The sequence below is a fragment of the Mycobacterium sp. IS-3022 genome (genome assembly GCF_001500065.1).
Taxonomy (GTDB): Bacteria; Actinomycetota; Actinomycetes; order Mycobacteriales; family Mycobacteriaceae; genus Mycobacterium.
This window is the reverse complement of sequence record NZ_LQIN01000023.1, coordinates 226,221-280,305: the sequence shown is the minus strand read 5'-3', so window position 1 is coordinate 280,305 and position 54,085 is coordinate 226,221. Positions and strand designations below refer to the sequence as shown.

Genomic DNA, 54,085 nt, shown 5'->3' with positions numbered 1-54,085 from the left:
CACGACGTCGCGGTCATCGACCGTGACGGCACGGCATTTCACCGGCTGTCTCCGGAGTTCTCCGGCGAACGGGTGCTCGGTATGGGCTTCGACCGCGATGTGCTGCTGCGGGCGGGCATCGAGGAGGCGGGCGCCTTCGCCGCGGTTTCATCGGGCGACAACTCCAACATCATCTCGGCGCGGGTGGCCCGCGAGACCTTCGGGGTCGAGCGAGTGGTCGCCCGCATCTACGACGCCAAGCGCGCGGCGGTCTACGAACGGTTGGGCATCCCGACGGTGGCCACCGTGCCGTGGACGACCGACCGGCTGCTCAACGTGCTGACCCGCGAAACCGAGACCGCCCGATGGCGCGACCCGACCGGCAACGTCGGCGTGACCGAACTGGCCATGCACGAATCGTGGGTGGGCCGCCGGATCACCGATCTGGAGGCGGCCACCGGCGGCCGGGTGGCGTTCCTGATCCGCTTCGGCGCGGGGCTGCTGCCCGACGGCAAAACCGTCATCCAGGCCAGCGACCAGGTGTTCATGGCCGCGATCGCCGGCCACATCGCCGAAGCGCTGGCCATCGCCGCGCTGCCGCCCAGCGAGGATCTCGAGAGCTGATGAAGCGCGCCGACGACGACATCGAGGAGTGGCGCAGTTGAAAGTCGCCATCGCCGGGGCCGGCGCCGTCGGCCGATCCATCGCACGCGAGCTCGTCGACGCCCACGAGGTGACGCTGCTCGAACGCAACCCCGACCACATCGACGTCGACGCGATTCCCGCGGCGCACTGGCGGCTGGGCGACGCATGCGAGCTGAGTCTCCTCGAGTCGGTGCAGCTCGAGGAGTTCGACGTCGTGATCGCGGCCACCGGCGACGACAAGGTCAACGTGGTGGTCAGCCTGCTGGCCAAGACCGAATTCGCGGTGCAGCGGGTGGTGGCGCGCGTCAACGACCCCCGCAACGAGTGGCTGTTCGACGAGAGCTGGGGAGTCGACGTGGCGGTGTCGACGCCCCGCATGTTGGCCTCTCTGGTGGAGGAGGCCGTCGCGGTCGGCGACCTGGTGCGGTTGATGGAGTTCCGCAAGGGGCAGGCCAATCTGGTCGAGATCACGCTGCCCGACGACACCCCATGGGGCGGTAAGCCCGTCAAACGCCTCGAGTTGCCCCGCGATTGCGCGCTGGTGACGATCCTGCGGGGCCCGCGGGTGATCGTGCCGGAGTCCGACGAGCCGCTCGAGGGCGGCGACGAGTTGCTGTTCGTGGCCGTCGCCGAGGTCGAAGATCAACTGCAGGATCTGCTTCTGCACCCGCAGCCGCGCTGACTCGGCGTGAGCGACGCCCGGCCGGTGTCCTCAGCGAGCGTCGGGTTGGGTGGCCCCGGGCAACGTCTCGTGGAGGTCCTCTGACGCCTGGTCGCCGGTGAGGGCTTTCTGCGCCGTCCGGATCGCCAGATAGGTCACCAGCGCGGCGACCGCCGTCAGCGGCCACCCCATGGAGATGCGTGCGACGCCCAGCCAGCCGGTCTGGCCGGCATCGTAGAGATGCTGCTGCACGACGAAGCGTGAGCCGAACACCAGCACCCAGAACAGGGTGGCGATGTCGAACGCCGTCAACGCCCGGCGCACCCGGCGCCAGTCCGCGCCGGCGCCGCTGACCCAGCTCCACACGTAGCCGACGACGGGACGCCGGATCAGTACCGAGACCGTGAACACCGTCGCCCACAGCAGCGACATCCAGATGCCCCAGAGGAAGTAACCCTGCGACTCCCCGGTCACGTAGGCGATCAGCGCGCAGATTCCCACCCCGAAGAAGCCGGAGACCGCCGGCTGGGTGGACTCGCGGCGAGCCAGTCGCCACGCCAGAATCACCGTCGCCACGCCGAGCGCCGCGACGATCGCGGGCATCAACCCGAAGATCTGGGAGACCGGAACGAATGCGACGACGGGCAGCGTGGAGTAGATCAGCCCGCTGACGCCGCCCATCTGCCGCAGGACGGCGTGGGCCTTGCTGGTCTGCTCGGTGGAGGGCTTCCCCGGTTCGGTTCCGGGATCACTCACTTCTGGATCTCGTAGTGGGGGTTGTAGATCGCCTTGGCGCCGTTGTCGAGCTTGCCGACGCGGCCGTGCACCTTCAGCGTGCGCCCCGACTCGATGCCGGGGATGCGCCGCTGGCCGAGCCAGACCAGCATCACCGAGTCCGTACCGTCGAACAGTTCGGCCTTCACACCGCCGGCACAAGCCTTGCCGTTGCATTCGACGCTGCGCAGAGTGCCGACCATCGTGACTTCCTGACCGCGTTGACAGTCGATCGCCTTCTGGGCGCCGGTCGAGGCAACTTCGTCACTGAGTTCCTCGACGTCGAGCTGCTCGGGATCTTCTGTCAGCCGCCGGGTGAGCCGGCGCAGATACCCTTCGGCCGTAGCCATGGCCTCTCCTGACCTATCGCAGATCCACTATGGATCTACCCAATCCAACGCCACGCTAGACCTCTTGGTTCCGATTTGCCACGCGGGGTCGGGTCGGCGCGCCGAGCGGTCGCCGGGGCGGGCACGATCAACGCATGACGGTCAATCTGCGCGGCGTTCCCACGGTGCTGTTGCCCGGCACGGGTTCCGACGACGACTTCGTCTACCGGGCGTTTTCCCCCGCCCTGCGTGATCGCGGCGCGACGGTCATCACCCCGGCGCCGCAACCACACCGCCTCGTCGAGGGTTACCGCGCCGCCCTCGACGACGCGGCGGCGACGGGGCTCATAGCGGTCGGCGGCGTGTCGATCGGCGCCGCCGTGGCCGTCTCGTGGGCACTGGCGCATCCCGATCGGACGGTCGGTGTACTCGCCGCCTTGCCGGCGTGGACGGGCTCACCACAGCGGGCGCCCGCAGCGGCCGCGGCGCGGCATTCCGCAGAGGTGCTGCGCCGCGACGGGCTGGCCGAGGCCACCGCGGCGATGCAGGCGTCGAGCCCGCCCTGGCTGGCCGACGAGCTGACCCGGTCATGGCTGGCCCAGTGGCCCGCTCTACCCGACGCGATGGAGGAGGCGGCGCGCTACGTCGCACCCAGCTGTCGGGAGTTGGCGCGGTTGACCGTCCCGCTCGGCGTCGCCGCGGCAACCGACGACCCCGTGCATCCCCTCGAGGTCGCGATCGAGTGGGTGACCGCGGCGCCGAAGGCGGCGTTGCGCACGTTCACACTCGATGAGATGGGCGACGATCCCGCGGTGGTCGGCGCGGGATGTGTGGCGGCCTTGAGCGACGTCGACTGACGCGCGCGGCCGGTCGGGGGCACTAACTGGTTGATTACCCGCATCTGCTGGTGCGTGGGATCAACCCGTTAGTCGCAAAGTCCAAAGAGTCAGCCGCCGGTGATGGTGCGCAACTGCTGCATCGCCGAGCCCTGAGCGCTGCGCCGCGCGACGGGCTGCGCGGGCGGCTGCTGCTGCTCCGCCTGCTGACCTTGTTGCGCCTGTTGGGCGGCCTGTTCGGCGGCGGCGCGCAACTGGTTGGCCATCGGCTCAGGCAACTCGACCGGCAGCGGAGTCCGCACCGGCAACGGAGTGTCGCCGCGACGAACCACGGTGTCGGCCAACGCTTCTCGCGCTTCGGCTGCGAGCGCGTCGAAGTGTTCCTGCGGGCCGTTGACGACGCAGCGGATCATCCAGCGGTAGCCGTCGACCCCGATGAAGCGCACCACGCCGGGCTGACCCTGCTGCGCCGCCTCGCCCTGCTGCGCGGCGGCGACGCCGACGACCTCGCGGCCCCACGGCCCGTCCTGGATCGACACCTGGGCGCCGTCCTTGCGCAACGAGTCGGCCAGTTCGGTGGCGATCTCGCGCCACAGACCGGCGGTCTTCGGAGCGGCGTAGGCGGCGACAGTGAACCGGCCGTGGGGTGTGACGACCCACACGGCACTCGGCACCCCTTGCTGCGTGAGCTCGACCTGCACCTGACCGGCGGCGGGCAGCGGGATCAGGACTGAGCCCAGGTTCAGCCGGCCGGTGGCGGCCGCCTCCGGGTCGTCGAAGTCCTCGATGTCGAAGGGGCCGTCCAGTTCGCCGTCGACCTCGTCGCCGGTCTCCTGCCCTGCGCCGCTTCGATCGACCAGGTCGCCGCGGGTGTCGTCGTTGTCCTTGCGTTTACCGAATGCCATCTCACAAACTCGCATGTCCGCCGGAGGAGCCGTGGCCACCATCGCCACGGGATGTGTCACCAAGACCGGCCTCGTCGAAGGACGTGACCTCGACCAGCTCGGGCAGCTCGACCCGCTGGACCAGCAACTGCGCGATGCGGTCCCCGCGGTGGACGACGATCGGCACCTGCGGATCGAGGTTGATCAGCGCCACCTTGATCTCACCGCGGTACCCCGCGTCGATCGTCCCCGGGCTGTTGACGATCGAAAGCCCAACGCGGGCAGCCAAACCCGAGCGCGGGTGCACCAGACCGACCATCCCGTGCGGAATGGCCACCGCGATGCCGGTCGGCACCAGCGCACGCTGGCCGGGGGCCAGTTCGACGTCGAGCGCACTGAAAAGGTCGATGCCCGCGTCGCCGTGATGGGCGCGGCTGGGCATCGGCAGATCAGGGTCGAGGCGGACGACCGCCAGGGTGGTGGGCACGACGTCAGAGATTACTCTTGGCCGCGTGTCCGACACGCGCGCCACGTCGCAATCCGTGCGCTACCGCGAGCGGCTTCGGGTGCCGTGGTGGTGGTGGCCGCCGGGCCTGGGCCTCGCGGCGTTGATCGCCGTCGAAATCGACATGGGCGTTCCCGGGGTGCCCGGATGGCTGCCTTACGCCCTGCTGCTGCCGGTCGCGGCCGTCGTCCTGCTGTGGCTGGGCCGGACCGAGGTACGGGTCGTCGGCGGACCGGACGGCACCGAGTTCTGGGCCGGGCCCGCCCACCTTCCTGTCGATGTGGTCGCGCGCTCCGCCGAAGTGCCGCGCAGCGCCAAATCCGCGGCGCTGGGCCGTCAGCTGGACCCGGCCGCCTTCGTCGTACATCGGGCGTGGGTGGGTCCGATGGTTCTGCTGGTGCTCGACGATCCAGACGATCCGACGCCATACTGGCTGGTCAGCTGTCGGCATCCGGCCCGGGTGCTGTCCGCTCTCCGTAGTTGAACTGCGAGTCCAGACCGCGCAGCTAGGCCGCGCAATCCGAGCAGATCATGACGCCGTTCTTCTCGCTGGCCAGTCGGCTGCGGTGGTGTACCAAAAAGCAGCTCGAACAGGTGAACTCGTCGGCCTGCTTGGGAATCACCCGCACCGACAGCTCCTCGCCGGACAGGTCGGCGCCGGGCAATTCGAAGGACTCCGCGGACTCCGACTCGTCGACATCGACAACCGCCGACTGGGCCTCGTTACGCCGCGCCTTCAACTCCTCGAGCGAGTCTTCCGAGACGTCATCGGTCTCGGTCCGCCGTGGGGCGTCGTAATCGGTAGCCATCTCGTCCCCTCCGAATAAAGCTTGTGCGACAGAGCTTTGTACCAGCGTCGAACGCATCCGCCAAACGATTCGTGCCCGTATTGATACCCGTTCCACTGTGATTTATGTCACAGCTCACATCGTGCCACGCGAACAAGGCGGCACCTGGGGCTTTAGAGTGCACTCGTGGTCGCGCAAATCACCGAGGGAACCGCGTTCGACGAGCACGGTCGTCCCTTTCGTCGGCGGTACTACCTGCCGGGAATCGTGTTGTTCGTCGCGCTGTCCGTGGTGACGTTGTTCGTCTGGGTCGTCGCGCTGAACCGTCCCGCCGACGTGCAGGAGGCGGCCATCTGCAATCCGCCGCCGGCGCCCGCCGACCCGGGTGCGCCGGCCCCGACGCTCGGTGAACAGGTCTCACGCGCCGACATGGTCGACGTGGCTCCCGCCCGCCTCGCCGATACGAAGATCAGGGTGCTCAACGCCAGTGGTCAGGGTGGACAGGCCGCCGAGGTGGCCACTGCGCTGAAGGATCTGGGGTTCGCAGAACCGACCGCGGCCAACGATCCGCTCTACGCCACCGCCCGCCTGGAGTGCCAGGGCCAGATCCGGTTCGGCGAGGCCGGACGCGCCGCGGCGGCAGCGGTGTGGCTGGTCGCGCCGTGCACCGAACTGTTCCAGGATGACCGCGGCGACGACAGCGTGGACCTCGCCCTCGGTACCGAGTTCACCGAGTTGAGCAGCAGCGACGACATCGAGGCGGTGCTCGCGAGCCTGCGCCCGGATGCCACCCAGCCGGCCGATCCGGATCTGCTGTCGGAGATCCACTCGGGGGCCTGCTGAGCGGGTAAGCCGTTGTCCGGCAACCAGTTCTCGAAAACCTACAGCGCGCCCGCGCGGCGCAGTGCGGCGTCCAGAGCGGCCGCGACGGCCGGCGCTGCGGCCACGATGAACCCGGGTCCGCCCGCCGACCCCTGCCCCGGCGGCAGGCGCAGCGTGGCGCCCGCTTCGGCGGCGATCAGCGCCCCGGCCGCCCAGTCCCACAGGTGCACATCGTCCTCGTAATAGGCATCGAGTTGACCCGCCGCCACCATGCACAGGTCCAGCGCACACGATCCGATGCGGCGCACGTCGCGCACCGCGGGCAGCATCCGGGTCAACACCTCGGCCTGTCGGGCCCGCTGCTCGCGGTCGTAAGAAAATCCGGTGCCCAGCAACGACATTGACAGATCGTCGGCTGCGCTGGTGCGCAGCTGCGTGGTCGCGTCTGCGTGCCGCCGATGCGCGCCGTGGCCGACTGCCGCCGAGTACACCGCACCGGTCGGGACGTTCGCGACGGCACCGGCCAACGAAACGCCATCGCGTTGCACGGCGACCGAGACCGCATAGGCGTCCAACCCGTAGACGAAGTTCACCGTGCCGTCGATCGGGTCGAGCACCCAGGTCAGTTCGCCGTCTTGGGCGGGTGTGCCGCCCTCTTCTTCGCCGAGCACATGTTCGCCGGGACGCAGCACGGCAAGCCGATCGCGGATCAGCCGCTCGGTTTCGGTGTCGACGATGGTGACCGGGTCGGTCGGCGAGCTCTTGGTCCTCACGCCGGGCGTGTCCGGTGACGAGCCGGCGTCACCGAAAACCTCTGCGCGACGGTGCCGCACGAAGGCGGCCGCCTCGGTGGCCAGTTGCTCGGCGACCGAGCGCAGCAGGACGGGATCGGCGTCGTTGTCGGACATTGACCCATCGCAACACGTCCGGCCGACGTTGTCGCGACCTGCTCGCCCGACAGCCACGCGCAGCCTTCCCCGAGCCACTAAGGTGTGGGTCGCACGAAATCTCGGGCACGCCTGGCTGAACTGGAGGAGCGCTCATGACCGCGACCGATTCGCCCTCCGTCGCGCCGAGCACCGCCCAGAGCCAACGCCGCGGATTCGGCATCGATGTGGGCGGCAGCGGCGTCAAGGGCGGCGTCGTCGACCTGGACACCGGCCAGTTGATCGGTGAGCGGTTCAAGCTGCCCACGCCTCAGCCGGCGACGCCCGACGCGGTCGCCGAGACCGTCGCCGCGGTGGTCCGTGAGTTCGGGTGGACCGACAAGCTGGGGGTCACCTATCCCGGCGTGGTGACCGACGGGATCGTGCGCACCGCGGCCAACGTCGACAAGCGCTGGATCGGCGTGAACGCCCGCGATGCGATCGTGAACCATCTCGGTGGGCAGCAGGTGACGGTTCTCAACGACGCCGACGCCGCCGGGTTGGCCGAAGAGAAGTTCGGCGCGGGCCGGGACAACACCGGCGTCATCGTGCTGCTGACCTTCGGCACGGGCATCGGTTCGGCGGTCATCCACAACGGTGTCCTGCTGCCCAATACCGAGTTCGGCCACCTCGAGGTCGGCGGCAAGGAAGCCGAGCACCGCGCGGCGTCGTCGGTCAAGGAACGCAAGGGCTGGAGCTACGAACGCTGGACCGTCGAGGTGACGAAGGTGCTGGTAGCGGTCGAGAACGCGATCTGGCCCGACCTGTTCATCGCAGGTGGCGGCATCAGCCGAAAGGCCGAGAAGTGGATTCCGCTGCTGAAGAACCGCACACCGGTGGTCGCCGCGGCGCTGCAGAACACCGCGGGCATCGTCGGGGCCGCGATGGCCGCTGAGGTGGACGTCACAGCTACTGCCAAGTAGCCACGCCCGGAACCTGGAATTTGCCGCTCGAGGCGGCGTTCTCCCACACTGTCGTTACAATGGTCGACGGCGGCCGCAGCCCGGATAGCGGCGATTATCAACCGCCAATATTCGACAGCCGACGCTCCTCGATGGGGACACCCATGCCCACCGACGAGTAGCACAAGGAAAGGGTGTACGTGGCAGCGACAAAGGCAAGCCCGGCAACCGATGAGCCGGTGAAGCGCACCGCTACCAAGGCCGCCCCCGCCAGGAAGTCAGCGGCGAAGTCCGCCAACGCGACGGCGCCGGCCAAGAAGGCCGCCAAGGCGCGCACCGCTACCAAGGCGCCGGCGAAGAAGGCCGCCAAGACCGCGGCGAGCCGCGAAGCGGCTACCACCGCGACCAAGGCGCCGGCCAAGCGAGCGACGAAGGCCGCGAAGTCAGCCGCGCCCCGCGGTCGCGCCAAGAAGGCCACCGCCGCCGGTCCGGAAGCCACCAAGACCGACGTCGACACCGACGAACTCGAGACCGACGAGCTGGAAGCCGAGCCCGGCGACGACCTCGCGGTCGAGGATGCCGACATCGACCTCGAGGATCTCGAGGACGCCGTCGACGAGCCTGCCGAGGACGTTGCCGAGGCCGCCGAGGGCGACGCCCCCGTCGCGGAGTCCGCCGATGAGGCCGCCGCTGCCGAGGACGACGAGATCGCCGAGCCGTCGGAGAAAGACAAGGCCTCCGGCGACTTCGTCTGGGACGAGGAGGAGTCCGAGGCGCTGCGGCAGGCTCGCAAGGACGCCGAGCTCACCGCGTCGGCCGACTCGGTCCGGGCCTACCTCAAGCAGATCGGCAAGGTCGCGCTGCTCAACGCCGAAGAAGAGGTCGAGCTGGCCAAGCGCATCGAGGCCGGTCTCTACGCCACCCAGCTGATGGCCGAGATGGCCGAGCGCGGCGATAAGCTGCCTGCCGCGCAGCGCCGCGACATGATGTGGATCTGTCGCGACGGTGACCGCGCGAAAAATCATCTGCTGGAAGCGAACTTGCGTCTGGTGGTGTCGCTGGCCAAGCGCTACACGGGCCGAGGCATGGCGTTCCTCGACCTCATCCAGGAAGGAAACCTGGGCCTGATCCGCGCCGTCGAGAAGTTCGACTACACCAAGGGTTACAAGTTTTCCACCTACGCCACCTGGTGGATCCGCCAGGCGATCACCCGCGCGATGGCCGACCAGGCGCGCACCATCCGTATCCCGGTGCACATGGTCGAGGTGATCAACAAGCTCGGCCGCATTCAGCGTGAGCTGCTGCAGGATTTGGGCCGCGAGCCGACACCCGAAGAGCTGGCCAAAGAGATGGACATCACGCCGGAGAAGGTGCTGGAGATCCAGCAGTACGCGCGTGAGCCGATCTCGCTGGATCAGACCATCGGTGACGAAGGTGATTCCCAGCTCGGTGATTTCATCGAGGACTCCGAGGCCGTGGTGGCCGTCGACGCGGTGTCGTTCACGCTGCTGCAGGATCAGTTGCAGTCGGTGCTCGAGACGCTGTCCGAGCGTGAAGCCGGCGTCGTGCGGCTGCGGTTCGGGCTCACCGACGGGCAGCCCCGCACGCTCGACGAGATCGGTCAGGTGTACGGGGTGACGCGCGAGCGCATCCGCCAGATCGAATCGAAGACGATGTCGAAGTTGCGCCACCCCAGCCGTTCTCAGGTGCTGCGCGACTACCTGGACTGAGCGCCTACGCCGGCGTCGGCGCGGGTCCGGTCTTTCTCAGCATCATTTCGTTGTAGCCGTTGTACGCGTCGCCACATATCCCGGGTTCGTAGAAGGACTGCACGGCCTCACCCGTCGCGGCGTCCCATGCGTAGTTCATCGGCAGATCGTGCTTCGAACCGTCCTCGCACATGATCCCATCACGGGTCAGGGCTTCGCGGGCGATCCACCAGCCGACCTGCCAGTAGGCGTTCGCACTCCATTCCGGAGACTTCCGCTCGGTGTCGGCCGAATCGTATTCGCTGACATGCACGCACTGAAAGGCGTCGCCCTCACACGGTGTGACCACCCACGTCTTCGTACCCCACTCGTATTCGGCTTCGTACGTACCGACCGCATTCGCCGTGATCTGGTCCGTGCCGTATGCCGGGGCAGCGAACGCAATCGCGACTACGCCCGCCGCGAGAACCGACGCCGAAGTTGCTCCCCTGAACCCCATTGCGCTCCTCGCTATCTGCCGCCGCGTAGAGGAAAGTATGCATCAGGGGCAATCGAGCCCGGACCGAACTCGCGAGTGTCGGGTTGTTGTACGCAATCTCGCGTCAGGCGTGCGTCAACCAGACACTCGAGGTGTACTGGATGCCGGATCCGGTCTAGCGCTTCTTGTCACGCACCTTGTACGTCGACGGCCAGGACTCGCGGGTCTCGTCGCCGGTCAACGGAATTCCCTTGCTGCCGATCTTGATGTCGTAAGCCTCCTTGCCCGGGCCGACCTCGCGATTGGCGTGTTCGGTGGCCAGGTACATCAACTGATCGATCTCCGCCTCCGCGAACGCGACGAACGACGTCTTGCGGACGATGTCGTCCGCACCGGCCGCGATCCGGTCCGGCAGCACCCTCGTCGCAAACGCCGCGGCGGCCAACAACGCGAACGGGATCACCCAGTAGCAGATGAACGACAGCGGGGTCTTGGAGTCCAGGATGGTCGCGTCGCCGTACACGATCGGCGGGATCGCCGACGACAGCGTCATGCCGCCGAACGCCGCCACCCAGATCCAGGTCAACAACGAGGTGATCTTCGCGAAGAGGTCACTCTTGACGACGTGGGGCGGCTGGCCGACCTCGGCGAACTCACGCACGAACGGCTTGCCGATCAGCATGCCGATGAGTGCCACCAGGAAGATGCCGGCGTTGCTCAGTGGCTGCATCCACTGTTCCATGAACGACTGGTCGAGCGTGAAGGTCAACACGGTCAGCACCAAAAACGTTGCCAGCGCGCCTATTTCGAGTAGCCGACCCGGCCCGCCGCGCACCTGCCCCAGCACGAATGCCGCGACCGCGACCGCCAGAGCGGTCAGCACCGCGACGGTGAACGGAACGTTGCCGATGAGGACCCAGTACACGATCCAGGGTGCGAGACCTAACAGAATGCCCACGATTTGTAAGTGTACGTAGAAGCCTTCGGCCCGCGGACCGTGAACACCACGGTGCCGGCGACGCCGCCTAATGTGTGAGCGGAGCGAACCGGCCGTCGGCACCGGGCGGGTACGGCGTGACGCGCATCACAGCGTCCGTTGGCAAAGGCCCGTACAGATGTGGGAACACCATTCCCACTGGATCAGCGGGCACACCGGGTTCCCAGCGAACGGGAGAGGACAGTTGCGCGGCGTCGATGTGCAGCAGCACAAGGTCGGTGCGACCGGTGTACAGCCGGTTGGCCGGCAGATGCACCTGCTCGGGCGTCGAGAGGTGGACGAACCCGTTCGCGCCGAGCGAATCGGGCCGATACTCGCCGAGCGCTTGTGCCGATCGCCACTCATCCGTGCTACACAGGTGGACCAGCACTGGCGGCGAGTGGTTCATATCGCCAGCCTGCCGTGTCGGCAACTCGAGGTAACGGTGAGACACGACACACCGGTAAACCCCTTGGGAACAAGGCCGGAAGCCAATACGTCTGAGAGAGTAGATGCACGCGAACAGTACGGAGGTCCGCAATGACGAGCGCAACGCTCACTAGTCCCCCGCTGAGCCGGGCTGACCGCTGCGATCGTTGCGGTGCCGCGGCCCGGGTTCGCGCGACGCTTCCGTCGGGAGCGGAGTTGCTCTTCTGCCAGCACCACGCCAATGAGCACGAGACCAAGCTGATCGAATTGGCCGCCGTTCTCGAAGTCAGCCCGGTGGAGGCATAACCCCCGACACGGCGCAGAGCCGCACTGGGCAGGAGCACACTTCGTCAGGAATGCTGGACTGGTCATGACCGACCAGCCCCAGCCGTTGCCGCGCAAGCCGTCGCGCCACCATATTCGACACATTCTGCGGCGCACCTTGTCGAAGAGCTGGGACGACTCGATCTTCTCGGAGTCCGCACAGGCCGCGTTCTGGTCAGCGTTGTCGCTGCCGCCGCTGCTGCTGGGCATGCTCGGCAGCTTGGCGTACATCGCTCCGCTGTTCGGTCCGGAGACTCTCCCGACCATCGAGAACCAGATCATCGACACGGCTGGGCGGTTCTTCTCGACCAACGTCGTCGCCGAGATCATCGAGCCGACGATCCGCGACATCGTCAAGGGTGCCCGCGGTGAAGTGGTCTCGGTCGGCTTCGTGATCTCGCTGTGGGCGGGCTCGTCGGCGATCTCGGCGTTCGTCGACTCCATCACCGAGGCTCACGACCAGACTCCGCTGCGCCATCCGGTCCGCCAGCGGTTCTACGCGCTCGGCCTCTATGTGGTGATGTTGGTCGTCGCGATCCTGACCGCGCCGTTCATCGCATTGGGTCCGCGCAAGATCGCCGAGTACCTACCCGACAGCTGGGACCACATCCTGCAGTTCGGCTACTACCCGGTGCTGATCTTCGGACTGGTCGTGGCGGTCAACATCCTCTATCGGGTGTCGCTGCCGAAACCGTTGCCGTCGCACCGGCTTCTGCTGGGCTCCGTGCTGGCCACCGCGGTGTTCCTGGCGGCGACGTTCGGGCTGCGCTTCTACCTGACGTGGATCACCGCGACCGGCTACACCTACGGCGCCCTGGCGACGCCGATCGCCTTCCTGTTGTTCGCGTTCTTCCTCGGGTTCGCAATCATGATCGGCGCCGAACTCAACGCCGCCGTGCAGGAAGAGTGGCCGGCCGCCGAGACGCATGCCAAGCGGTTCCGCTGGTGGCTCGAAGAGAAGGCCGAGTCACGTAATGGGGCGCGGACGACCGACGGGGTCTCGCCCGAGACGGCAGCGGACGGGATTACTTCTTGAGCTTCTCGTAGATGCGCTTGCACTCCGGGCACACCGGCGAGCCCGGTTTGGCCGACTTCGTCACCGGAAAGACCTCGCCGCACAGTGCGACGACGTGGGTTCCCATCACTGCGCTCTCGGCGATCTTGTCCTTCTTGACGTAATGGAAGTACTTCGGGGTGTCGCTGTCGGTCCCGTCGTCGACGCGTTCGTCGGTGTCGGTGCGCTCGATCGTCTGGGTTTGCATGACAACCATTTTGCCCGTAAGGAAACCGACCCGTACAGCGGAGCGACAATGTGCGACAGTGGAGGTATGAAACACGGCCCCGAGCTGAGTTTCGACGACGACGGCCGGCCCGTCCTGATCACTCGCGCCGCCCCCGCCTACGAAGAACAACACCGTCAACGGGTACGCAAGTACCTGACCATCATGTCGTTTCGCATTCCAGCTCTGGTGCTGGCTGCGATCGCGTACGGCATCTGGCACAACGGCTTGATCTCGTTGGGAATTTTGGTGGCCTCGATTCCGCTGCCGTGGATCGCCGTGCTCATCGCGAACGACCGTCCGCCGCGGCGCCCCGAGGAACCCCGGCGCTACGACGCGCAGCGCCGAGCCGCGCAGGTCCCGACCGCCGAACGGCCGGCCTTGGAACATGGCACCGTCTCCCCGCCGCAACCCGATGGACACGCCCGCAACGGCGATGTTCCCAGCTGAGCTGCTTCTGTTCCTTTTCTAAGGACATTCTCAGGTCGGCGGCGAGAAACCGCTGATCAGAAGGTGTGAACCGGTCGACGGCCGGGAACTCTTAGGTCCTCGTGGGCGTTGTAGCTCATGACAGTGCGACTTGATCAGGAGGCCGTCATGGCAAATGCCAGCACCATCCGCGTCGACCACGACCTGGACGCGCAGAGTCCAGCGGCTGACCTCGTACGCGTGTATCTCAATGGCATCGGCAAAACGGCCTTGCTCAATGCCGCCGACGAGGTCGAGCTCGCAAAACGCATCGAGGCAGGGCTTTACGCAAAGCATCTGCTCGAAACACGGAAGCGCTTGGGCGAGAACCGCAAACGTGATCTTGCTGCGGTGGTCCGTGACGGTGAGGCTGCGCGACGCCATCTGCTGGAAGCCAACCTCCGTCTTGTGGTGTCGCTGGCGAAGCGTTACACCGGCCGGGGCATGCCGCTGCTGGATTTGATTCAGGAAGGCAATCTGGGCCTGATCCGCGCGATGGAAAAGTTCGACTACAGCAAGGGATTCAAGTTCTCGACGTACGCCACGTGGTGGATCCGACAGGCGATCACGCGTGGGATGGCGGATCAGAGTCGCACGATCCGGCTGCCGGTGCATCTCGTCGAGCAGGTGAACAAGCTCGCCCGGATCAAGCGTGAGATGCACCAGAACCTCGGCCGCGAAGCGACCGATGAGGAACTGGCGGCCGAGTCCGGCATCCCCGTGGAGAAGATCAACGATCTTCTGGAACACAGCCGCGACCCGGTGAGCCTCGACATGCCGGTCGGCAGCGACGAGGAAGCGCCGCTGGGAGACTTCATCGAGGATGCCGAGGCGATGTCTGCCGAGAACGCCGTGATCTCCGAACTGCTGCACACCGACATCCGGCACGTGCTCGCCACCCTCGACGAGCGCGAGCAACAGGTGATCCGGCTGCGCTTCGGTCTCGACGACGGTCAGCCGCGCACCCTCGACCAGATCGGCAAGCTTTTCGGGCTCTCGCGTGAGCGGGTACGACAGATCGAGCGCGAGGTCATGGCCAAGCTGCGCAACGGCGACCGCGCCGACCGTTTGCGGTCATACGCCAGCTAGTCCAGCGACGACAGCTCCCCGCCGGGACGACCGGCGGGGACGCGTCTCGACGTGCGCCCGGGGCCGGTGTCGCGGACGTAACAACGCAGTTCAGGCCCTCAGGCCGGTAGACTCATCGCTGACGGAGGGTTAGCGCATGAATGATCTAGTCGACACCACAGAGATGTACCTGCGGACGATCTACGACCTCGAAGAAGAGGGCGTGGTGCCTTTGCGTGCACGCATCGCGGAGCGTCTGGATCAGAGCGGCCCCACCGTCAGCCAGACCGTGTCCCGCATGGAGCGCGACGGCCTACTGCACGTCGCCGGCGATCGCCACCTCGAGCTCACCGACAAGGGTCGCGCCCTGGCCGTCGCCGTCATGCGCAAGCACCGCCTCGCCGAGCGACTGCTTGTCGACGTGATCGGGCTGCCGTGGGAGGAGGTCCACGCCGAGGCCTGCCGGTGGGAACACGTGATGAGCGAAGACGTCGAACGCCGACTCGTCCAGGTCCTCAACAACCCCACCACCTCCCCCTTCGGTAATCCGATTCCCGGGCTCTCGGAGTTGGGCCTGATCAACTCGTCGCCGGGCGACGGATTGAACCTGGTCCGGCTGACCGAGCTGCCCGCCGGTATGCCCGTCGCGGTCGTGGTGCGGCAGCTGACCGAGCACGTCCAGGGCGACGTCGATTTGATCACCAGGCTCAAGGATGCGGGCGTGGTGCCCAATGCCCGCGTGACCGTGCAGACCAACGAGCACGGCGGGGTGATGATCGTGATCCCCGGCCACGAGCAGGTCGAGTTGCCCCACCACATGGCGCACGCCGTCAAGGTCGAGAAGGTCTGACCCGCCATCTGATTCGCCGGAGCGAGCGGCCGACGGCCCGGGTCAGCGGGGCGGGGTCAACCGGCCCGTCGACCGAACACCCGTCGCGCCGGTAACCGCACTCCCAGTTGGTCGGCCAACCGGTAGCCCGTGGTGGCCAGCTCACGAATTCGTTCGGGCCGCAACCCCGATTGCAGCGCGGTGTCGAGCATGCCCGCCATCCGATGCGTACCGTCGCACCGAAGCGCCGCCTCCAGCGTCACCCCCGCCAGCGGACCGTCACCCCGCGTATAAGCCGAAAAAGCCAGCAACACAAGCGCTTCCACCCGCCACGGTTCGGGTAGCCGCCGTGACAGCTCGGCCCACAACGACTCCGCCGCTGTCGCGCTCTCCCCGACTGCCAGCGCGTAAAGCGTGTCGCGCACCTGCAGATCGGTCAGCGCGGCTGCGATTCGGGCCACAACTGGATCCGGCAACTCTTCACCGTCTGCGACCCGGGCGGCCGTCGCGATGACGGACTCGATATCGCGGCGCGCGTCGGCGTGCGAGCGACTGGACTGCGCGTCTGCGATGGGTCCGGCCAACGCTGCGGCGCGGGCGGAATCGGTGACCGCGATGACGTCCTGAAGCTCGGCGCGCCGGGCGTAGAGCCTGCGCCCGTCGAGCACGGCGGCCATCGCGAGCGGCGACGCCGACGGGTCCTCCACGGTGCCCGCCTCGCCGCAACCGTCGGCGCAGTGCCACCGCCCTCCCGCCGCGACTCGGTCTACGACGTGCGCCGCGAGCAGTTCGATGCCGTGTTCGGCCAGGGCGGCCGCCAACATCGCGGCGAGGTCGCCGTACTCGTCGTTACACAGGCGGCAGCCGGCGCCGTCCTCATCGACGATGACGGCGATAGCCGAGTCCGGTCTGGCCGCTGCGGCCACCTCGGCGATGTGGTCGACGGATTCGGGCAACTCATCGGAGAGGTCCACACGCATGACGCATCCCAGCGCGCCACGCTCCACGGTCACGAGCACGAGGGACTTCTCCGGGACGAAACCCAGGACGGCGGGCAGGGCCGCGATGAGGACGGCGGGGCGGTTCAACTGGAAATCGGGTGTTTGTGAGGTCGTCATGGGCCGACCTTCCCCGGCAGCTCGGACGGCTGGCGCCCGTCGCGGCTCGCAGCCGGCAAAGCTGTGGATCAATTCGAGGTTGGGGATGAAATTCGTCTCCGGTGCCGCCTGTCGGCCTGCGGAATCCGCCCAACCGGCGTACACCTTGTTGCTATGGGTGCCGTGGGTTCCATGCTGGAGTACGACCTCGTTGTCCTCGGTTCCGGTCCCGGCGGGCAGAAAGCCGCGATCGCCGCGGCGAAGCTCGGCAAGACGGTCGCCGTCGTCGAGCGCGGCCGGATGCTGGGCGGTGTGTGCGTGAACACCGGAACCATCCCCTCCAAGACGCTTCGGGAGGCGGTCGTCTACCTCACCGGCATGAGCCAGCGCGAGTTGTACGGCGCCAGCTACCGCGTCAAGGAGAAGATCACGCCCTCCGATCTACTCGCGCGCACGGCCCACGTGATCGGCAAGGAGCAGGACGTCGTCCGCTCGCAGTTGATACGCAACCGCATCGACCTCTTCCAGGGCCACGGCCGGTTCATCGACCCGCACACCGTGCTGGTCGAGGAGCCCACCCGCGGTGAGCGCACCACGGTCAGCGGCGAATACGTCGTGATCGCCACCGGCACCAAACCGGCCCGGCCGGCCGGCGTCGAGTTCGACGAGGACCGCGTGCTCGACTCCGACGGAATCCTCGACCTCAAGTCGCTGCCCGCGACGATGGTCGTGGTCGGCGCCGGGGTGATCGGGATCGAGTACGCGTCGATGTTCGCCGCGCTCGGCACCAAGGTCACCGTGGTGGAAAAGCGCGACACCATGCTGGATTTCTGCGACCCGGAAATCGTGGAAGCGCTCAAGTTCCACCTGCGCGACCTGGCGGTGACGTTCCGGTTCGGCGAGGAGGTGACGGCCGTGGACGTCGGCGCGGCGGGCACCGTCACCACGCTGGCCAGCGGCAAGCAGATCCCCGCCGAGACCGTGATGTACTCCGCAGGCAGGCAGGGGCAGACCGAACACCTCGACCTGGCCAACGCGGGCCTGGAAACCGACCCGCGCGGCCGCATCGACGTCGACAGCAACTACCAGACCAAGGTCGACCACGTCTATGCCGTCGGCGACGTGATCGGGTTTCCGGCGTTGGCCGCCACCTCGATGGACCAGGGCAGGCTGGCGGCGTACCACGCGTTCGGCGAGCCCGCAAAGGGCATGACCGATCTGCAGCCGATCGGCATCTATTCGATCCCGGAGGTGTCCTACGTCGGCGCCACCGAGGTCGAGTTGACCCGCAACGCGATCCCGTACGAAGTCGGGGTGTCGCGCTACCGGGAGTTGGCCAGGGGCCAGATCGCCGGTGACTCCTACGGCATGCTCAAGCTGCTGGTCTCGACCGACGACCTGAAGTTGCTCGGGGTGCACATCTTCGGTACCAGCGCCACCGAGATGGTGCACATCGGTCAGGCCGTCATGGGCTGCGGCGGCACCGTCGAGTACCTCGTCGACGCCGTGTTCAACTACCCCACCTTCTCCGAGGCTTACAAAGTCGCCGCGCTGGACGTGATGAACAAGTTGCGGGCGCTCAACCAGTTCCGCACCTAGCCGCGCGACGATCAAGCGGCGAGGGACGAGCCGCGTTGACGAGCGCAGCCATCGGATGGCACCGGCAAACAAATTGCCTGGATCGAGCATGGGATGACCGGCAACGGGAACGCAATGTGCGCGAGACTAGTTGTCACAGGTACGAAGGCATCACTGTCTTGGCACCACCGCGAGGAGGCGAGGTTCGATGGCTGACCGCCCAGAACACCCTGGTAACCCCGACCAGCACTACCAGCCGGAACAATCCGGCATGTATGAGCTGGAGTTCCCCGCACCCCAACTGTCCTCGACGGATGGCCGAGGCCCGGTGCTCATCCATGCCCTCGAAGGGTTCTCCGACGCCGGACACGCGATCCGGTTGGCCGCCCAGCACCTCAAAGACACGCTCGACACCGAGCTGGTGGCGTCATTCGCAATCGACGAGCTGTTGGATTACCGATCCCGGCGTCCGTTGATGACCTTCAAGACCGACCACTTCACCCACTACGACGACCCCGAACTCAACCTGTACGCGATGCGCGACAGCGTCGGCACCCCCTTCCTGCTGCTCGCCGGGCTGGAACCCGACCTGCGCTGGGAACGGTTCATCAACGCCGTGCGGCTACTGGCCGAACGGCTCGACGTCCGCAGGGTCGTCGGATTGGGCACCATCCCGATGGCGGTCCCACACACCCGCCCCATCACCATGACCGCGCACTCCAGCGACAAGGAGCTCATCGCCGACCACCAGCCGTGGATCGGAGAAGTTCAGGTCCCCGCCAGCGTGTCGAACCTGCTCGAGTTCCGGATGTCACAGCACGGACACGAAGCCGTCGGGTTCACCGTGCACGTACCGCACTACCTTGCGCAAACCGACTACCCCGCCGCGGCAGAGGCGCTGCTGGCCGAGGTGGCCAGGAACGCGTCGCTGAAGATCCCGCTGGAGGCGCTGGTGGCGGCGGGTGCTGAAGTGCTTGCCAAGATCAATGAGCAGGTCGAGCAGAGCCCCGAGGTCGCGCAGGTGGTGACCGCTCTCGAGCGCCAGTACGACGCCTTCATCGCCGCGCAGGAGAACCGGTCGCTGCTGGCCAGCGACGAGGACCTGCCCAGCGGCGAAGAACTCGGCGCGGAGTTCGAACGGTTCCTCGCCCAGCAGGCCGATAAGAAGTCCAGGGATCGGTTCAAGGACGGCGACGACGCCGGTTGACCCAGGTCGCTCGACAATCAGCGTCAATAATTAGCGCGTCTCGCGAACGCCAGCTAAGTTGGCGCAATGGCCGCGCGAAAGCCGAATCTGCGTCCGGTACGGGAACTTACGCCCATCCTGCAGTACCGCACCATCCACGGCTATCGCCGGGCGTACCGGGTGGCGGGTTCCGGCCCCGCGATCTTGCTGATCCACGGCATCGGCGACAACTCCACCACCTGGAATGCAGTGCAGGCGAAGCTCGCCCAGCGGTTCACGGTCATCGCGCCCGACCTTCTGGGCCACGGGAAATCCGACAAACCGCGCGCGGATTACTCGGTGGCCGCCTACGCCAACGGGATGCGCGACCTGCTGAGCGTCCTGGACATCGACCGGGTCACGGTAATCGGTCATTCCCTCGGCGGCGGGGTGGCCATGCAGTTCGCCTACCAGTTTCCGCAACTGGTCGACCGGCTCATCCTGGTCGGAGCGGGCGGGGTCACCAGGGACGTCAACATCGCGCTGCGCTTCGCTTCGTTGCCGATGGGCAGTGAGGCGCTGGCGCTGCTACGCCTGCCGCTGGTGCTGCCGACACTGCAGGTGGTGGGCCGCGTCGCCGGGGGGGTGTTCGGATCCACCGGTCTGGGCCGCGACCTGCCCCAGGTGTTGCGCATTCTCAATGACCTGCCCGAACCGACCGCATCCTCGGCGTTCGCCCGCACATTGCGCGCCGTCGTGGACTGGCGCGGGCAGGTCGTGACCATGCTGGACCGCTGTTACCTGACGCAATCGGTTCCGGTGCAATTGATTTGGGGCAGCGGTGACGCCGTGATCCCGGTAAGTCACGCCCGGATGGCACACGCCGCGATGCCTGGTTCGCGGTTGGAGATCTTCGAGGGCTCCGGTCATTTCCCGTTCCACGACGACCCCGACCGCTTTGTCGAGGTGGTGGAGAAGTTCATCGACGGCACCGAACCGGCGGTCTACGACCAGGAGTACCTGCGCGGGCTGTTACGGGCGGGCGTCGACCAGGGCACGATCTCCGGTTCGGTCGACACCCGGGTCGCGGTGCTGGACGCGATCGGCGCCGACGAGCGCAGCGCCACCTGACCGCCGGACCGACGGCGGCCTCGCCGCTGCGACGCCGCTAAGAAGTAGCATCGGCCCCATGGCTATCGACGTGACCGTGCTGCGGGTCTTCACCGATCCTGACGGCAACCACGGAAACCCGCTCGGCGTCATCGACGCCAGCGTCGTCGACCCGGACGCCCGCCAGCAGATAGCCACCCAATTGGGTTACAGCGAAACCATATTCATCGATTTGCCGACACCCGGCACCAACACGGCGCACGCTCACATCCACACGCCGGCCGTCGAACTGCCGTTCGCGGGACATCCCACGGTCGGCGCGGCCTGGTGGCTTCGTGAACGAGGCACTCCAATTCACACGCTGAGGGTTCACGCCGGCGTCGTGCAGGTGTCCTACACCGACGACCTCACCTCGGTCAGGGCGCGAGCGGAGTGGGCGCCGGAATTCGCGGTCCACGACGTCGCCTCCGTCGACGACCTCCTCGCTGCGGACCCGGCCGATTACCCGGACGACGTCAACCACTACCTGTGGACGTGGGTCGACCGGGAACAAGGGATGGTGCGGGCGCGGATGTTCGCGACCGACCTCGGCGTGCCCGAGGACGAGGCCACCGGCGCCGCCGCCGTCCGGATCACCGACTATCTGAGCCGCGACCTGACGATCGTGCAAGGCAAGGGTTCGCACATCCACACCGAGTGGAGCCCCGACGGCTGGGTGCGCATCGCCGGGCGCGTCGTCAGCGACGGCATCAAGCAGCTCGATTGAGTCCCGCCTCTACGGCCGCTCAGCTGGCGGTCGGCTGTGGTGAATCGCGATGTGCGCGCAGCGCCTCGATCTCACGCTCGAAGTCCTCTGCCGAGGTGAACCCGCGGTATACCGAGGCAAAGCGTAGGTACGCCACCTCGTCGAGGTCACGCAGTGGCCCCAGGATGGCCAGGCCCACCTCGTGGCTGGGCACCTCGGGCGAACCGGCGGCGCGCACAGTGTCCTCGACCTGCTGCGCCAGTAGGTTCAGCGCATCGTCGTCGACCTGGCGGCCCTGGCACGCTCGACGTACGCCCTTGATCACCTTCTCGCGACTGAACGGCTCGGTGACACCGCTGCGTTTGACGACCGCCAACACCGCGGTCTCCACTGTGGTGAACCGTCTTCCGCATTCGGGGCAGGAGCGGCGCCGTCGGATCGCCTGACCTTCGTCGGTTTCACGCGAGTCGACCACTCGTGAATCGGGGTGACGGCAGAACGGACAATGCATCACCCCTCCTTCGCCGCGCCAACAAACGACCAACTCGAACCTCTCTGAGCGTACCTGCGGCACGCTCCGCAAGCCGGTGACCGGAGTGATCGGCACGTAGGCCGCCGATATGTCGGTGAACACGATTGCGCGGCGGGTGTTCCGCGAGCCGGCCGACGATCAGCCGACCGGGGCGATGAGCGTCTGCCCGGCATCCAGCGCAGCCGAGTCGAGCTGGTTGAGCTCGCGAATCCGGTCCGCCACCTGACTTACCGGGGCGTCGGGCGCCACCCGCTTCGCCACCTGGTGCAGGCTCTCACCGCTCTGCACCTGGACCACTGCGAGCCGATCCGGAACGGCGGCCGGGCTGGCGCCGACCACGCCGCCGAACTGCGCCACCAGGCCGAGCCAAACCGTGATCCCCGCGGCCACCAGCGCCAGGAGCACCGTGGTGCCCGGGGTGATCGGCCGCCGGCGGTGCGAGGCGCGCGACATCAGCACGCCGGTACCGCGGTACCGGACCGATGCTCGGCGGGGGCTGCCGGGCCGAGGGCCCCGACGGCCATGGGTGGGCCTGAAATGGGGCCTGACCACCGGCGGGCCCTGAATTTCCCTGGTGTCGAGAGTCGTCATTGTGATGCCTTCCGGTCCGCTACTTTCGCTCCTGTGTTCGAACATACTCGCTCATGCGTTCGAGTGGTAGAACATGTGATCGAACTGTTGCCAACGATAAAACAGGCCACCGACAGAAAATTTGGGCGCGCTTCCGCAGGCTCGTACAGCCCGACACACCTCGAACACATGTTTGATTAATTGCGTGCCGCGGGTTACATTCGGCGACATGGAATCCAGCAGCGGTACTCCGGACGGCGCCGGCGGGAGGCGGGCGCTCGATGGGCTCACCGAACGCCAGCGCACCATTCTCGATGTGATCCGGACATCGGTCACCACCCGCGGCTATCCCCCGAGCATCAGGGAGATCGGCAACGCGGTCGGGCTGACTTCTACGTCGTCTGTGGCGCACCAACTGCGCACCCTGGAACGGAAGGGTTACCTGCGGCGTGACCCCAACCGGCCGCGCGCCGTCGACGTGCGTGCTGCCGACGAGGCAGTGACCGCCATCGTCGCCACCGAGGTCGCGGGCTCCGACGCGCTACCGGAGCCGACGTTCGTGCCCGTGCTCGGACGGATTGCCGCCGGCGGGCCGATCCTCGCCGAAGAGGCTGTCGAGGACGTCTTTCCGCTGCCGCGCGAGCTGGTGGGTGAGGGCTCGCTCTTCCTGCTCAAAGTCGTCGGCGACTCGATGGTCGACGCGGCGATTTGCGACGGCGATTGGGTGGTCGTGCGCCAGCAGAACGTCGCAGACAACGGCGACATCGTGGCCGCGATGATCGACGGCGAGGCCACCGTGAAGACGTTCAAGCGCACCCGTGGTCAGGTGTGGCTGATGCCGCACAACCCAGCCTTCGATCCGATCCCGGGTAACGACGCGGCGGTGCTCGGCAAGGTCGTCACCGTCATCCGGAAGATCTAGTCGGCTTTGACGAAACCGTTCGTGCGCGCGAATTCCTCGCTGGAGAACCAGATCTCGGCGCGCACCTCGTCATAGTCGGCGGTGCCCGGCAGCCAGTACCGGCCGGACTGAGTATCGGCCTTGATCGGGTATCCCTGCGGCGCCTCATCGGAACCGCCGAGCGGTAGGCGGAATGCGGGGCTCGGCACTTCCGGTTCGTCGACGATGATCTTGGCGTGACGGCCGGTGTCGGTCAGTGGATCGCGTTGGAAGCGTTCGGGCTCAGGTTCGGGTTCGACTGGTTCGAGGGACGTATCGCCCACGGCGGAAGGCTCGTCCTCGATCGGTTCGCCCGGCATATCCTGCTCGGCGACCGTGGTCGGTATCAGCGTCGGTGCTGTATCGACGTTGTCGGGATTCTCCTCCGGCTCGCCTGTGCCCTCGTCGACGCCCTCGCCAAGGCTCTCGTCGATGCCCTCGTCGACGTGGCCCGGCGCTGCGGCCTCGTCTCCGCGTTGCGGCGTCCCCCAGGGGTCGAAGGCCGAGCTGGCAGACTCCCCCGGCGGTGCGAGCGCCCCAAGCCCCTCGCTGGCATAGCGGTCGCCGAACATCGCCGCCGAGTAGTCGCCACCGCTGGATGCCTGCTCCCCGGCGCCCGCCGTGCTGTAGACCGGCTCACCGTCGGCGCCGTACCGGCCGTAATCGTCGTCAAAGCCGGGATGATCGTCGGCGCCATGGCGGCGGTTACGCACGGCCGCGAACGCCACCAGGGCCAGGAGCACGAGGACCGGCACGATCGCCAGCAGCCACCACCAGCTCCACTGGAACCAGCCGTTGTCGCCGGCGGAGTCCGAGGCCTGCGGCGCACCGGGTGTTTCGGGTGTCTGCTGGGCGGGCACCTCGAGGCCGGCCAACTCGGCCGCCAGATTGGCCGGCTCGGTGCTGAACTCGCCGGTCGACCGGTCCCAGGAGATCGCCCCGCCGCTGAACCGCTGCGTGACGACGTCGCCCTTCTCGGTTTGGTCGGCCACCGGTGCGCCGAGCTTGCCCTCGGCGCCGTCGAGCTTGTCCCAGGCCGCGCTCATCGCGCCGCGCACCAGGACGGCGCCGTGGTCCGGCGTCCAGAAGATCACCGGGTTGTCTTCGGCGGCGAACCTCGCCACACGACTTGCGGTGGGCAGTCCTCCGTCGGCCTCGCTGGACACCGGGAATCCGAGCTCCCCTTCGGGGCCGCCCAGGCTTTCGTATTTGGCGAGAACCTGGCCCGTGACCACCCGCGCGCCGGTGGCCGGACTGTAGAAGATCTTGCCGCCGGCGAAGTTCTGCCCGAGGCCGTCCTCGCCGATCTGATAGGGCGGTCCTTCGGCGGCGCCGAGCGGTCCCAGCGGTCCTCCGGCCGCGCGGCGGGCCGCATTGATCTGCGAGGTCGGATCTCCCGGCACCTGCAGATCAGTCAACTGCTCGGCGAGTTCGGGCGGTACGGTCGTGAACGTCTTGTCGCGGGTGTTGTACGTCAGCTCGCCGCCGGTGAACTTCTGGGAGATGAGATCACCGCGGTAGGTCTCATCGCCGGCGGGCACTCCGAGCGCTCCCGTCGAGCCGCCCAACTTGTCCCACGCGGCGTTGATCGGGCCACGCACCACCCGCGCGCCGGTCTCCTGCGTCCAGAAGATCACCGGCTTGTCGCTGGCGCTGAATGTGGTGTTGAAGCTGCCCGGAGCCCGTCCGGGCCCGTCGTCGATGGTCGGGAAACCCAAGTCGCTGTCCGCGGGCCCTCCGAGCGATTCGTACTTCTCCAGGATGGCGCCGCGCATGTAGTGAGCGCCGGTCTCGGGCGTGAAGAACATCTTGCCGCCGGTGAAGTTCTGTGCGAAGCCCTCACCCGCCGGATACACCTCACCCTGTTTGGGTCCCAGCGGGCCGCCGTCGCCGCCGCTGGCTTCCCAGGCGGCCGTGATGGCCGCATTGGCGGCATCGGATTCCGGCGTCGCGCCGGCCACCGGCGCCAAGAGCAGGGCTACGGCTGCGAGCAGACCTATCGCCATCCGGCCCCACACCGTCGTGCCTCGGCTGTTCTGCCCGATCATTCGTCCTCCCTGGTCGGCACGAAATTTCGCTCGAAGATTTCGCGCCCGTCAACTGTGTTGTCAGCAGACGTCAATAACCAACGAACACGCCGATCTTGGGAAGAAAATACCCGCCAATCCCCCGTTCGCTGTGGATAACCCCGCCGTGCCGCGCGGATTTCTGTGTGAACAACCCACGTCCGAGGCCGATGACTTTGCTCCTGCGTCACGTTGTGAGAACCTCAAACAGTTTGCGCGTATGCGCCGTTGGAGGCGCTTGCCACGCGATATCGCGCATATACCCGTAGCCAGCCCGCAATTGCGGGCCACCGGTGATCATTTCCGTGTGCATTTCTGACGAATACGATTTCACCCGGCGTGAGCATCAACGGCAGCCTTGATCCGCTCAATCGCATATCGCTCGGCACGCGCGGTTCGACATCCTGCGACCGGAGGCTGTGAGCTAGCCCACTCTTCGTTTGCCGGCCAACGCGCTCAGGGAACCCCTGGGCCACTACCGAACCGAACGGGAGGAACGCAGTGTCCGACAAGAACAACAGTGGGCCAGAAGAAGCCGTCAAGGGTGTCGTCGAAGGCGTGAAAGGCAAGGCCAAAGAGGTCCTCGGTGCCGTCGCGGGCCGCGACGACCTGTACCGCGAGGGTCAGGCGCAGCAGGACAAGGCAGACGCGCAGCGCAACGCCGCTCAGAAGGAAGCCGAAGCCGAAAGCGCCCGCGCGGCCGCCAAGACCGCCGAGAAGCGACAAGAGGCCGAGCAGCGGCCGGCGGGCGAACGGGACTAGTTCGGACCACACGAAAGGCGCAGAGGGCAATCCCTCTGCGCCTCTTCGCTTGTAAGGACGGTTTAGAACGTCGCGTAGTCGCGCAGGGCGGCGGCCAGCGGGACCGGCACCCGGGCCTTGATCCGCGTGCCCTCGGCGGTGTGCTCGGTGGCGTCGACCCGCCCGTCGGCGTGCACCCGGTTCACCAGATCGCCGCGGTCGTACGGGATCGTCACGTCGACCATCGCGTCCGTCGGCGTGATCAACTCCGCCATCCGCAGCTGCAGTCGATCCAGCCCGTCACCGGTGCGGGCAGAAACGAACACGGCATCGGGAAGCGCGCGGCGCAACTGCGCCAGAGTGAGATCGTCGGCGGCGTCGATCTTGTTGACCACCAACAGTTCCGGTGCCGGGGCGCCGTCGTGGTCGGCCTCGCTCGATGTCGCCGCCGGAGCGGCTCCCATGACGTCGTTGACCACTTCGCGCACGGCGTTGATCTGGGCCAGCGGGTTGGCGTCGGACCCGTCGACGACGTGCACCAGCAGATCGGCGTCGACGACCTCTTCCAACGTGGAGCGGAACGCCTCCACCAGCTGGGTCGGCAGGTGGCGCACGAACCCGACCGTGTCGGTCAGTACGAACGGCCGACCATCGGCGAATTCGCCTCGGCGCGTTGTCGGTTCGAGGGTGGCGAACAACGCGTTCTCGACCAGGACCCCCGCGCCGGTCAGCGCGTTGAGCAGACTCGACTTGCCCGCGTTGGTGTATCCGACGATGGCGATCGCCGGGACCTCGCTGCGGCGCCTGCCACTGCGCTGCGTATCGCGGATCTTCTTCATGTCCTTGATGTCTCGGCGCAGTTTGGCCATCCGCTCCCGGATGCGGCGACGGTCGGTCTCGATCTTGGTCTCACCGGGACCGCGCGTGCCCACACCACCGCCGGCTCCGCCGGCGCGACCGCCGGCCTGCCGGGACATCGACTCGCCCCAGCCGCGCAGCCTGGGCAGCATGTACTCCATCTGCGCCAGCGTGACCTGCGCTTTGCCTTCCCGGCTGGTCGCGTGCTGGGCGAAGATGTCGAGGATGAGCGCCGTGCGGTCGATGACCTTGACCTTGACCGCCTTTTCCAACGCCGTCAGCTGGGCCGGGCTGAGCTCACCGTCACAAATGACCGTGTCGGCGCCGGTCGCAAGGACGATCTCGCGCAGTTCGGCGGCCTTCCCTGAGCCGATGTAGGTCGAGGCGTCCGGCTTGTCCCGTCGCTGAATCAGTCCTTCGAGCACCTCCGAGCCGGCGGTCTCGGCGAGCGCGGCCAGCTCGGCCAGGCTGGCCTCGGCGTCGGCCGAACTGCCTTCGGTCCAAACCCCTACCAGCACAACGCGTTCCAAGCGCAGTTGGCGATACTCGACCTCGGAGACATCGGCGAGTTCGGTCGACAGACCGGCCACGCGGCGCAGCGCCGTGCGGTCTTCGAGGGCCAGCTCGCCCGCGCTCGGGGTGTCGCGGATCGGGAAATGGGGATACGTCATGGGCGAATAGAGATTCGCACGGAGATCACTTTTCATGCACCCCAATTAACGTTGCGCAACGCTCCACCATTCCTCGGACAGTTCGCCGTGCGCCACCAGAATCGACGGGCCACGCAGGTAACTGCTGGCCTCGGTGATGGTGACGCAGACCTCGCCGCCCGGAATCCGCACGTCGAGGGTGCCGGTGGTGGCACCGGAGAACGCCAACGCCGCGACCGCGGCCGCGACGGTGCCGGTCCCGCATGATCGGGTCTCCCCGACGCCCCGCTCGTGCACCCGCATCGACACCGCGCCGTCGTGGGGCGCCGTCAGGACCTCGATGTTCACGCCCTCGGGGAATTGCTCCGCGTCGAACGACACCGGCGCTGCGACATCGAGCGCGAGCAGCTCTTCGAGCGTCATGTCCGGGTCCACGCAGGCCAGGTGCGGGTTGCCGACGTCCACCGCCAGGCCGGCGAACGGCCGTCCGCCGACGATCGCCTCGCCGCCACCCAGCTGGTTCACCTTGCCCATCTCGACAGTGACGTCGGCGGTCGTCGCATCCCAGTCGTGCAGCACCACCGGCCGTGGGCCGGCCAGCGAGCCGACCACGAACTCATCGCCGGGCTCCAGGCCGCTGGCACGCAGGTAATGGGCGAACACCCGCACGCCGTTGCCGCACATCTGCGCGATCGACCCGTCGGCGTTGCGGTAGTCCATGTACCAGTGCTCGCCCTCGACGCCCTCGGGCAGCTGTTCGAACAACCCGGCTCGGCGGGCCGCTTCGGCAGTGGTCACCCGCAGCACACCGTCGGCGCCCAGCCCGCGGCGCCGGTCGCACAGCGCGGCCACCACTTCCGCAGACAGCTCCAGATCGAAGCCGATGTCGGGAAGCAGCACGAAGTCGTTCTGCGTGCCGTGTCCCTTGGCGAACTTCACGTGTTCAGGGTACGTCGCGCCACACCCGCAGCGTGTCCTCGACGAGATCCGACGCGGCGCCGTCGAACCAGGTGATGCGGTGGTCGCGGCGGAACCACGACCGCTGCCGCCGCACGTAGCGCCGGGTTCCGACGAACGTCGGCTCCCGGGCGGCCGTGCCGTCGCCACCGGCGTCGAGGTCGGCGAGCACCTGTGCGTAACCCAGCGCCCGTGATGCGGTGACACCCTCGCGCAGCCCGCGATCGAGCAGCGTTCGCACCTCGTCGACAAGCCCGTCGGCGAACATGTTGTCTGTCCGTTTCACCAACCGGTCATCCAGAGACGTTGTCTCCCAATCCAGTCCGATTATCGCGGTGTCCCAGCGCGGGGCGCCGATCGGCGGGAACGATGCCGCGAACGGCTGGCCGGTCAGTTCGACGACCTCGAGCGCGCGCACGATGCGCCGCCCGTCGGTGGGCATGATGGCCGCGGCGGCGTCGGCGTCGACCCGCGCCAGCTCCTCATGCAGCGCGCTCACGCCGACCTCGGCGAGCCGCTGCTCCCATCGGGCGCGCACCGCCGGGTCGGTGGCCGGGAAGGTCCAGTTGTCGAGCAGCGACTGGACGTACATCATCGAGCCGCCGACCACGACCGGCACCGCACCGCGATTCCCGATCGCCTCGACATCGGAGGCGGCCGCCTGCTGGTAACGCGCGACGCTGGCCGTTTCCGTCACGTCGAGGACGTCGAGCTGGTGGTGCGGGACCCCGCGACGCTCGTCGATTGTCAGCTTCGCGGTGCCGATGTCCATGCCGCGGTACATCTGCATGGCGTCCGCGTTGACGATCTCGCCGCCCACCCGCTCGGCGACGGCCAGCGCGAGCGCCGACTTGCCGGTGCCGGTCGGGCCGACGATCGCGATCGGCCGGTTCACGGCTGCCAGACGCCGGCGAAATACCCGACGCCGTAGGGCGCGCCGCGGTAGAGCTCCTTGGCCGACCGCGGTTCGGCCAGACCGGCGAGCACCTGATAGGCGACTCGGCCGACGACGTTGCCTGGCAGCCGGGCCAGTGCCGCGGCGTCGCCAGTCGCCAACGCCTCGTCCAGCTCGGCCTGCAGGAAGGCGGATTCGGGGTCGAATCCGCCGGGCGCGGACTGGGTCAAGGTCGTCAGCCCGTCGGCGACGACCAGCACCCCGATCGCGTCGGCGGCCTCGTCGATCTCGGCCCGCAACCGCCTGCCGTGGGCCAGTGCGGTGTCGGCGTCGTGTGCGTCGGCGTAGACCCGCACGTCGGCGCAGGCGTCGGCGCGCGCCGCACCGCGCACCCAACCGGTGATCAACGCGCACAACGGCATTGCAGCTGGGTCGCCGTAGGCGCCGGGCGACAATGAGACCCGTAGATCGACGCCGTAGCCGGCGAAGGTGCCGACATGGTGGGCACTGATGTCGGCGTCGGGGTGCCCCACCCCGACGGCGATCCAGCGCGGCGGCAGCCCGGCCACCGCCGTGAACACGGCTTCGCGAAGATCGGCCAGCTCAGGGGCGGCTCCCGCGGCCAGTTCGGGCACCATGGCCGGTGGCGACGGGACGATCGCGATGGCGCTCAGCACGCCGTCCACGCTAATGCGGGGCGACGGCGCGGTCGGCGCTGGCCGCCTCGCCGCCGGCCAGCGCGGCCGTCGCCAGGACCATCACCGTCACGGCCGCGATCAGCGTCAGCCAACCCGCCTCCCCCGGCCGCAGCGCCTCCCCCAGGACGACGACGCCGAGCACCGACGCGACCACCGGTTCGGCGACCGTCATCGCCGGCAGCGACGCGGTCAGCGACCCCGCCCGGAACGACGCCTGCTGCCATGCCGTCCCGGCGACGGCGACCATCGCCCACACATACAACTCGGGCGTGCGCAGCAGTGCCCACAGCCCGTCGTCGAGCCGGTCGACGACGCCCTTGGTCAGCACCGCGAACAGACCCCACAGCGCCCCGGACACCAGCGCGAGCAGCACCGCGCTCACCGGGCCCTTCCAGATGCTCGCACCGATCACGCACAGCACCAGCGCCGGGCCCAGCACGGCGATGACCGCCGTCCACGTCTCCCAGGAGGCGCGGGACTGGCCCGCGGTCGGGTTGCCCACGGTCACGATCACCGCGACCGACGCCGCCAACAGCACGGCCCAGGTCCACTCCCAGCGCGTCACGCGGCGCCGCTCCTGTCGGGCGTGGATCGGCAGCGCGAACAGCAGCGACGTGACCAGCAGCGCCTGCACGAGCAGTACCGAACCGAGGCCCAGCGCCGCAGCCTGCAATGCGAATCCCCCGGCCGCGACGGCGCTGCCGAGCCACCACCGCCGATCGCGGAGCAGCCGCGTGAACAGCGCCATGTGGCTGACCGATTCGTCGGTGACCTCCTGCGCCTGGCGCAGGTGGATCACATCGCCGATCGCGACGAACAACGCTGCGCCGAGCGCGAGCAGAGCGGCGAGGTCCGCCTCGCCGTTCAGTCCGGTCATCGCAGTCCTCCCGCCACAGCCGCTGAGCTTAGGCAAGTCCTGGCGAAACCCGTGCGCATGCGTCGCGGCGACCTGTTTGAATAGCGTTCGACAGCGATCAGGCGCCGCGGTGCGCGGCAGGTGCGCGGTGGTCCGCGCGGAGGGCACGAGGATAGGGACATGACGACCAGCGAGCCGGGAGGCCAGTCCTCCTCGCCCAAACCCGCTCCCCGGCCCGGTCCGCCGCGGCCCGTCCCCCGGCCAGGGCGCCCCGCGCCGACGGTGGCCGCGCCGCCGTCCAGCGATCCGCACCGGTTCGGCCGAGTCGACCCCGACGGCACGGTGTGGCTCGTCACCGGCTCAGGTGAGCGGGTCATCGGGTCCTGGCAGGCCGGCGACACCGAGGCGGCGTTCGCGCACTTCGGTAGGCGCTTCGACGATCTGCACACCGAGGTTGCGCTGATGGAGCGCCGGTTGGAGTCCGGCACCGGCGACGCCCGCAAGATCAAGGCGGCCGCCCAGGCGCTGGCCGAAACACTGCCGACCGCTCATGTGCTCGGCGACGTCGACGCGATCGCCGCCCGACTGCAGGCGATCATCGCCCACGCCGACGAGACCGCGCAGGCGGACAAGGCGCGCCGCGAGGAGCACCGCGCCGCCCAGACCGCCCGCAAGGAGGCGTTGGCCGCCGAGGCCGAGGACCTCGCCGCCAACGCCACCCACTGGAAGGTCGCCGGCGACCGGCTGCGCGAGATTCTCGACGAGTGGCGCACGATCAGCGGCCTGGATCGCAAGACCGACGACGCCCTGTGGAAGCGCTACTCGGCCGCGCGCGAACAGTTCAACCGAAGGCGCGGTTCGCATTTCGCCGAACTCGACCGTGAACGCGCGGGCGCCCGGCAGGCCAAGGAGGCGCTGTGCGTGCGCGCCGAGGAGTTGGCCGATTCGACGGACTGGGGCCCGACGAGCGCGGCGTTCCGCGAATTGCTGACCGAGTGGAAGGCGGCGGGCCGCGCGGCCAAGGATGTCGACGACGCGCTCTGGCAGCGGTTCAAGGCGGCGCAGGACAAGTTCTTCACCGCCCGCAACGCGGTCACCGCCGAACGCGACGCCGAGTTCCGCGCCAACGCCGAGGCCAAGGAGGCGCTGCTGGCCGAGGCGGAGAAGATCGACACCTCCGATCTCGACGCGGCGCGAGCTGCGCTGCGCGTGATCGGCGACAAGTGGGACGCGATCGGCAAAGTGCCCCGCGAGCGCGCCGCCGAGTTGGAGCGGCGACTGCGCGCGATCGAGAAGAAGGTGCGCGAGACGCCGACGCACGGCGTGGACCCGGAAGCGCAGGCGCGCGCCGACCAGTTCCGTGCCCGCGCAGAGCAATTCGAGCGCCAGGCCGAGAAGGCGGCCGCGGCCGGGCGGGACAAGGACGCCGCGGAGGCGCGGGCCAGCGCCGAGCAGTGGCGGCAGTGGGCCGACGCGGCCGCCGAGGCCCTGAGCAAGGGCCGCTGAGCGCTCAGCAGTCGGTGGAGATCTCGAACGGCGCGGTGGTGCGTTCGCCCGGATCGTCGTGGAAGAACCCGACCGCCGTGCCGGTGATCGTGAACTCACCGTCCACCAGGCTGGCGTCGGCATCACCGGTGGTCTTGTCCCAATAGCTGCCCGTGAACCCGCCCAGGTTGTTGATCTGCACCGATCGTGCGACGACCCGATCTCCGGTGCGAACCTGAGCGATGAGGCCGGGCGTCTGCTCGAGCGTCTCGAGATTCCACAGCCACCCCACCTGGGTGCACTCGACGAGGTGCCCGCCGGCGTCCTTCCCGTCGATGCTCACGTGGACGAGGTGCTTGGCCAGCAGTTCCGGGCCCGACGCGCATCCCGTCGGGATCATCAGCACGGCTGCTGTTGCAACGGCGAATCGTTTGTCCATGGTGCCGCCTCGATGACTTCCCGGCTACTCGTCTTCGCCGGGCGCTGACGTTCGCATTCCCCACGGAGATTTGCTGTATACCTCCGGCGTATGACCGGCAGCCATTGCGGGTATCACTTTGACCCGACTCCCGAAGGTCCGGTCATGGTCGAAGATGTCAGCGTCGCGCGCACCGCGGCAGCGCTGTTGCTGACCGCAGGGCTCTCGGGCTGCTCCTCGCCTTCGCCGGCTTCACCCGACACCATGGGCGGCGCCGCGACGGTGTCCATCAACTCGCAGCCCACCGGTGACCGGTACTACGTCAGCTGCGCCAAGGTGAACTGGCTGTTGACCATCGAAAGTGGGGATGCGGACACGGGTTTCACGGCCATCGTCGATACCGACGATGGCCCCGACGCGCAGGTCGTCAAGATCCGCGACCTCGGCGGGTTCACCGGTTCCGCGTGGAAGGGTGGCGTCGGTCAGCTGCGGGCAACCCGCGACAACGGGCGGATCACGATCAACGGCACCGGCTACGGGTTCTTCGCCGAGGACCCCCACCGCCCGGCGACCGCGGCGTTCGACATCACGGCCGGGTGCTAGCCCGGTCGCGATAGCGAGCCGGTGCGCGAACCGATCGTCACGGTCGTTTGCTCACGGTCACCTCCGCGCATGAACACCATCGGTTGCTCGGAACCCGGCTGCGTCTGGCGCAAGCCGCCCAGTAGGTCCTCGACAGAATTCACCGGCTTGCCGGCGAACTCGACGATCACGTCGCCGGGCCTGAGCCCCGCGAGGGCTGCCGGCGCTCCGGGATCCACGCTGGTCACCAAAGCACCGCGGTCGACCTGCACGCCCCGCAACTGCTGGATCGCCGGGGTCAGCCGGCCAAGGGAGATACCGAGATACGGGTGCGTGGCCTCGCCGTCGGCGAGGAGTTGATTCGCCACGTCGAGCACCGTTGCCGCTGGGATCGCGAACCCCAACGACACCGCGCCCACCGCCGGCGGGATGTACGCCTCGTTGATCCCGACGACCCGGCCGTCGGCGTCGAGCAAGGCGCCGCCGGAGTTACCCGGCGAGATGGGCGCGTCGGTCTGGATCAGATCCACCAACGACTGCGTTTTGGCCGCCGAGCCGGGGATGTCTCGGTGCAGGCCCGAGATGACGCCGACGGTGACAGAGTTCTGAAATCCCAGCGGACTCCCGATCGCCACGGCGACCTCACCGGGGCGGGGCAGATCCTCGCGGAACTGCGGCACCGGCAGATCCTGGCCTTGCGTGCGCACCACGGCCAGGTCGGTCACCTCGTCCGTGCCCACCACCACGCCGGGCGTGCGTTCCTCGTCGGCGGTTATGACGGTCACCTCGCGGGCGTCGCCGACGACATGCGCATTGGTCACCACGACGTCGGGGCGAAGCACCACACCACTGCCGACGCCGCCGTCGCGCTCGACGGTCACCACGCTCGGGCTGACACGTTCCACCAGATCGGCGTAGCCGGTGCGGTCGAGCGCCGAAGGCGGCGAAGCCTCGGTCAACGGCGTCGCTGCCGGAGTCGGCGTCGACGCCGGAGTCGATGTCGACCCGTCCTGCGGACTCGACTGCACAGTACACCCGCCGACCGCCACGAGTGCTGCCGCGGCGGCCGCTCCGACTCGAAACTGCTTGGCCTGCAAAGGTTTACCTCCTGAAATCAGTATGCACACGGCACGGTCCGGCCGCCGGCGGCAAGCGGCGGCCCGGACCGCCGAAGCGGTGGACGGGCCGGCTACGTGGACCGCGCGCCTCGCTTCCAGCGCGCGCCCAACACGAGCGCACCTGCGACGGCGACGAGTCCCGCGACCGCGAGCGTGATCGTCCATATGCGTCGATCTTCGAGATTCATCTGACACAGCCGCGTGAAGTCGGTGTCGGCGACCACCCCACCGGGAACCGGGATGTTGGCTGCGCTGCCGTCGTCGTGTGCGCGGGCGGCGGACAGGTCGGGCGCCACCGCGCTGCCGCACTCGATCGTCCGATTCTCGGGCGATGCCGAAACGGGAGCGAGCAAGCCCACGACGCCGACGATCACCGCGGCGACGCCGGCGAAAAGCACTATCCGTAGCACAATCATGCGACTGACATACCCATTGCCGCGGATTCCTCGCGGCAAGATTGCCGGAGTCGCTCCAGCGTCGCGGCGAGCAGCCGCGACACCTGCACCTGCGAAACGCCGAGGCGCCGGCCGATTTGGCTCTGCGGCAGGTTCTCACAGAACCGCAGGCGCAGGATCAGCCGTTCACGCTCGGTGAGCGTGCTCACCAGTCCGGCGACCGTCAGCGCGTCCTCGACGCTGCTGTAGCGCGGGTCGTCGAGGCCCTGTCGTGCGGCGACCGGTTCGGATTTCCCATCACCTGGGGCCGCCGCGTCCAGCGACGACGGTCGGTACGCGACGGCTGCATCGACCGACTGCACCACCTCGTCTCGGTCGACACCGAGTTCGTCGGCCAGTTCGGTGGCCGTCGGCGCCCGGCCGAGGCGCTGTGCCATCGGACCGATCGCGGCGCGCACGCGCTGACGGGTGTCCTTGATCCTGCGGGGCACGTGCATGACCCAGGTGTGGTCGCGGAAGTGGCGGCGAACCTCGCCCATGATCGTCGGTACGGCGTAGCCGAGAAACGGCCCCTTATCTGGGTCGTAGCGGTCGATCGCCTTGATCAGGCCCAGCCGGGCCACCTGCCTCAGGTCGTCGGCCGATTCGCCGCGGCCGACGAAGCGGCCCGCGATATGGTCGGCCAGGGGCAAACACCTGGTGATGATCCGGCAACGAAGCGAGTCCCATCGCGGCCCCTGCGGCGTGCGGCGCAGCTCGCAACACTGCGGGTGCACGTCGTCGTAGTCGTCTTCGTGAGTCCCTGCCGCGTCCGCATCACCCGTCGGGTCCACGAAATCGACGCGATAGTCAGCCTCCAGCAGGGCCGATACCATGACGGCCTCCCCTCTCGGTATTGACGTCGGACCGGACCGCCCACCGTTCGGCTGGGCGCTGTCCACCGGCCTGTAAGCGCAGACTATCGGCGTAGTAGTACCGCAACCTGAAAGAAATCTGATAGGACCCCGTGAACCCGGAGTCGCAATTCCAGCAAACAGAAATGGGCCGTGTTGCCCGAGTGCGCCGGTCGGCCGCCGAACGTATAGGGACGCGGTTCGCGGGGAACCCGTCCCATCATGCAAGCCCTCACCGTTGACCCGACCAAAGCGCAGTCGCTGCGAGTGGAAGACCTCGCCGATCCCACTCCCGGTCCAGACGAGTTGTTGGTCGAAGGGCTCGCGATCGGCATCTGCGGAACCGACAAGGAGATCGTGCGCGCCGAATACGGCTGGCCGCCGCCACACCGCGACCGGCTGGTGTTGGGCCATGAGTCGCTCGGCCGGGTCGCGCGAGCACCCGAGGACAGCGAGTTCCACACCGGCGACCTGGTCGTCGGGGTGGTGCGCAGACCCGACCCGGTGCCCTGCGGGGCGTGTGCGCGTGGCGAGTTCGACATGTGCCGCAACGGGCGCTACACCGAGCGGGGCATCAAGGCACTCGACGGCTTCGGCAGCGAACTCTGGTGCGTGGAAACGGATTACGCGGTCAAGCTCGATCCGGGGCTGGCCGAGGTCGGTGTGCTGATGGAGCCCACCACCGTGGTGGCCAAGGCGTGGGAGCAGGTCCGCCTGATCGGCGAGCGCACATGGTTCGAGCCCGAGCGGGTGCTGGTCACCGGCGCGGGGCCCATCGGGCTGCTCGCCGCGCTGCTGGGCGCGCAACGAGGGCTCGACGTCCATGTACTCGACCGCGTCGCCGACGGTCCCAAGCCCGCGCTCGCCGCAGCGCTGGGCGCGACCTACCACCACGCCGATGTCGACGAGGTCGCCGGCCATCTGCAACCCGATGTGGTGATCGAGGCCACCGGAGCCAGCAAGGTCGTCTTCGATGCGATCGCCAACACCAGTGCCAACGGCGTGGTCTGCCTGACCGGGGTGTCGGCGGCGGGCCGAACGCTGCGGGTCGATGCCGGCAGCATCAACCGCGAGATCGTCCTCGAGAACGACGCAGTGGTCGGGTCGGTCAACGCCAACCTGCGCCACTACCGTCAGGCCGCCGAGGCGCTGGCCAAGGCCGATCCGGCGTGGTTGACCGGTTTGATCACGCGCCGCGTGCCGCTGAGCCGGTTCGCGGAGGCCTTTTCCGGCCAGGGCGACGACGTCAAAGTGGTCGTCACGCTCGACCAGGGCTCGAGGTGAACGGCGTGGCTCCGATCGAGGACTACGCGCTGCTGGGCGATCTTCAGACCGCGGCGTTGGTCTCCCGAGAAGGTGCGATCGACTGGCTGTGCCTGCCGCGCTTCGACTCGCCGGCATGCTTCGCCGCGCTGCTCGACGACGATCCCGCGGGCACGTGGCGACTGGCGCCGGCATCGGGCGGGCCGGCGACCCGGCGGGCCTACCGCGGTGACTCGCTGGTACTCGACAGCGAATGGGACACGCCGGAGGGGACGGTGCGCGTCGTCGACTTCATGCCTCCGCGCGACGAGTCCGCCGAGGTGGTGCGGATCGTCGAAGGAGTCAGCGGCCGGGTACCGATGCGCATGAGGCTGCGGCTGCGGTTCGACTACGGGCACGTGGTGCCCTGGGTGCGCCGAAGCGGTGACGACCTGTCCGCTGTCGCCGGGCCGGACTCGGTGTGGCTGCGCACCCCCGTGCCCACAGAGGGACGCGAGCTGACCACGTTCGCCGAATTCGACGTGGCGGCCGGGCAGCGCATCCCGTTCGTGCTCACCCATCAGCTGTCGCACCTGCCGCGGCCGCAGCCCGTGGCCGCCGGGCAAGCCCTGCACGACACCGAACGGTTCTGGGCCGAATGGATGTCACGGTGCTCCTACACCGGACCGTGGGACGGCGCGGTGCGCCGCTCGCTGGTGCTACTCAAGGCGCTGACGTATTCGCCCACTGGAGGCATCGTCGCCGCCGCGACCACGTCGCTGCCCGAGGAGATCGGCGGGATGCGCAACTGGGACTACCGCTACTGCTGGCTGCGCGACGCGACGTTCACCCTGCAGGCGCTGCTCGGCACGGGGTTCGTCGCCGAAGCCCGCGAGTGGCGGGAATGGCTGGTGCGCGCGGTGGCCGGGGACCCGGCGCAGCTGCAGATCATGTACGGGCTCGACGGCCGGCGCCGGCTGCCCGAGATGTCGTTGCCGTGGCTGTCGGGTTACGAGGGGTCGGCACCGGTGCGGGTGGGCAACGGCGCCGCCGACCAGTTCCAGCTCGACGTCTGGGGCGAGGTGCTCGACGGACTCCATTTGGCCCGCGACGCGGGTCTGCCCTCGAACGACACGGCGTGGGACGTTCAACGTGCGCTGCTCGACTACCTCGAGGGGAACTGGCGCCAGCCCGACAACAGCTTGTGGGAGGTGCGAGGCCCGCAACGGCAGTTCGTACATTCCAAGGTGACGGCGTGGGCCGGGGTCGACCGCGCGGTGCGCAGCGTCGAGGAGCAGGGCCTGGACGGACCCGTCGAGAAGTGGCGCGCGCTGCGCGACGAGATCCACCGCGACGTGTGCGCGAACGGATTCGACGTCGACCGGAACACCTTCACCCAGGCCTACGGCTCCGATGAGCTCGACGCCGCGCTGCTGCTGATCCCCCGGCTGGGGTTCCTGCCGTGGGACGACCCACGGGTCGTTGGCACCGTCGACGCCGTACAGGCGGAGCTCAGCCACGGCGGGTTCGTCCTGCGTTATCGGCCGGAGAAAACCGATGACGGGTTACCCGGAGGGGAAGGCGTTTTCCTGGCCTGCAGCTTCTGGCTGGCCGATGCGCTGGCAGGCATTGGCCGCATGGAGGCGGCCACCGATATGTTCGAGCGGCTGCTCGGATTGCGCAATGATGTCGGGATGCTCAGCGAGGAATACGACCCGGTGCGCGGAAGGCATCTGGGAAACACGCCGCAGGCCTTCAGCCTGGTGGGGTTGATCAACACCGCGCGGCAGCTGCGCGGCAGCCGCACCACCACCTCGGCTGCTCCGCAGGATCAGAACCTCAGCCCGGCAACAGATTCGAGTTAGGTACCTCAGATGAAGACACTTACCGTTTCACGGCGTCACGTTGCGGCGGCCGGTTTGGTGACGAGCGTGCTGGTCGCCGGTTGCGGCGGCGATCCGAACATGGGCTCGTCGAACCGGGGCGCGGGTTCGGAGACCGAGACGACGTCGGTCGAGAACGCATTCATCGTGCCGCGGTTCATACCTGGGTCGTGCGCCATCCAGGTCGGCGATGCTGCGGCGCTCACGTTCACCGTGACGAACAACCGGATCACCGAGCCGGAACGTCTGCTCGGCATCGAGACACCCGCCGCCGCGGCGATTCGGCTGTCTCCCGATGCGACGCTGCAGATACCGCCTGAGACCACGATCGCCGCCGGCCAACCGATCGAAGACGTCGGCGACGGCGCCGTGGACCGGCCCTTCACGGCCAGCGTGGAGGGGCTGCGGGAATCCGCGAAGCCCGGCAAGTCGGTGGACATGACGTTTCACTTCGAGAAGCAGGGCGACCTCGCGATGAAGGTTCCGATCGAGGCCTGTCCCACCCAGAAGTAAGCCGTCCGGCGTGGCGGCCGTGGGGTGGGTCAGTTTTCGGTCGAACCGTCGTCGTCGAGGCCGTCGAGCAGTCCCCTCTTCTGCCGCTCGGCGGCAGCCCTGCGGCGTTCCTCCTCGGCGGCCAACTGCAGCGCGGTGCGCGACCACACAGCGCGCGCCCAGTGAAACGTCACCAGTCCCACCGCGATCCACGCGAGGATGAGCCCGATTCCGGGACCCGGATAGGGGTCGGCGGCCGTTTGGCGCGACCACACCGCCAGCAGGCCGAGCAGCGTCGCCACCGTCGACCCGGCCAACGCAACCCACGCCAGCGCCCACCGCCGGGTGAGAAGCGCCAGCATCGAGAATCCGACGCCGAATACCAGTACCAGCCAAACGAATACGCGCGACGGCAGGGAGATCCCCTCGCGGGCCGCCGTTTCGCTCCCGATGAGAACGTCCAAACCGCGGGCATCTCCGGTGTGCGGCAGCACGAACGACACCAGCAGCACGAAGACGCCGATGGCGATGACCAGAGCCCGCGCGCCGGGGTCGATCTCGCCCGCGACGCGGCGTTCGGCGGCTTCGATGTCGCTCTTGTACTCCTCGAAGCCGTTGTCGTCGGGCGACGTCATCGCGCACATCCTGTCGCTGTCGGCGTTTCGGCCGGCGCGCCGATGCCCGGCATGCCGAGTCCCACGCCGGTGCGCGGTCGCCGGCCGGCGGCGTGGGCGTCCCCCGCGCGCGTGCGCCGGTGACTGTGCACGGCCGAGTCCGCGATCAGGTGATGCGGGGCGGCGCCGGTCACCGTCGTGGTCACGATGTCGCCGGGCCGGATGTCGAGCCGCTCCGGGTCGAAGTGCACCAGGCGGCCGTCGCGGGCACGGCCCGACATTCTGGCCGTCGTGGCGTCCTTGCGACCCTCGCCGGTCGCGACCAGGACTTCGACGGTGCGGCCGATCTGCGCGCGGTTCTCCTCCAGCGAGATTTTCTCCTGGAGGTCGATCAAGCGCTGGTAGCGTTCGGCCACAACGGCTTTGGGGACCTGGTCGGATAGTTCGGCGGCCGGCGTGCCGGGTCGCTTCGAGTACTGGAACGTGAAGGCGCTCGCGAACCGTGCCCGCGCGACGACGTCGAGCGTGGCTTGGAAGTCGTCCTCGGTCTCCCCCGGGAATCCGACGATGAGATCGGTGGTGATCGCGGCGTCTGGGATCGCGGCGCGCACCCGCTCGATGATTCCGAGATAGCGCTCGGCGCGGTAGGACCGTCGCATCGCCCGCAGGATGCGGTCCGACCCGGACTGCAGCGGCATGTGCAGTGTCGGACAGACATTCGGCGTCTCGGCCATCGCGGCGATGACGTCGTCGGTGAACTCGGCGGGGTGCGGCGAGGTGAACCGCAGCCGCTCCAGCCCGTCGATGCGGCCGCAGGCGCGCAGCAGTTCGGCGAACGCGCCCCGGTTCCGCGGCTCGGCGGGGTCGGCGAACGAGACGCCGTAGGCGTTGACGTTCTGGCCGAGCAGCGTCACCTCGAGAACGCCTTGATCGACCAGGGTCTGCACCTCGGCGAGCACGTCACCGGGCCGGCGGTCGACTTCCTTGCCCCGCAGCGCAGGCACGATGCAGAACGTGCAGGTGTTGTTGCAGCCCACCGAGATCGACACCCAAGCGGCGTATGCGGATTCGCGTGCGGCGGGCAGGGCGGACGGGAATTCCTGCAGCGCATCGACGATCTCGACCTGGGCGGCCCGGTTGTGTCGGGCGCGCTCCAGCAACGTGGGCAGCGATCCGATGTTGTGGGTGCCGAACACGACATCGACCCACGGCGCGCGACGTAGCACGGCGTCGCGGTCCTTCTGGGCCAGGCAGCCGCCGACGGCGATCTGCATGTCGGGGTCGGCCTGCTTGCGCGGCGCCAGGTGGCTGATGTTGCCGTAGAGCTTGTTGTCGGCGTTCTCGCGTACGGCGCAAGTGTTGAACACCACCACGTCGGCGTCCTCGCCGTCGGTGGCCCGGTGGTACCCCGCGGCCTCCAGCAACCCCGCCAGCCGCTCCGAGTCGTGCACATTCATCTGGCAGCCGTAGGTGCGCACCTGGTAGGTGCGACCTTGCGCCCGCGCGGGAGCGGACTCGCCGGTCGCGTTGCGGCGAACGGCCTGGTCAGCCGCCGCCTCTCGCGTCACCATCGAAGTCACGGGCCCATGGTACGGGCTGGTCAGTATGGCGATCCGGGCGGATTCTCCAGTTCCGGGCACGCCGGACACTCCCTCGGTAAGGTCTGCTCCCATGGAAACGAGCGGGTCGGATGACGACCAGGCCGATCCGACCCGGTCGTCCGCACCGATGATCTCCATGTCGGGCGTCAACAAGCACTTCGGCTACCTGCATGTGCTCAAGAACATCAACCTCGAGGTGAATCGCGGCGAGGTGATCGTGGTGCTGGGGCCGTCGGGCTCGGGCAAGTCGACGTTGTGCCGCACCATCAATCGGCTCGAGCCCATCGACTCCGGCACCATCGCGATCGACGGTGAGGTGCTGCCCGAAGAGGGGCGCAAGCTCGCGGAGCTGCGGTCCGACGTGGGCATGGTGTTCCAGTCGTTCAATCTGTTCGCCCACAAGACGATCCTGGACAACGTCACGTTGGCGCCGATGAAGGTGCGCAGGAAGTCGAAGGCCGAGGCCCGCGAGAAGGCGATGGAACTGTTGGAGCGGGTCGGCATCGCCGACCAGGCCGACAAGTATCCGGCACAGCTGTCGGGTGGCCAGCAGCAGCGGGTCGCCATCGCGCGGTCTCTGGCGATGGACCCGAAGGTCATGCTCTTCGACGAGCCGACCAGCGCGCTGGATCCGGAGATGATCAACGAAGTGCTGAACGTGATGACGTCGCTGGCCAAGGACGGCATGACGATGTTGGTGGTGACACACGAAATGGGTTTCGCCCGCGGCGCGGCCAACCGCGTGGTCTTCATGGCCGACGGCGCGATCGTCGAGGCGGCCGAGCCCGATGAGTTCTTCACCAACCCGAAAAGCGAACGTGCCAAGGACTTTCTCGGCAAGATTCTTCACCATTAGTCGAGCGATCATCAGTCGAAAGGAAACGGATGCCATCAATCTCGAAGCGCGTTGTGGGGGCGCTCGCGCTCGTCGTCGCGCTGCCGCTGGCGGCGACGGCATGCGGCGGCGGGGGCGACGGCGACACGATCGTCATCGGCACCAAGTTCGATCAGCCCGGCCTGGGACTCAAGAATCCCGACGGCACCATGAGCGGCTTCGACGTGGACGTGGCCAAGTATGTCGCCCAGCGACTCGGCTACGGCGAGGACAAGATCGAGTGGAAAGAAGCACCGTCCGGACAACGCGAGACGCTGATCCAAAACGGTCAGGTAAAGTTCATCGTCGCGACCTACTCGATCACCGATGCCCGTGAGGAGAAGGTTGACTTCGCGGGGCCGTACCTGATCACCGGACAGAGCCTGCTGGTGCGCGAGGACAACACCGACATCACCGGCGAGGCGTCGCTGGAGAACAACAAGAAGCTGTGCTCGGTGTCGGGATCGACACCGGCGCAACGGATCAAGGACAAGTTTCCCGGCGTTCAGCTGCAGCAGTACGACACGTACTCGGCGTGCATCGAAGCGTTGAAGAACGGCCGCATCGACGCGGTGACCACCGACGAGGTGATCCTCGCGGGTTATGCGGCGCAGAGCCCGGGCGTCTTCAAGGTCGTCGGCGGCACGTTCTCCGAGGAACGCTACGGAATCGGTTTGAAGAAGGGCGATTCCGAACTGCTGACGCAGATCAACGACGCGCTCGCCAAGATGGAGCAGGACGGCTCCTGGAAGAAGGCATGGGACGAAAACCTCGGCGCAGCAGGCATTCCCGCCCCGCAACCGCCGCAGATCACCCAGAAATGACAGGCCTCCGCCCTCGGAGGACGTGAGGTGGAGGTTCTGCCCGGCTACCCCCTCGGCCAGATCGTCGAGGCGTTCTGGACGACGATTCAGCTGACGGTGTACTCCGGTATCGGGGCGCTGGTGCTGGGCACGGTGCTGGCCGCGATGCGGCTGGCGCCGGTGCCGGTGCTTCGCTGGCTCGGAACGACATACGTCAACGTGGTGCGCAATACCCCGCTGACACTGGTCATCCTGTTCTGCTCATTCGGCCTGGCGGACACCATGGGCATCACGCTGGTGGATCCCGAATCACTGACGTCGATCGAGGACAGCAACTTTCGGTTGGCGGTGCTCGGCCTGGCGTTGTACACCGCCGCGTTCGTGTGCGAGACGGTGCGTTCCGGGGTGAACACCGTGCCGCTGGGTCAGGCCGAGGCGGCGCGGTCACTGGGGTTGACGTTCGGACAGAATTTGCGGCTTATCCTGTTGCCGCAGGCTTTTCGCGCGGTCATCATCCCGCTCGGGTCGGTGTTGATCGCGTTGACCAAGAACACCACGATCGCCTCGGCTATCGGAGTGGCCGAGGCCGCGTTGTTGATGAAGGAGATGATCGAGAACACTGCGGCGATCCTGACCGTCGGAACTATTTTCGCCGCCGGTTTCGTCATCCTGACGCTGCCGACCGGACTCTTCTTCGGTTGGCTGGGTAAGCGGATGGCGGTCACCAGATGAGCTCGGCATCGGTTCTTTTCGACGCGCCCGGTCCCCGGGCACGGATCCGTAACTGGGTGGTGACGGCTCTTGTCGTCCTGATCACCGCGTTGGCGCTGCTGGCAGTGTTGATTCAGATGGCCGCCAAGGACCAGCTCGCTGTTGCGAAATGGAGACCGTTCCTGACGGCCGACCTGTGGAGGACCTACGTTCTGCCCGGCGTGCAGGGCACGTTGACGGCCGCCGCGGTGTCGATCGTGTTGGCTTTGGCGCTCGGATTCGTGCTTGGCGTGGGCCGACTTTCGACGCACAGCCTGATTCGCTGGGTGTGTGCGGTGATCGTCGAGTTCTTCCGTGCGGTGCCGGTGCTGATCATGATGCTGTTCGCGTTCGCGCTCTACGCGGCCTACGACATGTTTCCGTCCAAGCACCTGGCACTGGCCGCCGTCATCACGGGGCTCACGCTGTACAACGGCGCCGTCATCGCCGAGATCGTTCGGGCCGGCGTCCACGCGCTTCCCCGTGGACAGTCCGAGGCTGCCTTCGCGCTCGGACTGACCTGGGGCCAGACGATGCGCTCCATCCTGTTGCCGCAAGCGATCACGTCCATGCTGCCGGTGCTGATCTCGCAACTCGTTGTGGTGCTCAAGGACACCGCGATCGGTTACATCATCACGTTTCTCGAACTGGTGCGCCAAGGCGTGCAGATGGGTACGGCATACAGCAACCTGCTGCCGGCGCTGATCGTGGTGGCCGTGCTGATGATCAGTGTCAATTTCACGCTGTCTTCGGCGGCCACTGCGGTGGAAGCGCGAATGCGGCGGTCGCGTCGCGGTCCGGCGCCCCTGGACACGGAGTCGGTCGAGCAGGAAGGCGCGCCCGGCGCAAAAGCCGTGTGATGTCGGGTATTTCGGACCGCTAGATCAGCTCCGCGCATCGACGCAGCAGCGAGTCGTCTGGCGGCTGGTAGAAGGACAGCACGACATGCTGACAGCCGAGCCGCGCGTACTCAGCGATCGAGTCGAGTTGGCCATCGACCTGATCCGGTTGGTTCGGGTGCAGGAACAGCTGCACGCCGCGTCGGATCGAGGACGGATCGCGGCCTTCGGCCTCGCAGGCGGCGTCGAGTCGGCTACTGGCCGCCGCCCACTCCTGCGGACCGGTGCTCGGCATGTTCCACTCGTCGGCATGCCGGGCGGCGACGCTGAGCATCTTGGGCTGCGACGCGCCAACCACGATCGGCGGATGCGGACGCTGGACCGGTTTCGGGTCGCAGCGCGCTTGGCGGAGCGTGAAGAAGCGGCCGGTGAAGTCGACGGCCTCCTCGGTCCACAGCCGGCGGATGACGGTCAGCGCTTCGTCCACCATCGCGACGCGTTGCCCCGCGGGCGGGAAGTCGATGCCGTAGCCACGATGTTCGTCCTCGTGCCAACCGGCGCCGAGACCGAAGTCCATCCGCCCACCGGAGATGTGGTCGACGGTCACCGCCATTTTCGCCAGCACCGCCGGGTTGCGGTAGGTGACGCCGGTGACCAGGCAGCCCACTCGGGCGCGCCGCACCACCACGGCCATCGCGGCGAGGCTGGTCCAGCCTTCGAGGGTGGGCGTCGTCGGGTCGACGAGTCCATAGAAGTGGTCGTAGTTCCACACGGCCGGGAACCCGAGGTCGTCAGCCGTCCGCCAGAACCGCTCGAGGACGGCATAGTCGAACGTGGGTGCCAGCTTGACAGACAACTGCATGATCGCAAGTTACCCGTTGGCCGTCCGCAACCGATCCAGAGCTTCGGCTGCGGCGTGGTCGAGATCGCGGTGCTCGACGGTTACCTCGATGCCGGGCTTCACGCCGGCGAGTGCGGGCAGCAGATGGTTCATCACTTGTTCGGCAGTCGCGGGCATCCTGCGGCCACGTGTGGTGACCTTCGTCCACCGCTGTCCGTCGCGAAAGTAGTGCTCTTCGCCCGAGTTGAACCGCATTGTCACCAGATAGCAGTCGTTGGTCAGCCGCATGGCTTCACGGTCGCACACCTTGTCGCCACGGATCAGCCCCTAGGCGAGCTGCGACGCGAACTACACCCTTCGGCGTTCCCGCTCGCTGGCCAACGCGACCTTGACGACGTCGAAAGCCATCGACTGACTGTAACCACGGCGCGCAAGCATGCCGACCAGGCGGCGGGTGACCTTGACGTCGTCGCCGTCGTGGTCGAGCTTTTCACGGCGGAGCTTGTCGGCGACCAGTTGTTCGGCCCGTGACCGTTCGGCATCGGCGTCGATGTCAGCGAGGGCCGCGTCGATCACGTCGTTGTCCACGCCCTTCGTCCTAAGCTCAGCGGCCAAGGCACGCTTGCCTTTACCCGCGTTCAGCTGACGGGAGCGGACCCACTGTTCGGCGAAGTCGGCATCATCGATGAGGCCGACCTGGGTGAGCCGCTCGAGCACGCGGGCGCTGACGTCCTCGGGGTACCCCCGTTTGGCCAGCTTTTCTTCGAGTTCGGCCCGAGTGCGGGCCCGCGCGGTGAGCAGGCGCAGACACAGGTTGTGCGCCTGCTCCTCGCGCGTGACCTCAGAAGTCGACGGGGGCGGGCAGGACTTCGTCATCGGTGATCACGGCGCCAATGCCGAGCTTCTCTTTGATCTTCTTCTCGATCTCGTTGGCCACGTCGGTGTTCTCGAGCAGGAAGTTGCGGGCGTTCTCCTTGCCTTGACCCAACTGCTCGCCTTCGTAGGTGAACCACGACCCGGACTTGCGGATGAAGCCCTGCTCGACACCCATGTCGATGAGCGAGCCTTCCTTGCTGATCCCCTTGCCATACAGGATGTCAAACTCGGCTTGTTTGAAGGGCGGCGAAACTTTGTTCTTGACGACCTTGACGCGGGTGCGGTTACCGACCGCGTCAGTGCCGTCCTTGAGCGTTTCGATTCGCCTGACATCCAAGCGGACTGAGGCGTAGAACTTCAAAGCCTTTCCGCCCGTTGTCGTTTCAGGAGAATTGTGCACCATCACGCCGTCTGCGAAGTAGTTGTGTGAGCCCTCGACCTCGATGTCGTATCGACTCATGATCGGATAGTCCGTCTTCGATTCAATCCCCATGACACGGGCTGGCATTAGTTGCATCGTCTGTTCAACAAACTGTGGTTCGACGTTGAACTGGTCGCGGAAGCGCGGTAGCAGCTTGTACGCCATGGACGGATGCACACATGGTGCAATCATCTCCTGGAACTTCGCTGTGGCCGATGTGGAGAACACCAACATCACGTTGCCAGCTGAACCGGCCTTCCGCAGTCGGACATCGAGTTCATGGGTGTCACGCAGATAATCTCGAAGGCGTTCTTGTGATCCTTCGCTCATCGCCTCCACGCAGATCTCAATTCGTCCACTCCCCCCTGCGGTACGCTGCTGTCGACCCTTGGAGCGCAACGTGAATGCGCCATCGTCCATGTACCAGACAGCCAGTGACAGTGGGGTTAGAGCCTTGAGGTATTCCTCCGAAAGGAACTTCTTTCCATCACCGAGATAGACGGCGCTTCGCAGTTCATGTAGTTCAGCGAGTGGTGTGAAGTCTGCAAAGACAGCACCTTTGGCATTACTTGTGCGGCTGTGCGGAATATTCTGCAGGAGAGAGACTTTCCAGTCGAGATAATCCGACTGCTTCACACCATGCCCCATGCGAAGCCTCGCGCTTTCGGAATCCTGCCGGACGGGAGCTGACAGGCAGCCATCCCCCATCAACGAACCCAACACAACTTCCCATTGCTGATCACTAAGCAATGCTGGCTGCGCCAACATGACGCGATCGCCGACATTGATGTCTTCCGCTTCACGCCAGCCGCCAGGTGTGCGAATCAGGTGATTACGGGTCATCGCCAAGCTAGCGTGACCGCGTCCCGTACCACCACCGGCCCGATCGACTTTGAAGTGCAGGAACTCCTCGGTTTTGCCATTGTTGAACCAATTGGTCACCTTGCGAGGCACAATCCGTCCAGATTCGAAGTCGTAGGACAAGACCTCGACGTCCATCTTCTGGTTCACGATCTTGCCGAGCTTCTCCGTCGAGCCGTCGGCAAGAGTGACATTGGTGTACCAGGATCCGCATCCGAACATGACCCCGATCTTTTCGCGGAGCTGGTTGATGAAGATCGCGGTGGTACCCGAATTGTTCAGTGCGCCGGTCATTTTGCGTAGTGCCTGGCTCATCAGCCGTGCCTGAAGTCCGACATGGCTGTCACCCATCTCGCCTTCGATCTCCGCCCGCGGCACCAACGCGGCCACCGAGTCGATGACCAAAATATCCAGCGCGCCGGATCGGATCAGCATGTCGGCGATCTCGAGCGCCTGCTCACCAGTGTCGGGCTGGCTCACCAGCAGCGCGTCGGTGTCCACGCCGAGCTTCTTGGCATACTCCGGATCCAGCGCATGTTCCGCGTCGATGAACGCCGCGATGCCGCCTGCGGCCTGGGCGTTGGCCACCGCGTGCAACGCGACGGTGGTCTTACCCGAGGATTCCGGGCCGTAGATCTCGACCACCCGGCCCCGCGGCAGTCCGCCGATGCCGAGCGCCACGTCCAGGGCGATGGACCCGGTCGGGATCACCGAGATCGGCTGGCGGACCTCTTCGCCGAGCCGCATCACCGAGCCCTTGCCGTGACTCTTCTCAATCTGCGCGAGTGCCAGCTCGAGGGCCTTCTCGCGGTCGGGTGCCTGCGCCATGGTGGTCTCCGTCCTTCGGATGTCTAGCTGTTCGGTGATCGGGTTTCGATCAGTTGGCCGTGACGCTAGAGGCAGCCACCGACAAGTCGGCCTGACCAGCATCTAGCCGTCGAACACCGCCCACAGTAGCGAACGTGTGTTCGATGGCAAGGAGGCGCGCCGTGTCGTCCCTGTCAAAGGGCGAGCAGACACGGAATGTCTACTTTGGCGGCGTGTCGGGGACAGTTCGCGTCTGCTCGCGCGGGAAAAGTCACCACTGATCGCGCGGCACGTCGAAGTCCGAGCACAGCGCGCGCCAGACGTCCCGCGGGTCGACGCCGTCCTCGATGGCCTGTGCGGCGGTCCGCCCCCCGAATCCGCTCAACACATGATCGACGAGCAGCGACGCGCCGCGTACCGGGCCGAACTGTCCCTCGACGAGTTCATGGAATTCCGTCAACCGCACGGGCCCAAACTACGCGAGTGCTTCATGGCACACCCGTACCGGATCTTCGACGTCGGCAACCGTCGCTCCGGCCCGCCGCGCAGCGTCCCGGTAGCCGGGCTCGGCCAGCACCTCGCGCACCGCCCGCGCCAGCGCGTCTGGGTCCAAAGGACGCACGAGTTGCGCGCTGCCCTGCCGCACAACACGATTCGCGATCTCCCATTGGTCGCCGCCGCCCGGTACCACCACCATCGGGACCCCGGCCAGCAGCGTCTTGGCGACCATGCCGTGCCCTCCGCCACAGATCACCAGATCGGCGTGCGGCAACAGTTCGTCCTGCCGACCCAGCCCGATGACCGCCCACGGCGGCACCGCGACGTCGGTGCCACCGAGGCGCGACACCACCACCCGCGATCCCGGCGGCAACACCGGTCCTGGCGTCAGTGCCTCCAGCGCGACCTCGGCCAGGCCGCCGGCGCCGGTGGTGGCGGTGGACGGCGCGACGACCACCACGGGGCCGGTACCCGCCGGGATGTCCAGCGTCGTCGACGTCGGCTCGAAGTGCAGCGGACCCACCACCACGGCTTCGGCCGGCCAGTCGGGCCGTGGCACCTCCAGAGCAGGCAGCGTGGCGATCAGCCGTCGGCGCGGACCGGGATCAGTTGCCTGCAATCCGATCTCCGCCCGCGCGGCCGCGCGCTGGCGCATTCCTTCCCGCCACGACCGGGCCGAAAGCGCACGCAGCACCGCGTCGCGCAACCGACCGCGGACCCCCACGCCCGGTGCCAACCCGCTGCCGATCGGTGGCAGTCCTTTCGACGGCCGGTACAGCGGATGCGGGTTCAACTCCACCCACGGCAGCCCGAGAAGTTCGGCGCACAACCCGCCGGCTGTGGTGATGACGTCGGAGACCACCAGATCGGGTCCGATCTCGCGCAGCTGCGGCGCGTTGAGGACCGCCATCCGCGCGCCGCGCCGGTGGATCTTCGCACCGGCGTCTGCATCGTCGTCACTGTCGGTCGGGTCCAACCCGAGCAGTTCGACGGCGGGCAACCCGGCGTCGCGGGCGGTGTCCAGCCATTCCACGCCGGTGAGCAGCGTCGGTGAATCCCCGTTGGCCAGAAAGCGAAGGCACAGCGCGATCGCCGGGAAGGCGTGCCCCGGATCCGGTCCGGCAACAACCGCGACGCGCATTGGCCCTACCCTGCCACAGCGACTCAGCACTAGGCTGAGCCCATGACCGACCAGGCTTCCGGACTGAGAACCGACGTCGACAACATCCGCGCAGTGGAGACCTTCCTTTACGCCCTGCAGGACGAGGATTTCGCGACCATGGACGGCTTACTTGCCGACAACGCGGAATGGCAGAACGTCGGGTTGCCGACAATTCGCGGTCGCCAGCGCATCATCGGCATGATGCGGCGCGGCGAGGGCCGCTACGGCTTCGAGGTGAAGATCCACCGCATCGCCGGCGACGGCAACAGCGTGCTGACCGAACGCACCGACGCGCTTGTGCTCGGTCCGCTGCGCCTGCAGTTCTGGGTGTGCGGGGTCTTCGAGGTGCACGCCGGCCGAATCACGTTGTGGCGCGACTACTTCGACTATCTGGACTTCAGCAAGGCCATCCTGCGGGGAATCGCCGCGACGGTGTTCCCGTCGCTGCGGCCGACGATGTAACTCAAGCGGTTACGCGCCGCGGACGTGACCGAGTTCGTCGAACGCCTGCGCCCAGCCGAGCAGGCGGTCGGTGGCATTGGACAACTCGTCGCGGTAGCGCTGTTGCCACATCGGGGAAGTGGACGTCGGTCCGGCGTTCGCCGCGGACACCAGTTGTGCTGCGGCGCCGACCATTTCGTTGTACTGCCGCGCGCCGTGATCGAGTTGCGCACTGAACGCCGCAATGGTGGACGCCAGATGGGCGCGTGATTGCGGCGCCGACCGGATAGCCCGCTCCATCGACACCACCTCGTTCGCGGTCGCGGCCATGGTCACCGCGGTCTGATTCGCCGCGGCGGTCAGCTCGCGAAGCTCGTCGGCGGGCAGCATCCGTCCGCGCTCCATCACGCCCAGCAGTGAGAACAGCCCGCGCTCAGAGGCCGCCAGTGCCGCCATCGGCTGGCGGGCGGCCGACCCCCACGGTGGAAGCCGACGGGTGGCGCGGGATCGCGGCGGCGGCAACGGCTCGCGTCGCAGCCAGCGGTACCGCAGGAACGCCAGCGTGGCCAGGAACGCCGCACCGACCGCGATCGGAGACGGGATGAGCAGCGCCCAGGCGGGCGTGTCCCACGCCGCCACCAACCCCGTCATGCCGATCCAGAACACACAGGAAACCGTGAAGAACAGGGTGAGCCGCAGCGCCCAGCGACGCTTGCGCAGCAGCTTCGCGCGCGGATCCGCGGCGGCGTTCAGCTTGGCGGCCAGCACGTCGGACCACTCGGCGGCGGTGTCCACCCCCCGCTGCACCAGCGAGCGCCACGGCTCCGGTCGACTCGTTCGCGAACTCACTGGTGACCTCGGTTATTGGGACAGCGGATTTTCCGGTGTGGCCTGCTGCGGATTGGCCGCCGGGGTCGCGGGCTGCGCCGCGGCATTGCCGCCGGCAGGCAACTGTTCGCCGCGCATCGAGGCGCGGATCTGCTCCAACCGCGAATGCCCGGCCATCTGCACGCTCGCCTGCTGGACCTCCAGCATCCGGCCCTGCACCGAGTTCTGCGCGAGCTCGGCCTCGCCCATCGCGTTGGCGTAGCGGCGTTCGATCTTCTGACGGACCTCGTCGAGGCTGGGCGTGGTGCCCGGCGCGGCCAACTCACTCATCGACCGCAGCGACGAGCTGACCTGCTCCTGCATCTTTGCCTGTTCGAGCTGGGACAGCAGCTTGGTGCGCTCGGCGATCTTCTGCTGCAGCATCATCGCGTTCTGCTCGACGGCCTTCTTGGCCTGGCCGGCCGCGTTGAGCGCCTGATCGTGCAGGGCCTTGAGATCCTCCACGCTCTGCTCGGCGGTCACCAGCTGCGCGGCGAACGCCTCGGCGGCGTTGTTGTACTCGGTTGCCTTGGCGGCATCGCCGGAGGCCACGGCCTGATCGGCCAGCGTCAGCGCTTGGCGGACATTGACCTGCAGCTTCTCGATGTCCGCGAGTTGGCGGTTGAGCCGCATCTCGAGCTGGCGCTGGTTTCCGATCACCTGGGCGGCCTGCTGCGTCAACGCCTGATGCTGGCGCTGAGCCTCCTCGATGGCCTGCTGAATCTGCACTTTCGGGTCGGCGTACTCGTCGACCTTCGAGCTGAACAGCGCCATGAGGTACTTCCACGCCTTGACGAACGGATTGGCCATGTCAGTTCACTCCGCCTTCGTGTCGTTGTCTCGGACTCGCCGCCCGGCTTACCGTGCTGCCCAATCTATCGGGTCAGCGCGCATCGCCACACCCACTCGGTGTCGACCACGCTCAGGCGACCGCCATCGACACGACCTGCGGGATGACCACCTTCGTGGTGGCGTCGATGTTGGCTGCACCGGCGAACGCGGCACGCTCCTCGCGCTCCATTTCCAGACCGGCGTCGGAAAGCACGCGGGACAGCGGAATGTCGAGAGCACCGCAGATCGCGCTGAGCAGTTCACTCGAGGCTTCCTTGCGCCCGCGTTCGACCTCGGAGAGATAGCCCAGGCTGACGCGCGCGGTGTCGGACACCTCGCGCAGGGTGCGCCCCTGGTCGACGCGGGCCCGACGCAGCACGTCGCCGATCACCTCGCGAAGCAATGCCGTCATCGTGCTCTCCCTCCGGAGTCAGTGGCTGGGCCTTGGTAAAACGGCGGTGTACTAGGGCAACGCCGCACGCGGGGCGGTTGGTTCCCGGATGGCGCAGATCACTGTTGACCGACGGTCGTCTTGCTGCGTCAGCGAGGCCGCGCCCGGTGTGCGGGTCACCGATCAGCGGGTCGGCCCTTGGAGTCCTTGATCGCGGAGACGACGTAGTCGACGCCGGTCACCACCGTCAGGACCAGCGCCGCCCACATGATCACCCAAGCCGAAGACAGCCACGCACCGGACAGCGGCAGCACGAACAGGCCGATCGCCACGGCCTGCACCAGCGTCTTGAGCTTGCCGCCCCGACTGGCGGGGATCACCCCGAATCGCAACACGGCGAACCGCAACACGGTGATGCCGATCTCTCGGACCAGGATCACCGCCGTGATCCACCACGGAAGGTCGCCCAGTATCGAAAGCCCGATCAGCGCAGCACCGATGAGGGCCTTGTCGGCGATCGGATCGGCCAGTGTGCCGAATTCGGTCACCATGCCATAGCTGCGGGCCAGCGCCCCGTCGAATCGGTCGGTGATCACCGCGACGCTGAACACCACGAATGCCGCTATGCGCCAGAAGGTTTCATGGCCGTCACCGACGAAGAGCACCACCAGGAAAACCGGAACCAACGCCATCCGCACGCCGGTGAGCACGTTCGCGATGTTCGCTACGCGGGCACGCGGAGCCAGCGGATCAGTATGGGGTTGGCCCGGCACCGCAACAGAATATCGGTTGCTCAAACGGATACTCTCCACCTGTGAGCGCAGAATCCTGCGAGGTCGTCGTGCGGCGTGCGCGCACCTCGGATGTCCCCGCCATCAAGGCTCTGGTCGACATCTATTCCGGCAAGATCCTGCTGGAGAAGAATCTGGTGACGCTCTACGAAGCCGTACAGGAGTTCTGGGTCGCCGAGAAAGACGGCGAACTGATCGGGTGTGGCGCGCTGCACGTGCTGTGGTCCGACCTCGGCGAG

General features: G+C 67.4%; 64 protein-coding genes (2 of these 64 only partly in view). 29 read left to right on the top strand and 35 right to left on the bottom strand.

The features are described from left to right. Together AU188_RS15725 and AU188_RS15720 are read left to right on the top strand one after the other, a co-directional pair. Positions 1–603, top strand: partial view of a potassium channel family protein gene (locus AU188_RS15725; RefSeq protein WP_059164605.1) — the 3' portion only. 69 nt of this gene lie to the left of the window's left edge; 603 of the gene's 672 nt are visible here — the last part of the coding sequence; its start codon lies off the left edge, out of view; it ends in the stop codon at positions 601–603. A gap of 37 nt (positions 604–640) precedes the next feature. Next, complete coding sequence (locus AU188_RS15720; protein WP_059164771.1) at positions 641–1,306, top strand: potassium channel family protein; 666 nt, start codon at positions 641–643, stop codon at positions 1,304–1,306. A 30-nt stretch (positions 1,307–1,336) separates the two neighbouring features. Here the strand turns inward: AU188_RS15720 and AU188_RS15715 are convergent, their stop codons facing one another. Next, positions 1,337–2,041, bottom strand: a complete 705-nt coding sequence (locus AU188_RS15715; protein ID WP_059164604.1) for a DUF3159 domain-containing protein — start codon at positions 2,039–2,041, stop codon at positions 1,337–1,339. Further along, positions 2,038–2,409, bottom strand: a complete 372-nt coding sequence (locus AU188_RS15710) for an OB-fold nucleic acid binding domain-containing protein (RefSeq protein ID WP_059099842.1) — start codon at positions 2,407–2,409, stop codon at positions 2,038–2,040. The genes AU188_RS15715 and AU188_RS15710 overlap by 4 nt, the downstream gene beginning before the upstream one ends. A gap of 134 nt (positions 2,410–2,543) precedes the next feature. Between AU188_RS15710 and AU188_RS15705 the strand changes: the two genes are divergently transcribed. After that, on the top strand, positions 2,544–3,245 hold the full coding sequence (locus tag AU188_RS15705; RefSeq protein WP_059164603.1) for an alpha/beta fold hydrolase: 702 nt from the start codon (positions 2,544–2,546) through the stop codon (positions 3,243–3,245). Between the two features lie 89 nt (positions 3,246–3,334). On the opposite strand, the gene AU188_RS15700 is transcribed toward AU188_RS15705, so the two are convergent. Beyond that, on the bottom strand, positions 3,335–4,129 hold the full coding sequence (locus tag AU188_RS15700; RefSeq protein WP_059164602.1) for a DUF3710 domain-containing protein: 795 nt from the start codon (positions 4,127–4,129) through the stop codon (positions 3,335–3,337). A gap of 1 nt (position 4,130) precedes the next feature. Beyond that, the gene (gene dut / locus AU188_RS15695; protein ID WP_059164601.1) at positions 4,131–4,595 is read right to left on the bottom strand and encodes a dUTP diphosphatase; all 465 of its coding nucleotides are present in this window, start codon (positions 4,593–4,595) and stop codon (positions 4,131–4,133) included. 25 nt (positions 4,596–4,620) lie between these two features. On the opposite strand from dut, the gene AU188_RS15690 reads away from it, so the two are divergent. Continuing rightward, entirely contained in the window at positions 4,621–5,097 is a 477-nt protein-coding gene (locus AU188_RS15690) for a DUF3093 domain-containing protein (protein ID WP_059164600.1), read from the top strand. A 22-nt stretch (positions 5,098–5,119) separates the two neighbouring features. On the opposite strand, the gene AU188_RS15685 is transcribed toward AU188_RS15690, so the two are convergent. After that, positions 5,120–5,422 carry a DUF4193 domain-containing protein gene (locus AU188_RS15685; RefSeq protein WP_014815424.1) on the bottom strand — a complete coding sequence of 101 codons (303 nt, stop codon included), beginning with the start codon at positions 5,420–5,422 and terminating at the stop codon, positions 5,120–5,122. Positions 5,423–5,587: 165 nt separating this feature from the next. Between AU188_RS15685 and cei the strand changes: the two genes are divergently transcribed. Next, the gene (gene cei / locus AU188_RS15680) at positions 5,588–6,244 is read left to right on the top strand and encodes an envelope integrity protein Cei (RefSeq protein WP_059164599.1); all 657 of its coding nucleotides are present in this window, start codon (positions 5,588–5,590) and stop codon (positions 6,242–6,244) included. Between the two features lie 38 nt (positions 6,245–6,282). Here the strand turns inward: cei and AU188_RS15675 are convergent, their stop codons facing one another. After that, the gene (locus tag AU188_RS15675; protein WP_059164598.1) at positions 6,283–7,131 is read right to left on the bottom strand and encodes an inositol monophosphatase family protein; all 849 of its coding nucleotides are present in this window, start codon (positions 7,129–7,131) and stop codon (positions 6,283–6,285) included. 134 nt (positions 7,132–7,265) lie between these two features. Here AU188_RS15675 and ppgK point away from each other — a divergent pair, with 134 nt between their 5' ends. Then, on the top strand, positions 7,266–8,072 hold the full coding sequence (gene ppgK, locus AU188_RS15670) for a polyphosphate--glucose phosphotransferase (protein ID WP_059164597.1): 807 nt from the start codon (positions 7,266–7,268) through the stop codon (positions 8,070–8,072). A 179-nt stretch (positions 8,073–8,251) separates the two neighbouring features. After that, a complete protein-coding gene (locus tag AU188_RS15665) occupies positions 8,252–9,781 on the top strand; it encodes an RNA polymerase sigma factor (RefSeq protein WP_082686664.1) in 1,530 nt (509 codons plus the stop codon). A gap of 4 nt (positions 9,782–9,785) precedes the next feature. On the opposite strand, the gene AU188_RS15660 is transcribed toward AU188_RS15665, so the two are convergent. The 3 genes from AU188_RS15660 to AU188_RS15650 form a co-directional block, all read right to left on the bottom strand. Continuing rightward, the gene (locus AU188_RS15660; protein ID WP_059164595.1) at positions 9,786–10,259 is read right to left on the bottom strand and encodes a hypothetical protein; all 474 of its coding nucleotides are present in this window, start codon (positions 10,257–10,259) and stop codon (positions 9,786–9,788) included. Positions 10,260–10,413: 154 nt separating this feature from the next. Next, positions 10,414–11,196, bottom strand: a complete 783-nt coding sequence (locus AU188_RS15655) for a hypothetical protein (RefSeq protein WP_059164594.1) — start codon at positions 11,194–11,196, stop codon at positions 10,414–10,416. Between the two features lie 67 nt (positions 11,197–11,263). Continuing rightward, on the bottom strand, positions 11,264–11,623 hold the full coding sequence (locus tag AU188_RS15650) for a DUF952 domain-containing protein (RefSeq protein WP_059164593.1): 360 nt from the start codon (positions 11,621–11,623) through the stop codon (positions 11,264–11,266). A 131-nt stretch (positions 11,624–11,754) separates the two neighbouring features. Here AU188_RS15650 and AU188_RS15645 point away from each other — a divergent pair, with 131 nt between their 5' ends. Together AU188_RS15645 and AU188_RS15640 are read left to right on the top strand one after the other, a co-directional pair. Further along, positions 11,755–11,949 carry a DUF7455 domain-containing protein gene (locus AU188_RS15645; protein WP_059164592.1) on the top strand — a complete coding sequence of 65 codons (195 nt, stop codon included), beginning with the start codon at positions 11,755–11,757 and terminating at the stop codon, positions 11,947–11,949. Positions 11,950–12,013: 64 nt separating this feature from the next. Next, positions 12,014–13,003 carry a YihY/virulence factor BrkB family protein gene (locus AU188_RS15640; RefSeq protein ID WP_059164591.1) on the top strand — a complete coding sequence of 330 codons (990 nt, stop codon included), beginning with the start codon at positions 12,014–12,016 and terminating at the stop codon, positions 13,001–13,003. Here AU188_RS15640 and AU188_RS15635 read toward each other — a convergent pair. Beyond that, on the bottom strand, positions 12,993–13,229 hold the full coding sequence (locus AU188_RS15635; protein ID WP_059164590.1) for a DUF3039 domain-containing protein: 237 nt from the start codon (positions 13,227–13,229) through the stop codon (positions 12,993–12,995). The genes AU188_RS15640 and AU188_RS15635 overlap by 11 nt on opposite strands. A gap of 66 nt (positions 13,230–13,295) precedes the next feature. On the opposite strand from AU188_RS15635, the gene AU188_RS15630 reads away from it, so the two are divergent. The 3 genes from AU188_RS15630 (at position 13,296) to AU188_RS15620 (ending at position 15,633) form a co-directional block, all read left to right on the top strand. Further along, a complete protein-coding gene (locus AU188_RS15630; protein WP_172799511.1) occupies positions 13,296–13,697 on the top strand; it encodes a DUF3099 domain-containing protein in 402 nt (133 codons plus the stop codon). 147 nt (positions 13,698–13,844) lie between these two features. Then, complete coding sequence (gene sigB / locus AU188_RS15625; protein WP_059164770.1) at positions 13,845–14,804, top strand: sigma-70 family RNA polymerase sigma factor SigB; 960 nt, start codon at positions 13,845–13,847, stop codon at positions 14,802–14,804. A gap of 136 nt (positions 14,805–14,940) precedes the next feature. Next, a complete protein-coding gene (locus tag AU188_RS15620; RefSeq protein ID WP_059164588.1) occupies positions 14,941–15,633 on the top strand; it encodes an iron-dependent transcriptional repressor DtxR in 693 nt (230 codons plus the stop codon). Between the two features lie 56 nt (positions 15,634–15,689). On the opposite strand, the gene AU188_RS15615 is transcribed toward AU188_RS15620, so the two are convergent. Next, positions 15,690–16,730 (bottom strand): DUF4192 domain-containing protein, encoded by a 1,041-nt coding sequence (locus AU188_RS15615; RefSeq protein ID WP_059164587.1) that lies wholly within the window; start codon positions 16,728–16,730, stop codon positions 15,690–15,692. Positions 16,731–16,901: 171 nt separating this feature from the next. On the opposite strand from AU188_RS15615, the gene sthA reads away from it, so the two are divergent. The 4 genes from sthA to AU188_RS15595 all read left to right on the top strand — a co-directional run bounded on the left by sthA (position 16,902) and on the right by AU188_RS15595 (position 21,328). Then, the gene (gene sthA / locus AU188_RS15610; RefSeq protein WP_172799523.1) at positions 16,902–18,308 is read left to right on the top strand and encodes a Si-specific NAD(P)(+) transhydrogenase; all 1,407 of its coding nucleotides are present in this window, start codon (positions 16,902–16,904) and stop codon (positions 18,306–18,308) included. Positions 18,309–18,495: 187 nt separating this feature from the next. Further along, a complete protein-coding gene (locus AU188_RS15605) occupies positions 18,496–19,494 on the top strand; it encodes a proteasome assembly chaperone family protein (protein ID WP_059164586.1) in 999 nt (332 codons plus the stop codon). Positions 19,495–19,560: 66 nt separating this feature from the next. After that, complete coding sequence (locus tag AU188_RS15600; RefSeq protein WP_059164585.1) at positions 19,561–20,583, top strand: alpha/beta fold hydrolase; 1,023 nt, start codon at positions 19,561–19,563, stop codon at positions 20,581–20,583. A gap of 58 nt (positions 20,584–20,641) precedes the next feature. Next, positions 20,642–21,328: a PhzF family phenazine biosynthesis protein gene (locus AU188_RS15595; RefSeq protein WP_059164584.1), complete on the top strand. Its 687-nt coding sequence runs from the start codon at positions 20,642–20,644 to the stop codon at positions 21,326–21,328. A 19-nt stretch (positions 21,329–21,347) separates the two neighbouring features. On the opposite strand, the gene nrdR is transcribed toward AU188_RS15595, so the two are convergent. Both nrdR and AU188_RS15585 read right to left on the bottom strand, forming a co-directional pair. After that, entirely contained in the window at positions 21,348–21,818 is a 471-nt protein-coding gene (gene nrdR, locus AU188_RS15590; protein ID WP_059164768.1) for a transcriptional regulator NrdR, read from the bottom strand. A gap of 159 nt (positions 21,819–21,977) precedes the next feature. Next, on the bottom strand, positions 21,978–22,430 hold the full coding sequence (locus tag AU188_RS15585; protein WP_059164767.1) for a LysM peptidoglycan-binding domain-containing protein: 453 nt from the start codon (positions 22,428–22,430) through the stop codon (positions 21,978–21,980). Positions 22,431–22,638: 208 nt separating this feature from the next. On the opposite strand from AU188_RS15585, the gene lexA reads away from it, so the two are divergent. After that, positions 22,639–23,331 (top strand): transcriptional repressor LexA, encoded by a 693-nt coding sequence (lexA, locus tag AU188_RS15580; RefSeq protein ID WP_059164583.1) that lies wholly within the window; start codon positions 22,639–22,641, stop codon positions 23,329–23,331. Here the strand turns inward: lexA and AU188_RS15575 are convergent. After that, a complete protein-coding gene (locus AU188_RS15575; protein ID WP_172799510.1) occupies positions 23,328–25,397 on the bottom strand; it encodes an LGFP repeat-containing protein in 2,070 nt (689 codons plus the stop codon). The genes lexA and AU188_RS15575 overlap by 4 nt on opposite strands. Before the next feature lie 519 nt (positions 25,398–25,916). Between AU188_RS15575 and mbp1 the strand changes: the two genes are divergently transcribed. Further along, a complete protein-coding gene (gene mbp1, locus AU188_RS15570) occupies positions 25,917–26,177 on the top strand; it encodes a microaggregate-binding protein 1 (RefSeq protein ID WP_059164582.1) in 261 nt (86 codons plus the stop codon). A gap of 62 nt (positions 26,178–26,239) precedes the next feature. On the opposite strand, the gene hflX is transcribed toward mbp1, so the two are convergent. The 5 genes from hflX to AU188_RS15545 are packed head-to-tail and all read right to left on the bottom strand — an operon-like array spanning position 26,240 to position 31,091. Then, positions 26,240–27,685 carry a GTPase HflX gene (hflX, locus tag AU188_RS15565; protein ID WP_059164581.1) on the bottom strand — a complete coding sequence of 482 codons (1,446 nt, stop codon included), beginning with the start codon at positions 27,683–27,685 and terminating at the stop codon, positions 26,240–26,242. Positions 27,686–27,730: 45 nt separating this feature from the next. Beyond that, entirely contained in the window at positions 27,731–28,603 is an 873-nt protein-coding gene (dapF, locus tag AU188_RS15560; protein ID WP_059164580.1) for a diaminopimelate epimerase, read from the bottom strand. Positions 28,604–28,607: 4 nt separating this feature from the next. Further along, on the bottom strand, positions 28,608–29,516 hold the full coding sequence (miaA, locus tag AU188_RS15555) for a tRNA (adenosine(37)-N6)-dimethylallyltransferase MiaA (protein ID WP_059164579.1): 909 nt from the start codon (positions 29,514–29,516) through the stop codon (positions 28,608–28,610). Then, entirely contained in the window at positions 29,513–30,193 is a 681-nt protein-coding gene (locus AU188_RS15550; protein ID WP_059164765.1) for a class III extradiol ring-cleavage dioxygenase family protein, read from the bottom strand. The genes miaA and AU188_RS15550 overlap by 4 nt, the downstream gene beginning before the upstream one ends. Positions 30,194–30,203: 10 nt before the next feature. Further along, complete coding sequence (locus AU188_RS15545; protein ID WP_059164578.1) at positions 30,204–31,091, bottom strand: DMT family transporter; 888 nt, start codon at positions 31,089–31,091, stop codon at positions 30,204–30,206. 159 nt (positions 31,092–31,250) lie between these two features. Here AU188_RS15545 and AU188_RS15540 point away from each other — a divergent pair, with 159 nt between their 5' ends. After that, positions 31,251–32,576, top strand: coding sequence for a DUF349 domain-containing protein (locus tag AU188_RS15540; RefSeq protein WP_082686650.1), 1,326 nt, complete (start codon positions 31,251–31,253; stop codon positions 32,574–32,576). 4 nt (positions 32,577–32,580) lie between these two features. On the opposite strand, the gene AU188_RS15535 is transcribed toward AU188_RS15540, so the two are convergent. Then, entirely contained in the window at positions 32,581–32,994 is a 414-nt protein-coding gene (locus AU188_RS15535; RefSeq protein WP_059164576.1) for a lipoprotein LpqH, read from the bottom strand. Between the two features lie 144 nt (positions 32,995–33,138). On the opposite strand from AU188_RS15535, the gene AU188_RS15530 reads away from it, so the two are divergent. Beyond that, a complete protein-coding gene (locus tag AU188_RS15530; protein WP_059164575.1) occupies positions 33,139–33,576 on the top strand; it encodes a lipoprotein LpqH in 438 nt (145 codons plus the stop codon). On the opposite strand, the gene AU188_RS15525 is transcribed toward AU188_RS15530, so the two are convergent. From AU188_RS15525 to AU188_RS15515, 3 genes are all read right to left on the bottom strand, one after another. Next, on the bottom strand, positions 33,573–34,652 hold the full coding sequence (locus tag AU188_RS15525) for a S1C family serine protease (protein WP_286137498.1): 1,080 nt from the start codon (positions 34,650–34,652) through the stop codon (positions 33,573–33,575). The genes AU188_RS15530 and AU188_RS15525 overlap by 4 nt on opposite strands. Before the next feature lie 92 nt (positions 34,653–34,744). Further along, positions 34,745–35,089, bottom strand: coding sequence for a hypothetical protein (locus tag AU188_RS15520; protein WP_059164574.1), 345 nt, complete (start codon positions 35,087–35,089; stop codon positions 34,745–34,747). Beyond that, positions 35,086–35,943 (bottom strand): SigB/SigF/SigG family RNA polymerase sigma factor, encoded by an 858-nt coding sequence (locus tag AU188_RS15515; RefSeq protein ID WP_082686647.1) that lies wholly within the window; start codon positions 35,941–35,943, stop codon positions 35,086–35,088. Before AU188_RS15515 ends, AU188_RS15520 begins: the two co-directional genes overlap by 4 nt. Before the next feature lie 240 nt (positions 35,944–36,183). Here AU188_RS15515 and AU188_RS15510 point away from each other — a divergent pair, with 240 nt between their 5' ends. The 3 genes from AU188_RS15510 to AU188_RS15500 are packed head-to-tail and all read left to right on the top strand — an operon-like array spanning position 36,184 to position 39,599. Continuing rightward, positions 36,184–37,245 carry a glucose 1-dehydrogenase gene (locus tag AU188_RS15510; RefSeq protein ID WP_059164573.1) on the top strand — a complete coding sequence of 354 codons (1,062 nt, stop codon included), beginning with the start codon at positions 36,184–36,186 and terminating at the stop codon, positions 37,243–37,245. Between the two features lie 5 nt (positions 37,246–37,250). Further along, entirely contained in the window at positions 37,251–39,068 is a 1,818-nt protein-coding gene (locus AU188_RS15505; RefSeq protein ID WP_059164762.1) for a glycoside hydrolase family 15 protein, read from the top strand. Positions 39,069–39,077: 9 nt separating this feature from the next. Next, positions 39,078–39,599, top strand: a complete 522-nt coding sequence (locus AU188_RS15500) for a copper chaperone PCu(A)C domain-containing protein (protein ID WP_082686646.1) — start codon at positions 39,078–39,080, stop codon at positions 39,597–39,599. 29 nt (positions 39,600–39,628) lie between these two features. On the opposite strand, the gene AU188_RS15495 is transcribed toward AU188_RS15500, so the two are convergent. Together AU188_RS15495 and miaB are read right to left on the bottom strand one after the other, a co-directional pair. Next, positions 39,629–40,213, bottom strand: coding sequence for an Rv2732c family membrane protein (locus AU188_RS15495; protein ID WP_502687617.1), 585 nt, complete (start codon positions 40,211–40,213; stop codon positions 39,629–39,631). After that, the gene (miaB, locus tag AU188_RS15490) at positions 40,210–41,763 is read right to left on the bottom strand and encodes a tRNA (N6-isopentenyl adenosine(37)-C2)-methylthiotransferase MiaB (protein ID WP_059164570.1); all 1,554 of its coding nucleotides are present in this window, start codon (positions 41,761–41,763) and stop codon (positions 40,210–40,212) included. Before miaB ends, AU188_RS15495 begins: the two co-directional genes overlap by 4 nt. Positions 41,764–41,920: 157 nt before the next feature. Here miaB and AU188_RS15485 point away from each other — a divergent pair, with 157 nt between their 5' ends. From AU188_RS15485 to AU188_RS15470, 4 genes are read left to right on the top strand one after another with little or no spacing between them, the layout of a single operon-like run. Then, positions 41,921–42,649: an amino acid ABC transporter ATP-binding protein gene (locus AU188_RS15485; protein ID WP_172799522.1), complete on the top strand. Its 729-nt coding sequence runs from the start codon at positions 41,921–41,923 to the stop codon at positions 42,647–42,649. 29 nt (positions 42,650–42,678) lie between these two features. Next, positions 42,679–43,491: a glutamate ABC transporter substrate-binding protein gene (locus AU188_RS15480; RefSeq protein ID WP_059164568.1), complete on the top strand. Its 813-nt coding sequence runs from the start codon at positions 42,679–42,681 to the stop codon at positions 43,489–43,491. A gap of 27 nt (positions 43,492–43,518) precedes the next feature. After that, on the top strand, positions 43,519–44,202 hold the full coding sequence (locus tag AU188_RS15475) for an amino acid ABC transporter permease (RefSeq protein WP_059164567.1): 684 nt from the start codon (positions 43,519–43,521) through the stop codon (positions 44,200–44,202). Further along, the gene (locus AU188_RS15470; protein ID WP_059164566.1) at positions 44,199–45,080 is read left to right on the top strand and encodes an amino acid ABC transporter permease; all 882 of its coding nucleotides are present in this window, start codon (positions 44,199–44,201) and stop codon (positions 45,078–45,080) included. The genes AU188_RS15475 and AU188_RS15470 overlap by 4 nt, the downstream gene beginning before the upstream one ends. A 19-nt stretch (positions 45,081–45,099) precedes the next feature. On the opposite strand, the gene AU188_RS15465 is transcribed toward AU188_RS15470, so the two are convergent. From AU188_RS15465 to AU188_RS15440, 6 genes are all read right to left on the bottom strand, one after another. Continuing rightward, positions 45,100–45,921, bottom strand: a complete 822-nt coding sequence (locus tag AU188_RS15465; protein ID WP_059164565.1) for a TIGR03560 family F420-dependent LLM class oxidoreductase — start codon at positions 45,919–45,921, stop codon at positions 45,100–45,102. 9 nt (positions 45,922–45,930) lie between these two features. Next, on the bottom strand, positions 45,931–46,188 hold the full coding sequence (locus AU188_RS15460; RefSeq protein WP_059164564.1) for a hypothetical protein: 258 nt from the start codon (positions 46,186–46,188) through the stop codon (positions 45,931–45,933). Between the two features lie 60 nt (positions 46,189–46,248). Beyond that, positions 46,249–46,776 carry a recombination regulator RecX gene (recX, locus tag AU188_RS15455; protein ID WP_059164563.1) on the bottom strand — a complete coding sequence of 176 codons (528 nt, stop codon included), beginning with the start codon at positions 46,774–46,776 and terminating at the stop codon, positions 46,249–46,251. Further along, positions 46,742–48,886 (bottom strand): intein-containing recombinase RecA, encoded by a 2,145-nt coding sequence (recA, locus tag AU188_RS15450; protein ID WP_059164562.1) that lies wholly within the window; start codon positions 48,884–48,886, stop codon positions 46,742–46,744. The genes recX and recA overlap by 35 nt, the downstream gene beginning before the upstream one ends. A 250-nt stretch (positions 48,887–49,136) precedes the next feature. Then, positions 49,137–49,331: a DUF3046 domain-containing protein gene (locus AU188_RS15445; RefSeq protein WP_059164561.1), complete on the bottom strand. Its 195-nt coding sequence runs from the start codon at positions 49,329–49,331 to the stop codon at positions 49,137–49,139. 9 nt (positions 49,332–49,340) lie between these two features. Continuing rightward, entirely contained in the window at positions 49,341–50,504 is a 1,164-nt protein-coding gene (locus tag AU188_RS15440; protein WP_059164560.1) for a glycosyltransferase, read from the bottom strand. Between the two features lie 42 nt (positions 50,505–50,546). Between AU188_RS15440 and AU188_RS15435 the strand changes: the two genes are divergently transcribed. Beyond that, on the top strand, positions 50,547–50,987 hold the full coding sequence (locus AU188_RS15435; protein WP_059164559.1) for a limonene-1,2-epoxide hydrolase family protein: 441 nt from the start codon (positions 50,547–50,549) through the stop codon (positions 50,985–50,987). 9 nt (positions 50,988–50,996) lie between these two features. Here the strand turns inward: AU188_RS15435 and pspM are convergent, their stop codons facing one another. From pspM to pgsA, 4 genes are all read right to left on the bottom strand, one after another. Then, positions 50,997–51,815 (bottom strand): phage shock envelope stress response protein PspM, encoded by an 819-nt coding sequence (gene pspM, locus AU188_RS15430; protein ID WP_059164558.1) that lies wholly within the window; start codon positions 51,813–51,815, stop codon positions 50,997–50,999. A gap of 12 nt (positions 51,816–51,827) precedes the next feature. Further along, positions 51,828–52,643, bottom strand: a complete 816-nt coding sequence (gene pspA, locus AU188_RS15425; RefSeq protein WP_059099798.1) for a phage shock protein PspA — start codon at positions 52,641–52,643, stop codon at positions 51,828–51,830. Positions 52,644–52,755: 112 nt separating this feature from the next. Then, entirely contained in the window at positions 52,756–53,076 is a 321-nt protein-coding gene (gene clgR, locus AU188_RS15420) for a transcriptional regulator ClgR (RefSeq protein ID WP_059164557.1), read from the bottom strand. Between the two features lie 155 nt (positions 53,077–53,231). Continuing rightward, positions 53,232–53,828: a CDP-diacylglycerol--glycerol-3-phosphate 3-phosphatidyltransferase gene (gene pgsA, locus AU188_RS15415; RefSeq protein WP_059164556.1), complete on the bottom strand. Its 597-nt coding sequence runs from the start codon at positions 53,826–53,828 to the stop codon at positions 53,232–53,234. Positions 53,829–53,869: 41 nt separating this feature from the next. On the opposite strand from pgsA, the gene AU188_RS15410 reads away from it, so the two are divergent. Next, positions 53,870–54,085, top strand: the 5' portion of a protein-coding gene (locus AU188_RS15410) for an amino-acid N-acetyltransferase (protein WP_172799509.1). Its footprint extends 294 nt past the window's final position; the window shows 216 of its 510 coding nt (coding positions 1–216); it begins with the start codon at positions 53,870–53,872; the stop codon falls past the right edge of the window.

Coding starts and splice junctions, on each gene's coding strand:
- AU188_RS15705 (WP_059164603.1), top strand. CDS start 2,544: ATGACGGTCAATCTGCGCGGCGTTCCCACGGTGCTGTTGCCCGGCACG.
- AU188_RS15605 (WP_059164586.1), top strand. CDS start 18,496: ATGGCTGACCGCCCAGAACACCCTGGTAACCCCGACCAGCACTACCAG.
- AU188_RS15575 (WP_172799510.1), bottom strand. CDS start 25,397: ATGATCGGGCAGAACAGCCGAGGCACGACGGTGTGGGGCCGGATGGCG.
- clgR (WP_059164557.1), bottom strand. CDS start 53,076: ATGACGGCATTGCTTCGCGAGGTGATCGGCGACGTGCTGCGTCGGGCC.
- AU188_RS15585 (WP_059164767.1), bottom strand. CDS start 22,430: ATGACGACTCTCGACACCAGGGAAATTCAGGGCCCGCCGGTGGTCAGG.
- AU188_RS15630 (WP_172799511.1), top strand. CDS start 13,296: ATGAAACACGGCCCCGAGCTGAGTTTCGACGACGACGGCCGGCCCGTC.
- recX (WP_059164563.1), bottom strand. CDS start 46,776: ATGACGAAGTCCTGCCCGCCCCCGTCGACTTCTGAGGTCACGCGCGAG.
- AU188_RS15600 (WP_059164585.1), top strand. CDS start 19,561: ATGGCCGCGCGAAAGCCGAATCTGCGTCCGGTACGGGAACTTACGCCC.
- AU188_RS15640 (WP_059164591.1), top strand. CDS start 12,014: ATGACCGACCAGCCCCAGCCGTTGCCGCGCAAGCCGTCGCGCCACCAT.
- nrdR (WP_059164768.1), bottom strand. CDS start 21,818: ATGCATTGTCCGTTCTGCCGTCACCCCGATTCACGAGTGGTCGACTCG.
- AU188_RS15710 (WP_059099842.1), bottom strand. CDS start 2,409: ATGGCTACGGCCGAAGGGTATCTGCGCCGGCTCACCCGGCGGCTGACA.
- AU188_RS15645 (WP_059164592.1), top strand. CDS start 11,755: ATGACGAGCGCAACGCTCACTAGTCCCCCGCTGAGCCGGGCTGACCGC.
- AU188_RS15440 (WP_059164560.1), bottom strand. CDS start 50,504: ATGCGCGTCGCGGTTGTTGCCGGACCGGATCCGGGGCACGCCTTCCCG.
- AU188_RS15545 (WP_059164578.1), bottom strand. CDS start 31,091: ATGACCGGACTGAACGGCGAGGCGGACCTCGCCGCTCTGCTCGCGCTC.
- AU188_RS15460 (WP_059164564.1), bottom strand. CDS start 46,188: ATGCGGCTGACCAACGACTGCTATCTGGTGACAATGCGGTTCAACTCG.
- lexA (WP_059164583.1), top strand. CDS start 22,639: ATGGAATCCAGCAGCGGTACTCCGGACGGCGCCGGCGGGAGGCGGGCG.
- AU188_RS15510 (WP_059164573.1), top strand. CDS start 36,184: ATGCAAGCCCTCACCGTTGACCCGACCAAAGCGCAGTCGCTGCGAGTG.
- AU188_RS15470 (WP_059164566.1), top strand. CDS start 44,199: ATGAGCTCGGCATCGGTTCTTTTCGACGCGCCCGGTCCCCGGGCACGG.
- AU188_RS15530 (WP_059164575.1), top strand. CDS start 33,139: ATGGTCGAAGATGTCAGCGTCGCGCGCACCGCGGCAGCGCTGTTGCTG.
- AU188_RS15480 (WP_059164568.1), top strand. CDS start 42,679: ATGCCATCAATCTCGAAGCGCGTTGTGGGGGCGCTCGCGCTCGTCGTC.
- AU188_RS15635 (WP_059164590.1), bottom strand. CDS start 13,229: ATGCAAACCCAGACGATCGAGCGCACCGACACCGACGAACGCGTCGAC.
- AU188_RS15660 (WP_059164595.1), bottom strand. CDS start 10,259: ATGGGGTTCAGGGGAGCAACTTCGGCGTCGGTTCTCGCGGCGGGCGTA.
- miaB (WP_059164570.1), bottom strand. CDS start 41,763: ATGGTGACGCGAGAGGCGGCGGCTGACCAGGCCGTTCGCCGCAACGCG.
- AU188_RS15495 (WP_502687617.1), bottom strand. CDS start 40,213: ATGACGTCGCCCGACGACAACGGCTTCGAGGAGTACAAGAGCGACATC.
- AU188_RS15485 (WP_172799522.1), top strand. CDS start 41,921: ATGATCTCCATGTCGGGCGTCAACAAGCACTTCGGCTACCTGCATGTG.
- AU188_RS15520 (WP_059164574.1), bottom strand. CDS start 35,089: ATGATTGTGCTACGGATAGTGCTTTTCGCCGGCGTCGCCGCGGTGATC.
- sthA (WP_172799523.1), top strand. CDS start 16,902: ATGCTGGAGTACGACCTCGTTGTCCTCGGTTCCGGTCCCGGCGGGCAG.
- AU188_RS15615 (WP_059164587.1), bottom strand. CDS start 16,730: ATGACGACCTCACAAACACCCGATTTCCAGTTGAACCGCCCCGCCGTC.
- AU188_RS15435 (WP_059164559.1), top strand. CDS start 50,547: ATGACCGACCAGGCTTCCGGACTGAGAACCGACGTCGACAACATCCGC.
- AU188_RS15465 (WP_059164565.1), bottom strand. CDS start 45,921: ATGCAGTTGTCTGTCAAGCTGGCACCCACGTTCGACTATGCCGTCCTC.
- ppgK (WP_059164597.1), top strand. CDS start 7,266: ATGACCGCGACCGATTCGCCCTCCGTCGCGCCGAGCACCGCCCAGAGC.
- AU188_RS15675 (WP_059164598.1), bottom strand. CDS start 7,131: ATGTCCGACAACGACGCCGATCCCGTCCTGCTGCGCTCGGTCGCCGAG.
- AU188_RS15515 (WP_082686647.1), bottom strand. CDS start 35,943: ATGGTATCGGCCCTGCTGGAGGCTGACTATCGCGTCGATTTCGTGGAC.
- hflX (WP_059164581.1), bottom strand. CDS start 27,685: ATGACGTATCCCCATTTCCCGATCCGCGACACCCCGAGCGCGGGCGAG.
- AU188_RS15685 (WP_014815424.1), bottom strand. CDS start 5,422: ATGGCTACCGATTACGACGCCCCACGGCGGACCGAGACCGATGACGTC.
- AU188_RS15500 (WP_082686646.1), top strand. CDS start 39,078: ATGAAGACACTTACCGTTTCACGGCGTCACGTTGCGGCGGCCGGTTTG.
- sigB (WP_059164770.1), top strand. CDS start 13,845: ATGGCAAATGCCAGCACCATCCGCGTCGACCACGACCTGGACGCGCAG.
- pspA (WP_059099798.1), bottom strand. CDS start 52,643: ATGGCCAATCCGTTCGTCAAGGCGTGGAAGTACCTCATGGCGCTGTTC.
- AU188_RS15700 (WP_059164602.1), bottom strand. CDS start 4,129: ATGGCATTCGGTAAACGCAAGGACAACGACGACACCCGCGGCGACCTG.
- AU188_RS15595 (WP_059164584.1), top strand. CDS start 20,642: ATGGCTATCGACGTGACCGTGCTGCGGGTCTTCACCGATCCTGACGGC.
- AU188_RS15620 (WP_059164588.1), top strand. CDS start 14,941: ATGAATGATCTAGTCGACACCACAGAGATGTACCTGCGGACGATCTAC.
- recA (WP_059164562.1), bottom strand. CDS start 48,886: ATGGCGCAGGCACCCGACCGCGAGAAGGCCCTCGAGCTGGCACTCGCG.
- AU188_RS15650 (WP_059164593.1), bottom strand. CDS start 11,623: ATGAACCACTCGCCGCCAGTGCTGGTCCACCTGTGTAGCACGGATGAG.
- AU188_RS15540 (WP_082686650.1), top strand. CDS start 31,251: ATGACGACCAGCGAGCCGGGAGGCCAGTCCTCCTCGCCCAAACCCGCT.
- AU188_RS15535 (WP_059164576.1), bottom strand. CDS start 32,994: ATGGACAAACGATTCGCCGTTGCAACAGCAGCCGTGCTGATGATCCCG.